Below are 57,671 nucleotides of genomic sequence, written 5' to 3' on the forward strand. Positions count from 1 at the left end.
ACAACGCCGTAGTCGTCGCTGGGGTATATTCTTTAAAACACTTACTTTTATTTATCTATTGTTCATTGTTGTGTTAATGGGCAAAGGTTGTTCGACTAGCAAAGAAGGCTCAGCAGCAAGTAGTAGCAGTGCTCATCTGGCTGTGGTTGATATTGTTGGAACCATTGATGCTTCAAGCAATCAAGCAGTAAATAGTGAAGATACGAACAAAGCGCTTAAGCGTGCTTTTGAAGCTTCAAATAGCAAAGCAATTGCACTTAATATTAATTCTCCTGGCGGTTCTCCTGTTCAGTCGGATGAAATTTGGCAAGAAATTCGCTATTTGAAAAAAGAACATCCTGACAAGAAAGTCTATGCAGTGATTGGCGATATGGGTGCTTCTGGTGCTTATTATATTGCTTCTGCTGCTGATGAAATTATTGTGAATCCATCAAGTTTGGTAGGCTCAATTGGTGTCATTATGCCGAACTATGGCATTACTGGTTTAGCTCAAAAACTTGGAATTGAAGACCGTACTTTGACAGCGGGCACCAATAAAGACATTTTAAGTATGACAAAACCGATTAATCCTGTACAACGAGAGCATATTCAATCTGTACTCGATAATGTCCATACTCATTTTATTAATGCAGTGAAAGAAGGACGCGGGAAACGCTTAAAATCAAATGATCCTGCTATTTTCTCAGGTCTTTTCTGGACTGGCGAGCAAGCAATCCAGTTGGGTGTCGCTGACCGCTCAGGTAACATTACGAGCTTGATGCGTGAACTGAAGCTTGATAATAAAGTTGACTACACAATTGAACGTAATCCACTGCAATCTATTTTAGGTCGAATGGGAGCAGAAATGGGTAAAGGTTTAAGTGAGTCAGTTGCTCAACGTTTAGAGACGAGCCAAGACGCAAAGCTACAATAATTTAAATCAGGATAACGGTATGTCAGTAAAACCGGTTATACACTTTGCGCATGCCAATGGCGTGCCGTCTAAGGTGTATCAAAAGTTGTTTGATCAATTAAAAGATGAGTATGACGTAATTTATGTTCCACTCATTGGACCTGACAAACGTTATCCGATTACCAATCACTGGCCTTTTTTGGTTGATCAGGTGATTGATAGTATTGTACACCAAGCGAAGGGGCGAAAAGTGATTGGATTGGGCCATTCGCTCGGTTCAGTTTTAACTTTAATGGCTTCTTTTAAACGTCCTGAGCTGTTCTCACAAGTGATTATGTTAGATCCGCCTCTTATTTTGGGTAGATACTCTTTTGCTTTCCATATGGCAAAATTATTTAAACCTAAAATAGTCGATGACATGACCCCTGCGGGCTTATCTGCACGTCGTCGTGAGCATTGGGAGTCTCGTGAGCAAGCCGCTGCATTGTTACGTCCAAAAGGTTTTTATAAAGACTTTGATGAAGACTGCTTTCAAGCCTATATTGACTATGCTTTAAAAGAAGATCCAGTTCGTGGCGGTGTTACTTTAACTATTTCTCGTGAAGATGAAGTTGCGATATTCCGTAAAAATCCTTCTTGGTGGTGGCTACCTATGCCAAAACCGAAAATGCCTGTACATCTAGTCGTGGGTAAAGAGAGTGCCTTCTTAAAAAGAGGTTTTCCTCAAATGGCAAAGCGTAAAATGGGAATTCCATTTAGTGTGGTTGAAGGAGGGCATATGTTCCCTCTAGAGCATCCAATTGATACAGTGAATTATATTAAAAAGCTTATCGATAGTAATTCACGCTAATAAGACTTTTATAAAAAAAGGACATGCATGCATGTCCTTTTTTTACTTACGTTGAGCAAATCTTTTACCAAGATGCAAAACGAATAGGGTGTTCAAGAATTTGATTACGGAAATAGGCTTGTCCATCTTTCCATGTCAGCTGGCCATTACATAACCATTCTGCAACTTGAGGATAAATAAAATGCTCAAGTTTATGTACACGTTCTGCCAAAGAAGCAACATTGTCATGTTCTTTGACTTCAATTGCAGATTGAGCAATTGCTTGACCAGCATCAAGTTCAGAAGTTACAAAGTGAACTGTACAACCATGCAATCGATCGCCCGTATTTAATACACGCTGATGTGTATTAACACCTTTATAAGCGGGTAATAGTGAAGGATGGATATTGAGCATTTTACCTTGCCATTTATCGACAAAGTTTGCAGTTAAAATACGCATGAAGCCAGCTAAAATAACGATATCAGCTTGCCATGCCATAAGTTGCTGATGCATCGCTTCATCAAAATCGGCACGACTAGGAAAGTCTTTATGCGAAATTACCGCTGTTGCGATATTGGCATTTTGAGCACGCTCTAGGGCATAAGCATCGGCTTTATTGGACAATACACCTACAATTTGCCCTGATAGACGTGCATCTATCAAGGCTTGTAAGTTACTGCCGTTCCCAGAGACTAGAACAGCAATTTTCATCATTCAAAGATCACACGAATTTTTTCGTCTGCACCTTCCACTGATTCAGCATTTTCTTGGATATGTCCGATTTTCCAAGCTTTTTCACCTTGAGCATTAAGCACTTCAATTGCTTTTTCTGCATCATTTGCGTCAACTGCAATCACCATACCTACACCACAGTTAAAGGTACGGTACATTTCAAAACGTTCTACATTACCTTCACGTTGTAGAAGTTTGAATAATTCTGGCCATTCCCAAGAAGCTTCATTAATGACAGCTTGAGCACCATTTGGTAATACACGCGGTAAGTTACCAGGTAAACCGCCACCAGTGATGTGTGCCATAGCATGCACATCAACTTGTTTGCAAAGCTCAAGAACTGGTTTTACATAAATACGTGTTGGTTCCATTGCGACATCTGCAAGAGGACGGCCATCAATCACTTGAGTTAAGTCTACATTCTTAACATCTAGGATTTTACGTAGTAATGAATAACCATTTGAGTGAGCACCACTTGATGCAACACCAATAAGTACATCACCAGATTTTACTTTAGAGCCATCAATAATTTTGCTTTGCTCAACAACACCCACTGCAAAACCAGCAAGATCGTAATCTTCACCTTCATACATACCAGGCATTTCAGCTGTTTCACCACCTACAAGTGCACAACCTGCAAGTTCACAACCTTTACCGATACCAGTAACTACGTTTGCAGCTACGTCTACATTTAAGTGACCAGTTGCATAATAGTCGAGGAAGAATAATGGTTCTGCACCACAAACCAAAAGATCGTTAACACACATAGCGACAAGATCTTGGCCGATTGTGTCATGACGATTAAGGTTAAGTGCTAAACGTAATTTAGTACCTACACCGTCAGTTCCAGAAACCAAAACAGGTTCTTCGTAACCTTTAGGAATTTTGCATAGTGCACCAAAGCCACCAAGTCCGCCCATTACTTCTGGACGAGTTGTACGTTTAGCGACTGACTTGATACGATCGACCAGTGCGTCGCCCGCTTCAATGTCAACACCCGCATCTTTGTAGCTTAAACCGGTATTTGGGGTAGAAGTTGAGTTGCTCATAAATGAAGTCTCCGCATTGGCGGCAGATTATAACCTGAATATACGAAACTCTTATGTTATTTATGCTCGAAAATGCTATCTTTAATAAAAATATTTTTCCATTTATAACGATTAAATCAAAAAAGGCTAGATTTTATGCAAGATCGTATACTGCGCCGTATTTTCTTACTCGCAGGTATTGTATTGCTGGTATGGGTATTATACTTGCTCAAGCCTGTGGTCATTCCATTTCTTGGTGCTTTTTTCCTGGCTTATTTATTCAGTCCACTTGTCGATGTTCTAGTAAAAATTAAGCTCCCTCGTTGGTTGGCAATTAGCATCGTTTTTATCGGTATCGGTGTAACTTTAACTGTTGCATTATGGTATTTGGTACCACTCATCTGGAAACAACTTGTTTATGCTCGAGATAGTATCCCTGCTGGAATTCATTGGATTAATGCAGAGCTACTGCCTTGGATTTCTTCGACCTTCCATGTACAACAAATGGAAATCGATACCGATCAAATGTCCAAAGCGGTTATGGATTATGTCCAGACCAATTACAGTGCCGATAGCATTCAGGCTGTTTTATTAAAGCTTGCACAATCAGGTCTGAATTTTATTCAGATTGGTGGAACACTCGTTTTAATTCCAATTATCGCTTTTTATTTTTTATTAGACTGGGACCGTATGTTGCAGAACTTACGTCGTCTCATCCCACGACCATATGAAGCCACTACCTTACAAATCGTTCGTGAATGCCATAGTGTTTTAGGAGCATTTGTTAAAGGTCAGTTCCTCGTTATGCTTTTGCTCGGTGTGGTCTATGCGGTAGGTCTACAATTAATTGGGTTAGAGGTTGGACTTATTATTGGTATGGTGGCAGGCCTTGCCAGTATTATTCCTTATTTGGGATTTGCAGTCGGCATTATTGCAGCCATTATTGCAAGTCTATTTCAGTTTGGAATGGACTGGACTCACTTGTTACTCGTTGGTGTGGTTTTTATGATTGGTCAAGCTGTAGAAGGCTATATTCTACAACCATTCCTACTCGGTGATAAAATTGGTCTTTCACCAGTTGCTGTTGTATTTGCTGTTTTGGCAGGCGCGCAACTTGCTGGTTTCTTAGGAATGCTCATCGCATTACCAGTGGCTGCGGTCATTGTTGTACTCTTAAAGCACTTAAGGGATAACTATGAAAAGAGTAGCCTTTATGGTGCGTATTCGGAATTATTTGTGCAAGAGGGTAATATTCAGCAAATTCATGTAGAAACTGAAAATACTAAACTTGATCTTGAAGTTAAAACACAGCAAGATACAGATACACCAAATCTTTCAGATCAGAAATAATTTCAAGGCCAATTGATTATATGCGTCAACTCCAACTGGATATAGAACCTCAACTTGATGCCCGAATCAGTGATTTTTCGGGACCAGGTTGGGGGCATGTAGTCGATGCAGTGCGTCAACTACATGCAGGTCTAGTCAATAGATTTTATATCTATGGTGGAGCTGGAACAGGTAAGAGTCATTTGCTTTCAGCGATTTGTGATTCTTATTTAGAAGTAGGCAAGTCAGCAATAAAAGTTTCACTGTTGGAACTTCTTGATGCTCCGATTGAGGCAATTACTTGTTTAGAGCATTATGATTTAGTTGCTTTAGATGATATTGAATCTATTAGTGGCGTGCCGCACTGGCAAAAAGCGGTGTTTCATTTAATGAATAACCATGAAGGGCAACTTGTATTTTCTTCACGTGTTGCGCCGATTGAATTAAAACTCGAGTTACCAGACTTACAATCACGTCTTACCCAAGCGGTCAGTGTAAAAGTGCCAAGTGGAAGTCTATACGCAGACCGTTATGCTTTAGTCACTTCCGTTATGGCTAGACGTGGTATCCATTTCGATCAGCAGATTGTCGACTATTTACTTTTACATGGGCCGCATCAAGCTTCTGTTTTATTACAAACCGTAGCACAGTTAGAAAAACTTCTTAAAGGTGAGAAGACTAAGCTTTCAAATGCAACGTTAAGACAAATTTATGCTTTAATTGATGAGTACCAACAATAAATTGTTTCATACATCTCGTTATTTCTTTGGTTGGGGTGAACTTGGGTTTTTTGCTAAAAAAATAATGAACTATTAAATACTTATGCTTTTAACTTTAAAGTGTATTGTTAAAATTTTTCCTAAGAAAATTTTCATATATCAATAGATGCTTAAATAACCAAATATTTATAAAGTTATATGAACAAAATGACCGGATAGGCCGATCAAAATATCTTGAGAAATTCTGATTCCTGTGACAAAGTACGCACAAAGGATGCGATTGCAAAAGTGGACACTTTGCAATATTGACAAAGAAAAATGAAAAAAATAGGTAAGGAGAAGGGTATGCTCAAACGGAGCATTGCTTTTGCATTATTGGCTGCTGCTGGGCACGCTTATTCTGCTGATATTCAAGTGACAAGTTTAGCTGATGAAGATAAAGATGATACGGTATGTACGCTTAGGGAAGCTGTACAGTTCCTAAATTATCGTGGCTCATCTAATGCAGCTGACGTTGAAAAATATGCAAATGGGTATCATGGTTGTGGGAATAAAGATGCTTCATCAAATATTATTTTACAGCGCGATCAAGAATATAGCTTAAATAGCAGAATAACGATTACAGCTCCCCTTACAATTAGTACAGCAAAAAATGATTCTACATTAGTTGATACTGATCAGCCTGGTTCTCATAATGCAACTATCAAAATGGTCGGTACAGATCAATTATTTAAAATTGATGATGGTAGCGTTGAAAAAGCTTCTTTTGCTGTGACCTTAAGTGATCTTAACTTACAAGGTGCAGGCGCAAACTCTAATGTTTTAACAGGTGGTTTAATTTTAAACCATGAAAAATTGACTATTCAAAACTCTCGATTGATTGGTGGATATGCCAATCAGGGTGGGGCGATTTACAATCAAGGATTGTTATCGAAAACAGGTCAAACAGCTGGCTTTGTAACTATCATAAATAGTTTGATTCAAAATAATAAAGCAACCCAAGGCGGCGTCATTTACAGCGAGCAGCCTTTATATTTAGTGACCCAATCTGTAGTCCGAGATAATGAAGTTTCTTCTGCAGAGGGTGCCTTATTTTATGGCGCAACAAAATTTGATGATGAAAGTACTGGTGGATACTTAAATGTACGTGCCATAGGCTTTAGTAATAGTACCTTTTTCCATAATAAAGTTGGTTTTATTGCAAACATTAAAGATGGAATGTTTGTTAATAATATTACAATGATTAAAAATGCAGCAGGTTTATTTTTAGATGCTCCTCAAGGAAATGCTTCTGTTTCTAACAGTATTTTAGTCGGTAATGGGGTTAACTGTACTCCAAATACAAATGATCAAACTGTTGTCCAAAGCAACTTAGTGACCACTGATTGTAATCGCAATGCTTCTGCAAAGCTGCCTAATATACTTTTGCCTACAAGTGAAAAGTTAATTGCTGGTGATAGTGATGAAGGCATATGTGATGTAACCGCTAAAGACGGCTTGTTATGTCCATTTAATACACCAAAAGATAGTTTCCTTGGCTTTTTTAAACCACGATTACTTGAGAGCTATAACACTTTAGCTGACTCCTTAATTATTAATAAAGGACGTTTATATAGTGATGGCTCATCAATTGGTTTAGCGAGTTGTGAGAAACTCGATCAACGTGGAAAAAACCGTAGTGGTTATGATGAGTTATGTGATTTAGGGGCAATTGAATTTATTTTAAATAATGAAATCGCAACAGTAGGGCAAGATATTAAATATGGACAAGTTGCAAAATTTAATATTTTAAATTCTTTAAGTGAAGCAGATTTGGTCACACCAGCTACATGTAAGCGTCTATTTGGTGACCGTCCCGATGGAAAAGAATGGCAACCAGGTTGTCTAAAAATAAAACAAAGTACTGATACGCCAGTCTCTAAAGGTAGTGTAACCATAGACCAAAATGGAAACGTGGTTTATACGCCAAATGGAAACTGGCATGGTGCAGACATTTTTAGTATTCAAGTCGTTACGAGTGTATCAAGATTTAATGATGGAACCGATTTCCAATATGTCTCGATTCCAGCAACCGTAGTCCAAGAACCTGTATCTGGTATTGAAGATAAGTCTGTTAGTACTGGTGGTGGGGGAAGTGTTGGTGGTGGATTAATTTTGGGATTATTCGGATTAATTGCATTGCGCCGTTTCAAGTCATAATCAGGGATGAGGACTATGAAAAACTATAAAAAAGCAGTATTAGCATTAGCTGTGCTAGCGGCTATGCCACTTTTTGCTGATACAGCAAATCAAAGAATCGAAGTAACAACTTTTGCAGATGAAGATGGTGAAAACCCTAATGCATGTTCGTTAAGGGAAGCCATAAAAGTTGCTGAAACACGAAGATCTGATTATGGATGTACAGTCTATAACACTTCTAAAAGTCAGGTAATCCAATTAAAAGCAGGAACTTATACATTAAACAAAGAATTGGTTCCAAATGCAGATATTGCGATTTATGGATATGGTGAAAAAGATCAAGATAAAAATTGGGCAGAAAAAAGTGTTTTAACCAATGATTATCCAGCATTACAACCGTTACAGACGAGAATTAATGCTGCTGGTAAGTCACGTATCTTTAATACAGCGGTAAATAAACAACCTTTATTTCTTCAAAATATTATTTTGGAAAATGGTTCAGCACAAGACTTTGGTGGTGCTATTTATGCAGGTGGTAATGTTACCTTATTAAATAGTCAAATCTTGAACTCACAAGCATCTAAAGGTGGTGCTATTTTTCTCGGTGGCGATAATGTTAATTTGTCGGCAACTCACTCTTTGATTCAAGGTAATAATGCAACATCTGGAAGTGTACTTTCAATGAGTTGTTGGAATGGCACAGCCTATACAAAACGGGAAGTAACATTTACCTCTTCTAGTATTATGAGTAATGGTTCAAATAGTTCTAATAATACTTTTGAGTTTTGTGGAGAGCCGAAAGCAACCTTTACAATTAATACAATAGCTAAAAATATTGCAAATACAGTAAATGGTAGCATTTTGAAATTTACTGGTGATGCTACTCCTAACGGTACACCTAATCCTTCAACCATACTTAGCGCTAACAGTAGTTTAACCTTAAAAAATAATACTATTGTTGAAAATAATGCTTATACCACGTTCTTATATGACACATTAGGAAGTAAAGAATTAAGATTTAATTTAATCGGTTATAACCCGGGAACCTATGCCTGTCATTATTTTATAGGGCCAGCCACTGATTTAAAAAATGCTGGTTTCATCCTATCTTTTAACGCATTAAATTTGACGAATGATGCTGGAAAATGTGATCTACCAAAGGAAGCTCTTACGTCTACACATCGAACTGTTGATATAGCAGGCCAGTCTTTTGACTCATTATTAGAACCTTTACATTCAGCTGGGCCAGAGACTGGTTTTTTACCAATTTATTATCCTAAAAATAATATAAGTGGTAAGAATCTAGTAGATGTAGACCCAGAGGGTAAAGACTCATGTACTTCTATCGACCAGCGCGGACTTTCACGCCTTGCCGATAGTAAATTATATTATCAACCAAATGGTCGTAATAGCTGTGATATTGGTTCGATTGAACTAATGAAACTGACCGCTGGAGATATAAAAGGTTTAGGTAATACGTCACTTACAGATCTGCTTGCAAAATATCAATCTCAATATGATACGGTTCAGAAGAATATCTTGAATCCAGATTATGCATATTTATTAAATGTATTAAAAATCGATTCAGCAAATTACAAGAACCTTCTTGATCAAACTAAAGCAAATGCAAAATATCGAGCAATTTATATCGACTTAAAGGCAAATGGTTTACCTTTACCAAATGAAGATAGTAGTCACTTATTAAAGTTCTTTAATACATCTGATTATAATATTAATCTTGAAACTGTCGGTACAGGATTGATCGACGATAAAGTTACAAACATTAAAAAGGATGATGGACTTTTTTGTGAATGGAATGATGCTTTACAGCAAATTATATTCTATCGTTCAGATGATATTATTACCCAAGCAGGTGATTATAACTATTGTAAATATACAATTAGCAGTAAAGATGGCACTACTCAATCATCTGGATTATTAGAAGCCCGATTTGATAATATCCCACCAGTTGCTGGTGATGGAACTGTAACTTTTAAATATTTAGCAAATGAAGTCATTCCTTTGAATTTATTACAGTATGCGAATGATGATGGGGACGGTCCTACAAGTACACTTAAGACAAAGCCAAATAAACCTAAATTTTGGGTGAATGATCAGGGTGTAGAGTTACCGATTTATATACCAAGTAAAACTTCAAAGGATGGTATTTTCAAGGTAGTCAAAGCAGATCGAGAAGGGCCATGTCCTAAAGATGATAGCGGTAATACTTGCTATGGTGGTAACATCTATATTCAAGCGAGTAACGTATTTAACACCTTCAATGATACATTGACTTACTATGTTTATGATGCAGATGGAACTATTTCAGCTAAAGCAGGAACGATTAATTTAGTAAGTACAGCAACTACAACAGATGATTCTCGAAGTGGAGGTGGAGGAAGTATTGGAATTTTCTCTCTGGCATCCTTGCTAAGTTTGATTGTCTATAGACGTTACCGTAAATAAGCATAAATAAAAAAAGCCTCCATAGGAGGCTTTTTTTATTTCTTATTAGATTTTTGAATGGCACATTATTAAAAAAAACAGTTTTTAGTGCTCTAAATATTTGTTGATATATTCTTCACGTATAGCGGTTCTTTCATCAGCACTTGCTTTGAGCATGCGTTGACGTAAATCATTACGTTCTTGTGTACTCATTTTTTGCCAAGCTTCACGCATTTTCTGTTTTTCTGCATCTGGAAGTTGGTTGAACCAATCCATACGTTGTTGCAGATTAGCGCTTTGGTTTGCTGGTAATTCTTTCAAGCTTTGATAGCGTTTAATTACTGCTCGTTGTTCTTCTTCAGACAAAGCATTCCAAGTATCATCTACTTGAGTATTGGCATCTTTAGAAAAAATCCAGAAACGTTCAAAACCCGCAAAACTGGTTTGCAGGAAACTTAATGAACAAAGGATAAGTGCTAACTTTTTAGCTACCATGTTGAACTTTATCCTCACCCAACACCATCAGCATTTCTAAATCTTCCACCATTTGTGGTGATAATTTAGGATTTACAACCACTTGATTTTGTGGCTTATCCATCATATCTACCGAATTAGGCAAAATAACAAAACCAGTAATTGCTGCTGCAAGTGCAAAACCAGTCATTTTCCAGACACTATAAAAAGAGGCTGGTTTTTGTTGGATATGGTCAAGCACATGATTCATCACCACTGTTTTATTTTTATGGTGATGGGCCAAACTATCGAGTTTAGACGTCACCTTTTTAGTGAAATCATCATGATTCATTGGAACCTCCCATGGGATTTAAATGCGCTAAGTACTCTCTAAGTCCCTGAATTGCTCGATGATAATGGGTTTTTACACTACCTTCAGTACAGTTCATAATTTGCGCTGTGGTGTGGGTATCGAAACCTTCCCAAGCACGTAACATGAAAGCTTGTTGTTGACGAACAGGTAGTTTTGCAATCGCTTCCTGAATTTCTTCTATGGTCACTGCTTGATCTAGAAAATCTGCTGGATTGATTGCTTTTTCATCGACAATATCAATGATTTCTTCATCATCATTGTCTAGACTAACTTTTTTGAAGAATGAAAATGGATTTGCTCGACGGGCTTCTTTGCGGCGCCAATCCTGAAGTTTATTGTTTAGAATGGTATAAAACAGCGGATACCATTCTTCAGTACTTCGATCGGCGTAAGACTTGTGTAAAGCAATAAATGCTTCCTGAACCAAGTCCATGGCAATGCCTTGTTGACCTTGGGTAGCACTTTCCATCATCACTAAAGCACGTCCAGTAACATCTTGCATAAAAACCTTTAGGCGTTGTTCAGCCGTGCTGGCATGAACACTAGATGCTTCCGATCGAGACTTTTTCGGTGCTAAATCCATGGAGATGGAAAATCCTGTCATTGGACGTACCCACCTTATCTTCAATATATCTCTTATATAACGTTGAAAAGAGGTGGGAGGTTGACAACAATCGGCTATTTTTTAGTAGTGTAAATGATTTTTTTCACAAATATGAGCGATGTAAAATAAATTAACGTTTTATTGGCGTTGGCGAACCATTTCAAAAAAACAAATTGATCCTGCAATTGCTACATTTAACGACTCTTGACCACCTGGTTGCGGTATTGTTACTGATTGTGCATGCTCTAAAGCGTAATCACTTGCGCCTTGTCCTTCGTTGCCTAAAATCCAAACACATGGTTTTGAAAGATCTTTTGAATAAAGACTGGTCGAGCGATGAGAGCTTGTAACGAAAACAGGAATATCGAATTTAGGAAGAATATCGGTCAATTGAAAGTTTTCAAAGCAAGACAGGCTAAAATGTGCGCCCATACCTGCTCTTAAAACACGTGGAGACCAAAGTGAGGCAGAGCCTTGTGTACAAATAATTTGTTTAATATTCGCTGCTGCTGCAGACCGTAATAATGTGCCTACGTTACCTGGGTCTTGTACATTTTCGAGAATTAGAGTGTCTACGTTATAGTCAATCGTTGATGCAGTTTTAGGCAAATCAATAATAGCTAAGCAAGGAAGCGTATTACCTAAGGTACTTAAGTCTTTATATAAAACTTCACTGATAATAAAGACATGACCCTGATGGAGCTCAATTATTTTCTTTAAATCGCTGTGTTCCAATGCTTGTTCAGTTGTAAACAAAGAAAAGAGTTTTTTCTGTTGTTGTAACCAAGCTAGGCAAAGGTGAGTACCTTCAAGAACCGTTTGTTGATGCTTTTTTCGGGCGCTATTGAGTTCAATTAAACCACGCAAATGTTTAATTTTTGCATTGTCTTTTGATTCTAAAAAAATAACCGCCATAAGGATATATCCAAAAGGGCGTCATCATACTATATGACGCCCTCTATAATTTAATTATTAATGATAGCTTGTTACGCGTTCAACTTCGTTTTTAGAACCGATAATTACCGGAACACGTTGGTGAAGCTCTGTTGGTTCAATGTCTAAAATACGAACACGGCCTGTAGTTGATGAACCACCTGCTTGTTCAATGAGCATACTCATTGGGTTAGCTTCATACATTAGACGTAAACGACCAGCTTTTTTCGGATCTTTTAAGTCATATGGATAAAGGAAGATACCACCACGGCATAAAATACGGTGAATATCACCCACCATACATGCTACCCAACGCATATTGAAATCTTTTTCACGTACAGATGTTTTACCTGCAAGTAACTCTTCAATATATTGTTTCACTGGTTGTTCCCAATGACGCTGGTTAGATGCGTTAATTGCAAATTCTTGAGTATCTGCTGATACTTGAACATTCTCTGTAGTAAGTAAGAATGTTTGAGTTTCTGGATCTAAAGTAAAGAAAACTACACCATTTCCAACTGTTAAAGCCATCATTGTTGATGGGCCATATAACACATAACCAGCAGCGACTTGTTGAGTACCTGCTTGCATGAAATCTTGCGCTTGTGTAACTGCATTTTTTGCAGGAAGAATCGAGAAGATTGTTCCTACGCACATGTTGATATCAATGTTACTTGAACCATCTAATGGGTCGAATAGTACCAAGTATTTGCCGTTTTCTTGCGCAGGTGTAAAATCATCAAGTTCTTCAGACGCAAGACCACCTACATGAGGATGAACTTTTAAAGCATCAATTAAATAGTCATTAGAAATCACATCAAGTTTTTTCTGTGTTTCACCTTGAACATTTTCATTACCTGCACTACCTAAAATTCCAGCCAATGCACCTTTTTGTAGGGCTTGGTCAATGGTTTTACAAGTCGTCGCAATCGTGTCGATAACTTGGGCCAACTCAGGTGTAAGGTTCCCTTTTTCTTGTTGTAAAAATTGGGACAATGTGAGGTTGGACATAAAAAAACGCTCCTGTGCGCAAGCATCAAAATGAGTCAAATAAATACGTGGCATATTCTAGATGAGAATGCCGAAAAATAAAAATTATCTTACTTTATTTGTGTTGCATTTATGCTTACAAGCCCCATTTTACGTGGTATGTTGTTTGCATAGCAAAGGAATGTATATTTAGGAGAATCGAAATGACAACTAAGAAGTTTGATGCGACCCCAACGGCAGGTGAACCAATCAATTTAGAAGAAATTTCGAAAGAAAGTGTTCAGGAGGCTTGGAAAGATTATGAAGCAAAACCTGAATATAAAGCTTTTAATAAGCACGATTTGATTGAGTCAATGCAACATTCAGAAGAAGAGGACAATAAATCTTCTTAAATTAAGAATGCAAAAATAAACGCCCATATTTGGGCGTTTATTTTTTTAGATGTTTTATTTTAATAGGGGAGGAACCGCTTCATAGTTAATTTCAACACGGCGGTTTTCTTTCCATGCTGATTCGTCATGTCCTGGATTAACTGGCGCTTCTTTACCATAACTTACCGCTTCAAGTTGCTGTGGATTTACACCACTTGTAATAAGGTAACTTTGAACGGCTTTTGCACGACGCTCACCTAAAGCCATGTTGTATTCACGCGTACCGCGTTCATCTGTATGACCAGTTAATGCAACTTTTGAGTTTGCATTGGCCATGAGGAATTGAGCATGGGCTTGAAGAGTTTGATAGTCTTCAGCAGATAAATCACTGCTGTCGTAATCAAAGTGAACAACACGTTTAGCTAAAGCAGCTTTATTTGCCTCAGTTACACCTTTTGATGAAGCACCTGCCAAATTTTGGGCATTTAATGCAGCATCTTCACTTAAACCTGTTGTGTTTACGGTGCTTGGGTTTGTAGTACCAGCATTTGCAGTCGTTGCTGGTTTACGGCTCGCACAACCTGTCATGACAAGCGCTACACTAAGTAGAGGAAAAGCCAAATATTTGATTGATTTCATCATCATCTCCATCAATGGAAGAAAAAGTTATTTAGGTGCCCAGGCTGGTTCACGTACTTCACCTTGCTCACTCGGTAAATTCATACGGAAACGACCATCAGTGGACATGATAGACAGTAAACCACGGTTTCCTTCACGAGTTGCGTAAACCACCATTTGCCCATTTGGTGAGAAACTTGGTGATTCATCTAAACTGGTTGGGGTAAGAATATTGACAATGCCTGTATTAATATCTTGGATAGCAACTTTATAGTTACTGCCACTTGGTCGATGCACCAGTGCAATTTTTTTACCATCTGCACTTAAAGTGCCACGAGCATTAAACGACCCTTTAAATGTTAAACGTTTTACTGAGCCATCTCCAAAATCATAGCGATAAATTTGAGGAGAGCCTCCACGGTCAGATGTGAAAATAAAAGCTTTTCCATCTGGTGTATAACGTGCTTCTGTATCAATGCCTGAGTCATTTGTCATACGTTTGACTTGGCGAGTTGATAAATCCATTTGATAAATTTCAGGGTTACCGTTCATTGATGCTGTAAATAGCATTGATTTACCATCTGGTGAAAAGCTCGGTGCACCATTTAAGCCTTTAAAGCTAGTCAGTACTTCACGTGTTCCTGTAGAGAGATCTTGTAAGTAAATTGCTGGGCGTTTAGTTTCAAAAGAAACATAAGCAATTTTTTTAGCGTCCGGAGTCCATGCCGGAGACAAAATCGGGTCGCGTGAAGAGAGAACAGTTTTTGGTTGTTCACCATCTGTATCTGCAATTTGTAAGGTGTAACGTTCCGCTGGGGTTGCGGGATTACGTAGTACATAGGCAATACGACCACTAAAATCACCTGCAATACCAGTCAATGCTTGATAAATAGCGTCACTTACCATATGTCCTGCTTGACGCACACGTGAAGCAGGAACATTTAGCAATTCATTCAAAAGATATTGCTGTTTTTGCACATCATAAAGCTGGTAATGAACTTCAAACCCATCAGCCGTTTGCTTAATTTGTCCAGTAACAACATATGGAATACCAGCAGCTTGCCAATCAGATGCTTGAATTTGATTAATTGCAGCATTTGCAGGTAAATTTTTTGATGAACTTGTAAAGCGGCCTGAACGGTTTAAGTCAGTCTCAACAATAGGGTAGAGACCATTGTCATTATTAAATGGAACAATAGCGATTTTTGGCGCCTGATCAGGTGCTTTTGCAATTTCTAAATGTAATTGAGCAAAGGCAGCTGTCGGTGCAAGAGGACTTAATGCTGTAAGCAACGTTAAGGCTAGAAGGTGTTTGCGGGTCGTTTTCATAGGTTTAAAGTCATTGAAGGCATTTTTGTGACTGTGGATTTTGTAACATAGTTACATGCCTTAAACTATTTAAAGCATGTAACAATATACTTATTTTGCAGTAAATGTTGAACTGAATGACCTTGCTTCACGTCGAGCATCAGGATCGGATGGCATTGGGTAAGGTGCAGCAGAACGAATCGCAGCTTCAACACTCGCTTTAACATCTGGGTTGCTAGAGCTAACAATAACTGATAATACAGCTCCACTATCGCTGAGAGTGACACGCGCAGTTGCTTTCTGACCCGATGTTCCTGCTGGGATATCCCAAGCATTTCGAATTTTCTGTTCAAAATCACGCTTCGCTGAAGATGCAATTTTTTTGGCTTCACCCTTTTTCTGTGCAGCTTCTTCCTGTGCTTTTTTGGCAGATGCAGCTTTTTCTTCTGCCTCAGCCTCAGCTTTACGCTTAGCCTCTTCAGCCGCTTTTTGCTGTTTCGCTTTCGCATCAGCTTCAGCCGCTTTCTGCTTTTTAGCCTTCGCGTCAGCTTCAGCTTTATGCTTAGCCTCTTCAGCCGCTTTCTGCTTTTTAGCCTTCGCGTCAGCTTCAGCTTTATGCTTAGCCTCTTCAGCCGCTTTTTGCTGTTTGGCTTTTGCATCAGCCTCAGCTTTACGCTTAGCCTCTTCAGCCGCTTTCTGCTTTTGGGCCTTCGCATCAGCTTCAGCTTTATGCTTAGCCTCTTCAGCCGCTTTCTGCTTTTGGGCTTTCGCATCAGCTTCAGCTTTACGCTTGGCTTCCTCAGCTACTTTCTGCTGTTTAACTTTCGCCTCTTCAGCTGCTTTACGTTTAGCATCTTCCGCAGCTTTTCGGGCTTCATGTTTAGCTTTTGCCTCAGCTTCAGCCTTACGTTTTGCTTCTTGCTGTGCCTGAAGTTTTGCATTTTCTGCTTCACGTTTTAGTTTTGCGTCAGCCTCAGCTTTACGTTTGGCTTCCTCAGCAACTTTGCGAGCTTCACTTTGTTCATGTTTAGTTTTTGCTTCAGTTTCAGCTTTACGCTTTTGTTCAGCTTCAACTTTTGCAGCTTTCGCTTCAGCTTGACGCTTAGCTTCAGCCTGCTGTTTTTGAGCTTCCTCTAAACGTTGTTGTTCCGCAGCTTGCTTCGCTTTAGCCGCTTCTTCAGCTTTACGTTTTTCCTCAGCTAATTTTGCTTGCTCAGCTTTTTGCTTTTGGGCAACCAGATGTTGTGCTGTTGGTGGAGGAGGTGGCACTGGTACTGCTGGAATATTTTGAGGAACATTTTCATCCACAATCGGACTTAAAACTTCTTCAGCCTGATTTTCTGCTGTGGTTTGTTGCTCAACTTCTTTTGCTAAAGGCGGTGGTAAATCTTCTGGCTTAACTAAAATAGTCGTCAGCTTTTTTGGCTGTTCAGGTGGTTTACTCAAGCCTAAAAAAAGCAAGCCGACAATAGCAATTGCATGAACTCCAAGTGTGAAGCCCAATGCAATTGCATTTTGTTTAAACGGAGGCTTTTGATTTTTGTTCATAGCTTATTTTAAAGGCTCTGTCAGAAGGCCAACTTGCGTTAAACCTGCTTCTTGTAAACTTGCCATCAATGATACGACTTCGCCATAAGGACGAGATTTATCACCATTCACTAAAACCGTAAGCTGTTTGTTTTCTTGTTCAGCTTGCTTTTGTGCTTCACTTAAAACAGATTCAAGTTTTTCACGAGAAAGTGGTTCGTTATCTTTGTAGTCTTGATATTGAAGATAAATATTGCCGTCTTTACCAATGGTTACCATGGCTGGCATATCTTTTGATTCAATTGGACGATTATTTGCCTGAGGTAAGTCGACTTTAATACCGCTAGTAATCATGGGAGCAGTCACCATGAAAATGACTAAAAGCACAAGCATTACATCGATATAAGGGACGACGTTCATGTCACTTTTTAATGGTTTTTTTATGCGCTCAAAGCGCCCTGAACGTTGAATAGCCATTATGCATCTTCCTGTGATGAACCCACAGATTGACGTTGCAATAAAGCAATCATTTCTTCAGCAAATAGTGCGCGGTCAGAGTAGACGCTTTCACCTTTAGCCGTAAAGTGGTTAAAAGCTAATACCGCAGGAATTGCAGCAAATAAACCAATAGCAGTTGCAATAAGCGCTTCAGCAATACCCGGCGCAACTGTTGCTAAAGTCACTTGATCAACGGCAGCCAAACCGATAAAGGCATTCATGATTCCCCAAACTGTACCGAATAAACCGATATATGGAGCAACAGAACCGATACTTGCTAGAGTGCCTAGGCCATATTCAAGGGTACCCTGATCACGACTTAAACCTACACGTAAAATACGCTCGGTGCCTTCGATCGTTTGAGAGGTAGACGCGTTACGCTTTTTAAGTTTGAAAAACTCACTCAGTCCTTGATAAAAGATATCCTCAAGGCCTGAGCGTTTTGAATTGAGTTGTGCGTTGTTATAGAGCGTATAAAGTTCAGCACCAGACCAGAACATTTTTTGGAAATGTTCATCACCTTGACGTGCTTTTTTATAACCCATATGTAACTTGGCAATTAAGTACCAACTAAAGATTGATGCTAACAATAAAATTAGCATGACCAATTGGACGACTGGACTTGCTTGTAAGATAAGGTCAGAAATATGCAGGGTTGATTCAATGTTTGTTGCCATAGTTACATATGCCGGTTGCTTTTTTTAGTCTTGTTCCAATTCTTTACGAATAAGATCACGTATTTCTTCAGGAAGGCGACGTGGCATCATTTCTTTACTTAAACATGCCAATTCAACCTCGCCAGAAGCAAGCAAGATTTCACCACGATAAATATTTTGTTGCAACACAAATGACGCAGCTTTACATGAAACTACACGTGCTGTAACAGTAATTAAGTCATCCATTAAAATAGGACGCATGTATTTCACATCAATTTTATGAACAACAAAGTTGTAATCTTTTTGACGCCAGTAATGGTCAACACCAGCAGCGCGGAGCCATTCTGTACGGGTACGCTCCATATAGCGAATGTGGTTGGCATGGTAAACAATACCACCTGCGTCCGTATCTTCGATATAAACACGAATGTTGAATTCAAAATGATTCGCCATGAGAGTATTCCGTTTTAGTTCACTATAGAGCTTTATATTTAAAATATGACTGCTGAATAAAACATCAGTTCTATCTCAAGTCATACATCTGCTTTTAAATACGGGGCAGTTTAGCAGATTGCATACTAAGTCCTATGGCACAACCTTTCAATTGCGATGGCTGTCTTTGTTGTCTAAAACGGTACCCTCTATGCAAGCATATTGTTAAGTTAAGACTGTTTCCACGCAGCCTGAACTTGTTTAGCTATATTGGGATAATCTAATACAAATCTTATATGCAGCTCAGTTCCTGTTTTTAAGGCCTTATCATCTACAATAAAATAGGGACTATGATTTGGTGCAGCTTGAGTTAAATCATGATTTTCTGGTGTTGCACCCAAGAAAATAAAAAATGAGGGCATTAATTTGCCATAATAGGCAAAATCTTCACTTGCGCTTGCATTATGATCCAAAACATGAAGTTTTGAGTCTCCAACAACCTTGAGTAATGTGGGTTGAATAAGTTGAGTCAGTGCTTTGTCATTCATTGTTACTGGAGCATAGGGCGCAATTTCAACTTTAGCAGTCACATCATTGGCTTGAGCATTATGCTCTATCATGGCTGGGAAAATTTTTAAGATATTTGCCCGTATCTGTTCGTTATTAGAACGAATAGTTCCCACCATATTAACTTGTTCAGGAATTATATTTCCTGCTGTGCCACCCTGAATATTACCAATACTCACTACCCCCATACCTTGGGTGAGATCAGTCCTTCGGCTAATAAGGCTTTGTAAATTATTAATCATTTGTGCCGATGCATAAATTGGATCTCTACCTAACCAAGGAGTAGAGCCATGTACTTGCTTGCCGTTGACTTGAATACGTAAATGGTCTGCACTATTTAAAATAGCACCGTCTTTATAATAAAGATGTCCACTTTGCATACCAGATATGACATGTATGCCAAAAATGGCTTCAGGTTTATAGTCTCTAAATGCTCCATCTGCGATCATTTTTCTTGATCCGATTTGATCACCTTGCGTGAAATTGTCTATATCTGCTCCACCTTCTTCAGCGGGTTGAAAAACAAAGACAACGGTACCTGATATTTTATCTTTATTGGCAGCCAGAATTTTTGCAGCCCCTAATAACATTGCAGTGTGCGCATCATGTCCACAAGCATGCATTACATAGGTTTCTTTACCTTGGTAAATTGCTTTTTGTTTACTTGCAAATGGCACACCACTTTTTTCTTCCATAGGTAGTGCATCCATATCGGCTCTAAGCGCAATAATAGGGCCGGGTTTATTTCCTTTTAAAATACCTACAACCCCTGTTTTGGCATAACCCGTTTTGACTTGAATGCCATAAGACTTTAATTCTTTTTGAACAAGTGCAGATGTTTTAAATTCCATATTGCCAAGTTCAGGATTTTGATGAATATGTTGTCTTAACTGAATGACCTGATTTTCATTTTGTTGTGCAGCATCTTTGATCCAATCTGCTAGGCTCAGTTGACTCATTAAGGCGAATGGCAGAAGTAAAGCGGCTTTTTTGTACATGTCCTTATCCTAAAAATATTATTGTTCATAAGATTTAATATCTAGATTTCTTATAATTCAGTTTTTAAAAATATTAAAAAATCAATAAGGTATAAATAAAGACTTAAAAGGTATAGAGTAATTAACTTATTGATAAGACAATTTTTATTTGAGTTAAAAAGAATAGTTAAATTAAAAAAGGAAGAGAAAACTCTCTTCCTTTGCTTAGTTTTTAGGCTCAGGGGGCGTCATTCCAAACTGTAAATAAGATTGGTTGGTTGCTATACGACCTCGTGCGGTACGCATGACATAACCTTGTTGAATTAAATAAGGTTCAATCACGTCTTCAAGTGTGCCGCTGTCTTCAGCCATGGCAGCTGCAAGCGCTTCAACTCCAGCAGGACCGCCATCAAAACGCTCGAGTAACATGCTCAAATAACGACGGTCTAAGGTATCTAGACCAGCTTTATCAACATTGAGCATATCAAGCGCACGTTGTGCCATTTCATGAGTCACTTCACCCGTACCTTTTACTTGTGCATAGTCTCGAACACGTCGTAATAAACGGTTGGCAATACGCGGAGTACCGCGTGAGCGACGAGCTACTTCTTCTGCACCTTCAACTGTAATTGGTACATCCATGAGGTTTGCAGAACGTGACACGATATGAGTTAGGTCTTCTACAGAGTAAAACTCAAGACGCTGCACAATACCAAAACGGTCGCGTAGAGGTGAGGTGAGTAAGCCGGCACGTGTGGTGGCAGCAACGAGCGTAAAAGGTGGTAAATCTAGTTTAATTGAACGAGCAGCAGGGCCTTCACCAATCATGATATCGAGTTGGTAATCTTCCATTGCCGGATACAGAATTTCTTCAATCACTGGAGAAAGACGGTGAATTTCATCAATAAATAGAACATCGCCTTCTTCAAGGTTGGTGAGCATTGCAGCCAAATCACCCGCACGCTCTAAAACAGGTCCTGAAGTGGATTTGAGATTGCCACCCATTTCACGCGCAATAATATTGGCAAGCGTGGTTTTTCCTAAGCCAGGTGGACCGAAAATCAGTGTGTGATCGAGTGCTTCACCACGACCACGAGCCGCACCGATGAAAATTTCCATTTGCTCGCGTACAACTGGCTGTCCAATATAATCGGCAAGTGAAGTCGGTCGAATAGCCCGATCAAAATGATCTTCAGGTTTTTCTGTTCCACTGATTAGACGGTCTTGCATAAATGTATTTACTTCATCATTGATTTAAGAGCAGCACGAATAATATCGGCTGATTCAGTGTAATCGGCTTTAACCGCAGCTACAGCTTTTTGTGCTTCAAGTGGTTTATAACCTAAAGACTGTAATGCTGCTTCTGCTTCAGCAACAGGAGAGTTTGCAGCAAATTGAATTTGAGGCATGGTAGCCACAGTTGAAGTGCCTTGAGCCAAGGTTTTGAAACGGTCACGTAGTTCAATCATTAAACGTTCAGCCGTTTTTTTACCTACACCCGGAACTTTAACCAAAGTGTTTACATCGTCATGTTCAATTGTGTGTACTAGCAATTCAACACTTAAAGTAGAGAGAATACCTAATGCCATTTTCGGGCCAACACCATTTACTTTTAATAAGGTGCGGAAAATTGTTTTCTCTTGAGCATCACTAAAACCATAAAGCTGCTGAGCATCTTCGCGGACGACCAAATGCGTCCATAGCGTAACTTTCTGGCCTTTTTGTAATTGGCAAAATGTTGAAAGTGGCGTATCAATTTCATAGCCCACACCATTTACATTCAGTAAGACAGTTGGGGCTTCTAGGGCAAACACTTCGCCAATTAAACATCCGATCATAGCGTAATTTCACTTATTCATAACTGTAAATCTGGTCGTTCTAAATGTATTAAAACGACACCAGCTGTATTTCTTTCTATATTAAGGCAACTTAAAACAAGCCGATTTTATTACCTTGTAGCTCTTGCGCCAAGCTATAAGCCTGATGATCTGAAAACTTACTAATAATATCGAGTACCTGCATGATATTGTTGTAGTGGTTGTTGCTAAAGCGAGCACCGTATAAATGGAGAATAGACATTAAACGTTGCTCTTTAAAGCTTAAAGATTTATGCGGCATGGTTAATGGTACAAATGCATCAAGAATAGTTTGCAAACTTTGATGAGCAATAATTTCTAAACCAGACTTTTGTGGATGTTCAAATATTTTTTCACGAGCCAGATTTTTAGCTGTTTCAATACCTTTAGCAATATCTGGCGAGCAGTATTGTAAAAGGCTACCTTGAAGCTGACCCGTAATAATTTCATACTGATGCTTAGCAAAAGCTGTTGTGACTTCATCAACCAGACGCTTCATAACACGGCCACGTAATGCCGAAATTTTTTGTTGCCATGTACTGCTCGGCTGTGACAACTCTTCAGGTTGACCATAATCTGCAATTAAGTTCAGAAAAATCGGTTCAACTTCTTGATAGTGCAGCATATTTAAAATAATGCCATCTTCTAAGTCGATTAGGGCATAGCAAATATCATCTGCTGCTTCTAATAAATAGGTGAGTGGATGGCGGCAGTAGTGATATTCACCTAATTGAATGAGACCAAGCTGTTCAGCAATTTGTTTTAAAATTTCTTTTTCAGACTGATAACAACCAAATTTCGCCCGTTGGTGAGAGGGACGATCGCCTTGGGAAGCAATTGTTTTTGAAAGCCAAGGATATTTTAAATAAGCGCCTAAGGTCGCGTAAGTTAAACGCATTCCTCCATCATCTGGATGATAGTCAATACGGGTTAATAAGCGTAAACCTTGAGCATTGCCTTCAAACTGACGAACATCGGCTTCTTCTTCGGGAGTTAATTTTTTTAGAAAATCATTATGTGAGGCATCGTCAAACCATTCACGAATCGCATACTCGCCGGCATGACCAAAGGGTGGGTTGCCAATATCATGAGCAAGGCAGGCTGCTTGAATGATTGCACCGACATCGGCAGGAGAAATCCAAACGGGCAATTCATCTTTTATTTTTTCGGCTGCCAGCATGCCCATGGAACGGCCAATACAGGAAACCTCAAGGGAGTGAGTTAAACGGGTATGGATACCGTCATGCTGTGCTAAAGGGTGAACTTGGGTCTTACGGTTTAACTGACGAAAACTTTGTGAAAATATAATGCGGTCATAATCTTTATGAAATGGGCTACGAGCCAGCTCTGTACTGCTTTTTTTGCTACCTAAACGAACCGCAGAAAGCAGTTCTAACCAACGCATTTGTTCCATTTATCATTATTCAAAACTATAAAGCCTGATCATGCCAAAAAAAACTTAAAAGCACTAGCGTGGTGCGACATAGTTTGTCTTAGTTCAGGTTTTATTATGTTATTGAATAAACATGAAACAATTTATTTTGAGTGAGAATGATTAAAAAAATGATTTTGAACAAAAAACACGTCACTTCTTGCAGAATTAGGTTACAGAATACTGATTCTACATCTAGCTGATTTTAGCAAGACACAGTAGAATATGCGCTCTCTCTAAAGTCACATTGCGGTAAGGTTCACAAGACCTGCCCGTGGAGCCAAAATCAACATGTTTATCGTGGCCGGTGCAGCAGCACATTCTTCTTTTAAGAAAGCTCAACTATTAACACGTTTATCGTCAATTAGTTCTGTTCAATCTTTTGACAGCCAATGGGTCTATTTGTTTGATCAAGCGCTCAACGAGCAGCAACATCAATCTGCTTTGCAATTATTAAATGACGGTGAGTCTTTTGAACTTCGTCAACCTGCAAGTGATGAGATTCAGATTTTAGTGACACCACGTGTGGGTACTATTTCACCTTGGTCTTCTAAAGCAACTGATATCTTCAAGAACTGTAATACACCAGTTCACCGTTTAGAACGTGGTCTTTTATTTACGTTAAAAGGTGTTTCTGAAATTGCTAATGAAGTAAAACAAGTACTTCATGACCGTATGACTGAAACTGTTTTTGCACAAATTGAAGATGCAAAAGCACTATTTTCAGAAACAGCACCAAAACCTTTAAATTCAATTGATATTTTAGGTCAAGGTAAAGAAGCATTAGTAAAAGCCAACAACGAATTTGGTTTTGCTTTATCTGAACAAGAAATTGATTATTTAACAGAAGCATTTACTCGACTTGGTCGTAACCCAAATGACATCGAGTTAATGATGTTTGCACAAGCAAACTCTGAACATTGTCGTCATAAAATCTTCGGTTCTGAATGGACAATTGATGGTGAAAAACAACCATTATCATTGTTCCAAATGATTAAAAACACCTATAAAGAATCTCCAACTGACGTGTTATCAGCATATAAAGATAACGCTTCTGTAATTGTTGGTTATGACACGATGCGTTTTTATCCGAAAGCAGATGAAAACGGTCATTTTGTTTACAAATATAAGAGCCAAGCTGCTCATATTTTAATGAAGGTGGAAACGCACAACCACCCAACAGCAATTTCTCCATTTGCTGGTGCAGCAACAGGTTCAGGCGGTGAAATCCGTGATGAAGGTGCAACTGGTCGTGGTGGTAAACCAAAAGCGGGTTTAACAGGCTTTACAGTTTCTAACTTAAATATTCCTGGTTTTGAACAACCTTGGGAAGAAAACTACGGTAAACCTTCACGTATGGCATCGCCATTACAAATTATGATTGAAGGTCCATTAGGTGGCGCGGCATTTAACAACGAATTCGGTCGTCCTGCATTAAATGGTTATTTCCGTACTTTCGAACAAAATGTAAATGGTGAAGTGAAGGGCTTCCATAAGCCAATCATGATTGCTGGTGGTTACGGTAACATCCGTCCTGACCATGTAGAAAAAGATGCGATTCAACCGGGTGATCTGCTCATTGTATTGGGTGGTCCTGCGATGTTAATTGGTCTTGGTGGTGGTGCAGCCTCTTCTGTAGATAGCGGCACAATGGGGGAAAGCCTTGATTTCGCATCTGTACAACGTGAAAACCCAGAAATGGAACGCCGTTGTCAGGAAGTGATTGATACATGCTGGCGTTTAGAAGACTTCAACCCAATCGTATCTATTCATGACGTAGGTGCTGGTGGTTTATCAAATGCAATGCCTGAGCTTGTAAACGACCACGAGTTAGGTGCAGTTCTTAACCTTCGTAAGATTCCTTCATTAGAGCCGGGCATGAGCCCAATGGAAATCTGGTCAAATGAAGCACAAGAGCGTTATGTTCTTGCAATTCGTCCAGAGTCTTTAGAACAGTTCGAATCAATCTGTGCTCGTGAACGTTGTCCGTTTGCCGTGTTAGGTGAAGCAACTGAAGCTCGTCACTTAACTGTTGAAGATCCATTGTTCCAAAACAACGCAGTTGATATCCCAATGCAAGTGATGCTTGGTGGTACACCGCGTATGCAACGTTCTTATGAAACAATTGAACGTAAAGGTAACGAATTTGACGCTTCAAAAGTTGATTTGAAAGATGCTATTTTCCGTGTATTGAAAAATCCTACAGTTGCATCTAAGTCATTCTTGATCACCATTGGTGACCGTTCAATTACAGGTATGGTTGCACGTGACCAAATGGTTGGTCGTTGGCAGATTCCTGTTGCAGATGCAGCAGTAACGACTACAAGCCTACAAGGCTTCACTGGTGAAGCAATGGCAATGGGGGAGCGTCCGCCAGTTGCATTGTTGAATCCAGCAGCGTCTGCTCGTTTGGCAGTTGCTGAAGCAATTACCAATATTGCATGTGCAAACATTGAACAAATTAGCGATATCAAACTTTCAGCAAACTGGATGGCTGCTGCTGGTCAAAAAGGTGAAGACCAAGCATTGTTTGAAGGTGTGAAAGCGATTGGTATGGAAATGTGTCCTGCTTTAGGAATTGCGATTCCTGTAGGTAAAGACTCACTTTCAATGCGTACCACTTGGAATGATAACGGTGAAGATAAAGCTGTAACCTCTCCAATGACTGGTGTAATTACTGCATTTGCTCCAGTAGCTGATGTTCGTAAGACTTTAACGCCTGAACTTAAGAATTTAGAAGATTCAGTACTTGTACGTATTGATTTATCTAAAGGTCAGTTCCGTTTAGGTGGTTCGATTCTTGCTCAAGTATATAAAGCAATTGGTTCAATCACTCCAGACGTTGATAGTTTTGATGATTTCAAAGCGTTCTTTGCTTTAATTCAAGACTGGAATAACCGTGGCTTGATTCAAGCTTACCACGACATCGGTGATGGTGGTTTACTTGCAACTGTAGCTGAAATGATGTTTGCTTCACGTTTAGGTGTAGCATTAGAGAACCAAACTACTGCGGGCTTATTTGCAGAAGAAATTGGTGCAGTAGTTCAAATCAAAGCAGTTGATTGGGAAGCTTTACAAGCAGAAGTTGCTGCTTCTAGCTTAAAAGATGCAATTGCTGTAGTTGGTCGTGTAAATAACACCGATCAATTATCTGTAAATGGCTTAACACTAGAGCGTGCAGAGTTACAACAAGCTTGGTCTGAAGTATCTCATCAGATCCAACGTTTACGTGATAACGTAGAAACTGCTGACCAAGAATTTGCTTTAATTACTGATAAATCACATCAAGGCTTAATTGCTAAACCAACATTTGACTTGAATGAACCTATTGAAGCACCGTTCATTAACACACGTCGTCCGAATATGGCAATCTTGCGTGAGCAAGGCGTAAATGGTCATATTGAGATGGCGGCAGCCTTTGACAAGGTTGGTTTCAATACCGTTGACGTGCACATGAGTGATTTACTTGCTGGTCGTGTAAGCCTAAGTGATTTCGAAGGCTTGGTAACTTGTGGTGGTTTCTCTTACGGTGACGTAATGGGTGCTGGCGGTGGCTGGGCAAAATCAGTTCTGTTTAATGCAAAATTACGTGATCAATTCGAGCAATTCTTCCACCGTGAAGGTACGTTTAGCTTAGGTATCTGTAATGGTTGCCAAATGTTGTCACAATTAGCACCGCTTATTCCGGGTGCTGAACACTGGCCACGTTTCCATCGTAATATGTCAGAAGTTTTTGAAGCGCGTAGCGTAAACGTTCGTGTTGAAAAATCTGTTTCTGTATTACTAGATGGTATGGAAGGTTCGATTTTACCGATTGCTGTAGCACATGGTGAAGGTCGTGCAGTTGCTAGCGAAGCTGATATTGCAAGCTTAAATGCAGCGAATCAAGTTGCATTGCGTTATGTTGATAGTCACGGTAACCCGACTCAACATTATCCATTGAACCCGAACGGTTCGCCGGAAGCGATTACTGGTGTAACATCTAAAGACGGTCGTGCAACGATTATGATGCCGCACCCAGAGCGTACCTTCCGTGCAATTCAACACTCTTGGAGTCCAGAAGAGTGGACTGAAGACGGTGCATGGTTACGTATGTTCCGTAATGCACGTAAGTTTATTGGATAATATAAAAATTGAAATAAGCCACCGTCAGGTGGCTTATTTGTATGTAGTACAATGTGAATAAAATAAATAGTAGAGAAGAAAAATGAATTCAAAAATCCATTTCCGTGAGTTTGCACTTCTGATGGCATTACTCATGTCTATTGTTTCTTTTTCGATAGATGCAGTTTTACCTGCCTTAGGTGAGATTGGACGAGTTTTTGAATTAAAGAATAATAATCAGACTCAATGGGTCATCATTGGTATTTTTTCCGGTATGACAATAGGTCAGCTTATAGCGGGACCGCTATCCGATGCAATCGGCCGTAAGCGCATTTTATTTACCGGTATCATCATTTACTTTTTGGGAAGTTTATTGTGCTTTACCACACAAAGTTTTGAATGGTTTTTAGTAGGACGCTTCATTCAAGGTATTGGGGTTTCTGGGCCTTATGTTGCTTCTATTTCAATTGTTAGAGATAAATACAGCGGTGCTCAAATGGCCCGTATCATGTCTTTAATCATGATGGTCTTTATGGTTGCACCTGCGATTGCACCAAGTCTGGGGCAGCTTATTATTCATTTCTTTGGTTGGCGTGATATTTTTGTTTTATACATGGCGTATGCACTAGTCGTTGGGGCATGGGTCGCTCTACGATTAGAAGAGACACTAATTCCTGAAAACCGTTTACCTATGCGTTTACAAGCATTTCAAGAGGGCTTTAAAGAAGTAGTGAGTAATAAAACCACCATGAGCTATTTGCTATGTGCAGGCTTTTGTTTTGGTGGATTTATTGGTTATTTGGGAACTTCTCAACAAATTTTTATGCAGCAATTTGGTAAAACTGGGCAAGAATTTAGTGCTTATTTTGCTGTGCTTGCTGGTGTAATGGGCATTGCTTCATTTACCAATTCTAAAATTGTCATGAAATTTGGTATGCGTCCAATCTGTATTTATGGATTTCTCGGTCTTTGCTTAATTTCAATTATTTTCTTAGGGATTCAACTTATAGGTGTGACTGTAGCATTTTGGATGTTTATGCTTTATGCCTGCATTCTGTTCTTATTATTTGGAACTCTATTTGGTAATTTAAATGCGATTGCAATGGAGCCAATGGGGCATGTTGCCGGCATGGCATCGGCTATTATTGGTGCAGCGTCCTCCGTTTTGTCACTTATTCTTGCCTCTATTATTGGGCAATTATATAACGGCACATTAATTCCAATGACTTGCGGTTTTGTCATTTTATGTGGTTTAGCATTTATGATGACCGTATATGAGAAGAGGCAGTTAAAGATTGTAGATAATGCAAATCTTTGATTAATTATGATAAAAGTTTTATTTCTATATTATTGTCTTTAGATAAATGAAGAAAAGATTATTAGATACCGCAACTGTATTACTAGATAAGTTTGTTAATCGTTATCATGATTGTGAGGGGTTTTGGGAAATCGATGTTTTGTATACATATTGTTTGTCACTAGGTGAGTTTACCTTAACATTTGATCTATTAAATCGTAACTCTTTCATAAATGATGAATTTTAAAGAAAGTAAATAATAAATTTTCGAGCTATCTAGATGATTATTTAGCAATTCATAAGAAAAAAAGAGAGGATTTAATTGAGGCTGTCATAAAAATTGCATTTGATAAAGATTATAAAATATCAGCAGATATTTTATATGGTGATTATTTCCAAGTTAGAGTAATTCTTGTTGATTCATATATAAGAACTTTTTTCTAGATACAATGATGGGTATTGTGTGGCTCATACTCATTGGATAAAGCAAAGAAACTATATAGATTCATTACCAATAGAAGATCATCCACTCATAGGGAATTATAATTTCTCATTAAATTTATCTCCAAAATCTTTAGAGATTACAGATGTATTATTTAATATTCCTAAAGTTCTATAATCCATCAGCTCGTGGTGATAGCCAATCTTTATACTTATTTATTAACTCATTCCTCTTGGCGTCATTAAAGATAATAAAATCAATGCCCCCATCATATGGAGCAATAATTATATTTTGCTCAAAAGAAATCATAAAGGCTCGAACCTCATCGTCGGCGATCTTTTTTAATAAATCATTGTGTTCATTTTTTTTCCAAATTTCATTGATGGAATACGGTCTATAGAAATGATCTTCTTCGTCATCATCATAATATTCGGGATTAGCTTGTGTTAGATTTATTTCTTTTTCTGGATGAAATTCGTATTTGAGCCTCAAAGTTGGATCATATATTTTATTATTATCGCTTTGACTGAAATAATGACCGGTAACAATAAAAATAGAAGCATTAGAATCGAAACAGTCATCAATAATTTGATTATGACGATTTAATAATAATTCATATTCTGCAGGTGTATCTGCATATCTTTTTGATTCTGGAAGGCTATGAATTCGGAACCAAAATTGTGAAAAATATTGTCGAAAACAATGTGAAATTGGAAGTTTATTAGGATAAAAAAACTTCCATTGATTTATGAATGAATTAGTCATTTTTCTTTTGGCCTAAATATTTATTAACATGTTATTTGATAAGTTACACAAAAAACAATTTAATAAGAAAAATATTTCGATGGGTAAGGTAAATTTATATTAAATTATACTTTAAGGAAGTTGGTTCAATTTTTGCTTTCTCTGTAACAACGATAAAAATCGGAGATCAAAATGATGAAAAACAAAAATCATATGGGAACAATGTCTACAAAGGACAGAGGCTGGCGCTTATTTGGCTTAGCACTTGCTATTCAAATTCTTTTTATTGGAGCAAATTATTTGGCACTGATGAGCTGACTTTGATTTAGAAGCTTTTTTAACGGTATGATTTAAAGCAAGTTTACTAGTTTTGAGTCATTCTATTCATGTTAAAGCTGATTTATTACGTACCTGAGTCACATCTTGAGTCGACTAAAGAGTCTATATTTGCGGCTGGAGCAGGGGGGATAGGGAACTATGAACAATGTGCTTGGCAAGTTAAAGGAATAGGGCAATTCAAGCCAGTTAAAGGAGCTGATCCTTATATTGGAGAGCTAGGTGAACTTGAGCAAGTTGACGAATGGCGTGTTGAAACGATTGTGCTTGAAGAAAAGGCAAATGCAGTGGCAAAAGCATTAAAGGCAAGCCATCCTTACGAAGAGCCTGCCTTTGAGTTTATTCAAATCATAGAAGTTGATTTTTAATTAAACTGTGAAAAGTCTGGTTTACGTTTTTGCATAAATGCCTGCACAGCTTCTAGCATTTCTGGTGATTGAACGCGTTGCATAAAGATTTCTGCTTCATGGTCAATACATTCAATAATCTGATCTAAATCATGTTTCATTAATGCTTTGGTTTGTTTTAATGAAGCAAGTGGTAAAGCTGTTAAGTGTTGAGCAGTTGCCTGAGCAATTGAATAAGCATCTTCAACGATTTCATTCACTAAGCCAGCTTGTAGAGCAGTTTCTGCATTGAACTTTTTCGCAGTAAACAGTAGTTCAGCTGCTTTGTGATAACCGGCTTGTTTAACTAATAATTGACTTGCACCACCTTCAGGAGAAAGCCCAAGGCTAACAAAAGGAATTTGGAAGAGGGCCGTATTGTCGGCAAAAACGAGGTCTGCCTGTAATAAAATCGTAACGCCAATACCAATTGCAACGCCTTTTACTGCAATAATAAGCGGCTTTGATAATCTGGCAGCAGATTTAAGGAGTACAAATGGAGGAACTTGACCTGCAGGGCCAGCATTCGGACTTTGTACAAAACCCATGAAGTCTTTCATGTCATTACCAGCGGTAAAGTCATGTTCGGCACCACGTAGAACGACTACTCGTACATCTTTATTTCGGTCAGCTTCATCAAGTGCTTTGGCAATCCATAAATAAAGTTCGCCATATAATGCATTTTTTGCTTCTGGGCGATTTATGGCTAAGGTGAGTACGCCACCTTCTAAATTTGCTTGTAAATGTTGATGAGGTTGTTGAATACAGCTAAGTGTCATCGTACTATCCTTGCTTTAAACCACGTTGTTGATTTTTAGGTTCTCATTATGGCGCATATTTTTTGTAATAAGCGTAACTGGTGAGTTCATAAAAAGTGAAAAACTCATTATGTATACATTTGATTATCTCGTTTTTATAGGTCGTTTTCAGCCATTTCACTTGGCACATATGCAAACGATCGAAATCGCGCTACAACAAAGCCGTTATGTGATTTTGGCATTAGGTTCCGCCCAAATGGAACGTAATATTAAAAATCCGTTTCTCGCGATTGAACGAGAGCAAATGATTTTATCTAATTTTTCATTAGATGAGCAAAAGCGTATTCAATTTGTGCATGTTGTTGATGTTTATAATGATGAGAAGTGGGTAAAACAAGTCAAATCACTGGTAAATGGCGTGATAGAGCCGAACTCGAAAGTTGGTTTAATTGGTCACTTTAAAGATGAATCATCTTATTATTTAAGATTATTTCCCGAATGGGTAATGGTGGAGCTGGATAGTTTAAAAGACTCTATTTCAGCAACACCAATGCGTGAGGCGTATTATCGTGGTGAAATCCAAACGGAATTTTTTCCTGTTGGAACTATTCAATTTTTAGATGAATTTAAAAAAACACGTACTTACCAAAAACTTCAACAACGTTTTGAGCAAGATGACCGCTCTAACTTAGATGAAATTGAGTAATTAAATATAGATTAAGCATCTGCCCAAAAGATAATTCGGTTGGAAAAAGGATCGGTAATACTGAGTTCTAGCGTTTCCCAATCTGTTTTTTCAACCTGAGGTTTAGAAAATTTATAATCTTTTTGACTGAGTTCACTATGTAACTCATAAATATGTTCCCAATAAATACGGATTGCGCTGTGCGGACTTGCATCTCCAAAATGTTCAGATAAATGAATGATGCAATCATCTTTTGAAATCTGTAAATACAGCGGAAAGTTATCTTCAAACTGGTGTTGCCAGTCGAGCTGAAAGCCTAAAAACTCAAGGTAAAATGATTGAGCTAAATCAACATCAAAAATTCTTAAAATTGGTGTAATAGAACCTGATTGCATCATTTTTCCTTTTAACGTGTACCAAATTGTTGAGTCCAATAGCTCTTTTGTTTACCTGTTTTGTCAGAAGCACAAGCAATTGCGTAAGTTGTGAATTTTGGATTCATTAAATTGCTACAGTGTAGGGGACTCGATAGCCATTTAGACATTACCTCATTTAAAGTTTTCTGCCCGCTCGCGACATTTTCACCGTTGGCGTTACTAAGCGTATTGTAAAGTTTTAATCGTGACTTTAAATCGAGGCCAGTCGAGCCAACATGCCCAAGAAAGTTATGTGCCGCCATATCTTCACTATGAGAAAGTGCGCCTTTATATAAATTATTATTCCAACTCAGCGGCGTGGTTGCGGAAAAATACTGCGGACCACATTGGCGTGATTGCTGGCGTATTTGATTGATTGTACTAAGAATAGCTTTTTGGTAGGCATGGTTTTGTAAATCTTGGCAGCTTATTTCTATAGATGATTTTTGAACTTGTGGTGTAGAAGAGCTCAGTGTAGGAGGTGTACTTGATGAGTTAACTGAGCACGCAGCAGTAATAAGGCTACAAGGCAATAAAGTACAAACTTTTAGTAGATTCATAGCTATGCCATTATTCGAATTATTTTAACATTTTTATCATACGCCAAATTAAAATGACTGAGCAATTTATGTGCGTGTAAAAAAGCGAGTATTCAACTCGCTTTTTTGTTGCTCAAGCTTATTAAGCCGTTTGTAATGCTTTTAAGTCTTCTAAAACTTGTTCTGCATGGCCAGCAGCTTTTACTTTACGGTAGCTTTTAACTAAAGTTTTGTTATGGAAAATAAAAGTAGAGCGCTCGATACCCATTACTTTTTTTCCATACATATTCTTTTCTTTAATGACATCAAAGTGATTACAAAGCACTTCTTCTCTATCACTAATTAAATCAATAGTTAGAGCCTGTTTTTCTGTAAAGTTTTGGTGGGCTTTTACTGAGTCACGTGATACTCCAAAAATACGAGTACCCAAAGCATCAAACTGATCTTTTAAACAAGAAAAACCGACAGCTTGTGTGGTGCAACCAGGAGTTGAGTCTTTAGGGTAGAAGTAAATAATCAGCCATTCATTATCGATTTCAGCCAAATTCACTTCGCCGTGTGTAGTTGGGAAAACCTGATTTGGCAGTTGAATATTTTCAGACATTTCTTATCCTTTAAAAGTTAAATTCGATCTAATTCAAGTGGTAGAAAAGCATATTCTTCATGATAAACAATATCGAGTTTTCTTACAGGAATAGCTTTGTTAAAAATTGGGCCGTCAATGACAGTGGTATGGAATTCGCCGCCCTCACCACATGGATCAATTCCGCGGTTTTCAAGTTCCTGTATATACTCTAGCGATAACACTTGACCTAAATCTTCTACCTTCATCCCGAGTTTAAGGTTTACGGTCACAATGATGCTCTGAAATCCAAGTTGAATAAACTCTTCAACAACTTCACGGTGAGGACGTAGCCAAAGTGGCATGCCTAGTTTAAGTCCAACCATTTGAGTGACGCGATCATGCCAACAGCCATGTTCAGGCATATCTAAGTCACCTGTAACCAGTACTTCTGCACCTTTTTGTTTAGCTTCATTCAATAAGTTAATGAATTTACTTTCATAGTCATTCCAGCTAGATGAAGCCATAAACACGGGTAAGCCAATTGCTTTCGCTTGTGCTTGAATAATATCAAGTGGCATAGCATGGGAACGGGAGCGTTGGCCATGTTCTTCCAGCATAACGATTAAACCAATTACATTACCAGTTCGCATTGCATCATACAGTGCAAGAGAACTGTCTTTACCTCCACTAAAGGAGACAATTGACTGTCTGTGATGTGCGTTGGTTTTCCATTGTTCTTGCATGATTTATTTCGAATGATGAGGTCAGTGTCATTTTAACAGAGCTATAAAAAAAGCCTGCATAAATGCAGGCTTAATTTGGAGCAACAAAAGCTTATTTTTTAGGAGCTTGTTGTTGAGCTGCTTTCATCGCTTCTTCAGTTAATTTTTCAAGCTTAGTTGTTAACTGAGGACCGAAACATGCTTTAAGATCACGGTTTTGTTGTTGTACAAAAGCTAAAGAGCTTGGGCTTTTCTTCGCATTGATTGCGCTCTGGATTTCCCATTTTTGTGCTTCAGTCACTTTACCTTGTGCTTCCACTTGGCAGCTACAGAATTTGCTAACTTCAGCTGAGCTTAATTTACCGCCTTTTGCAGTTTGGTCTTTACAAACGTTGATTAATGCACCTTTAACGTTAGTGCTTTTATATGCTGCTTGAACTGGGTTATCAGCTGCATGAACTGACCCAGCCATAAGTGCAGCTGCTGAGAATAAAGATGAAAGAATAAGATTTGATTTTAACAACTTCATAAATTTTACCTACTTATTGCGGTATATAGCGTGTTGGATCGGTAACACCAGCATCGATAAAGCCTTCTTTACGCAAACGGCAACTGTCACACTTGCCACACGCACGTCCTTGAGCATCTGCTTGATAGCAAGATACCGTTTGACTATAGTCTACGCCATGTTCAATCCCTAAACGTATAATATTCGCTTTGGATAAATGTAACAGGGGTGTTTCAAATTTAAGTGGTTTTCCTTCAACGCCAGCTTTGGTTGCTAAACGAGCCATATTGGCAAAAGCATCAATAAATTCTGGGCGACAATCAGGATATCCTGAATAATCAACAGCATTGATACCAATAACAATCGCTTCAGCATTGAAAACTTCTGCTGCTGCTAAGGCATAAGAGAGGAAAATTGTGTTACGTGCTGGTACATAAGTTACAGGAATGCCTTCTTGTAATTGTTCTGGTACAGCAATGTTATGGTCTGTAAGTGCAGATCCACCTAAATTGGCTAAATCGATATTAATAACACGATGTTCAACGCCTGCGCGCTGCGCTAATGCTTTTGCTGCATCAAGTTCAGTGGTTGAGCGTTGACCATACATAAAACTAATAGCGATACATTCATAGCGCGCTTGTGCCCAAGCTAGGCAAGTGGTTGAGTCTAAGCCGCCTGAAAGTAAAACAATGGCACGAGGGCGCATATTTTTCTCCATATTCGGAATGATTTGTTTTATTGAATGACTAACGACCTGATTCATCGTTCCAGAGCAGTTTATGTAACTGTAGCTGGAAACGAACAGGCAGTTTATCGTCCAGTATCCACTGTGCCAGATCACGTGCTAAACGTGGTAGGCCAACAGCACCTTTTTCAACTGCAAAGGCAGGGGAGAACCAAACGGTGCTGACTTTGGTCTGCAGTTGATATTGTTCAACTTGTTGTTTTGACCACTCATAGTCTTCACGATTACAGATCACAAATTTGATTTGGTCATGTGAAGTTAGGTAGTCAAGATTACTGATGAGATTACGATGTTCTTCACCAGAAGTTGGTGTTTTTAAATCGAGAACTTTAGAAACACGTGGGTCTACTTTTGACACATCGAGCGCGCCACTGGTTTCCAAAGAAACGTCAAAACCCGCATCGCATAAACGTTGTAATAAAATTAAGCAATTTGGCTGTGCTAGAGGTTCGCCACCAGTCACACAAATATAAGGCGTTTGATATTTTTCAGCCGTTTCAATAATGTGCTCTAGTGATAAACGTTCACCTCCTTCAAAAGAATAGGTGGTATCACAATAACTACAACGTAAAGGGCAGCCCGTTAAGCGAATAAATACAGTCGGTAGACCAGAGGCATTTGCTTCACCCTGCAACGAGTAAAAAATCTCGGTAATGCGTAAACCAGACGCAGGGTCAGAGACAGGAATTGCAGAGGAACGTAAGGAAGCCATTCTAGAAATACCACACTATATAAAAAATAAAATCTCTACGATCAGTGTTGACCGTAGAGATGCTTGATCAAACTGAAATTAGTCAGCGCGTAACAAATCGTTCAAACTTGTTTTTGCACGTGTTTGCGCATCAACTTTTTTCACGATAATTGCAGCATATAAGCTGTATTTACCGTCAGCAGACGGGATGTTACCTGGTACAACAACTGAACCAGCAGGAACGCGGCCATAATGGATTTCGCCAGTTTCACGGTCATAAATTTTGGTTGATTGACCAATGAAAACGCCCATTGAAATGACTGAACCTTCTTCAACAATAACGCCTTCAACGATTTCAGAACGCGCACCGATAAAGCAGTTGTCTTCAATAATGGTTGGGTTAGCTTGTAATGGCTCTAAAACACCACCGATACCAACACCACCAGACAAGTGAACGTTTTTACCGATTTGAGCACATGAACCTACAGTTGCCCATGTATCAACCATTGTACCTTCATCTACATAAGCACCAATGTTGACATAAGATGGCATTAACACCACATTTTTAGCTTGGAAGCTACCACGACGAGCAACAGCAGGAGGTACAACACGAACACCAGCAGCTTTAAATTGCTCTTCAGTCCAACCAGAGAATTTAGTTTCAACTTTGTCGTAGAAACGAAGATCACATGACTCGATCGGTTTATTGTCATTTAGTTTAAATGATAATAAAACAGCTTTTTTTAACCATTGATGAACAACCCATTCACCATTGATTTTCTCTGCAACACGAAGTGTACCGTTATCTAATCCAGCAATTGCTTCTTCAACAGCTTGGCGAATTTCGCTTGAGCAATCTGCTGCAGTAAAGTTTGCGCGGTCTTCAAATGCTTGCTCAATGATCGTAGAAAGCTGAGACATGATCTTCCTTCCATAAAAAATTTTAAAGATTTTACACTAATTTGTGACAAGAATCTTTGAAAAAACGTGTTACGTTTAAAGTGAGAGTTAAAGTGGAAAAGCTTATTAGATAATCAAGTGTTTTTTACACAAAAATGATTTGAAAATAAAAATTTAACTCAATTTGTATCAAAAAATAACAGAAATCTAGCAGTTTTTGTATAAAAAAGAATCTATGCTCTTGAATATAATTTTTGTCACAAGCTGAATAAATTAAAAACAGAGCCTTTTCTTGAGGAGAAAACGATGAAAGTATTACGTGTTTTAGTGACAACTACAGCTTTACTTGCTGCTGGTGCTGCAATGGCAGATGAAGCTGTTGTTCATGACAGTTATGCATTCGATAAAAACCAATTAATTCCAGTAGGTGCTCGTGCTGAGGTAGGTACTACAGGTTACGGTGGCGCTTTATTATGGCAAGCAAATCCATATGTAGGTTTAGCATTGGGTTATAACGGTGGTGATATTTCTTGGTCTGATGATGTAAAAGTCAACGGTTCAACATATGACCTAGATATGGATAATAACAACGTTTATTTAAATGCTGAAATTCATCCATGGGGTGCAAGTACTAACCGTTGGGCTCAAGGTGTATACGTAGCTGCGGGTGCAGCATATCTTGATAATGACTATGACCTAAATCGTAATGTTGATGCTACACGTTCATTCCGCGTAAATAACCAAGACTTTATTGCGGGTGCTGATGGTGTGAAAATTAACGGTAAAATGTCATATAAAAATGATATTGCTCCTTACTTAGGTTTTGGTTTCGCGCCTAAAATTAATAAAAACTGGGGTGTATTCGGTGAGGTAGGTGCTTACTACACTGGTAACCCAACTGTAAAACTAGTTTCATCTGGTTCAGCAATTACAGGTGGCAGTCAGTCTCTTGAAGAAGCAGTGAATGCTGAAGCTCGTAAGATTGCTAACGATGACAAATACAAATGGTTACCAGTTGGTAAAGTTGGTGTGAACTTCTTCTGGTAATAATATTCTATAAAAAAACGAGCCTCGGCTCGTTTTTTTATAGATAAAAATAAAAGAGCTAAAAAGCTCTTTTATTTTTTGCAGTTCTTATTCATCTGGATAAGCAATTTTCTTCAACGCTTTAATGTCAGCATCAGGTGAGCATAAAGAAATAAACTCATAACCGTAACCGCGTAATAAGTGACCTTTGCGAACAGCAATCCATGTAGTATTAACACCAAAGATATCAGTTTTAATTTGCTTTAAACGATAGTCACGTTCCGCATCATAGGCAACATCGTTGACAATTCCGACGCCCATACCAAGTTCAACATAAGTTTTAATAACATCGGCATCAAGCGCAGACATTACGATATCTGCATCAATTTGAGCATCTTCAAATGCTTTATCAATTTTAGAGCGGCCTGTAAAACCACCGTGATAAGTAATCAATGGATATTCAGATAAAGCATCAAGATCGATTTTATCGAGCTTTGCAAGTGGATGATCTTGCGGAGTAATAATACTGTGCTGCCACTGATAGTATGGAATACTTGCTAAGTTTTCTTCAGTTGTTAAAGACTCTGTCGCAATACCAATATCGGCTTCGCCTTGTAAAAGCATTTCTGCAATTTCGACAGGACTGGCTTGTTGCAAAATCAAATGGACTTTAGGGAACAGCTTTTTAAATTGATTGACAATTGGTGGTAGCACATAACGTGCTTGAGTATGCGTTGTCGCAATTGTTAAAGTACCTTCGTCCACTTTATTAAAGTCATCAGCAAGACGTTTAATATTTTCTGCATCTACAAGCATACGCTCCACAATGCTAAGTAGCGATTGGCCTGGTTCAGTTAAACCAAGTAAACGTTTACCTTTACGAACGAAAAGTTGTACACCTAACTCATCTTCTAAATCTTTAATATGTTTACTTACACCTGATTGAGAGGTATATAACGCGGCAGATGCTTCCGTTAAATTAAAGTTTTGGCGTACTGTTTCTCGGATAATTCTTAATTGTTGAAAGTTCATTTACACTTTTCCTCGAAAGAGGTGAGGAACGGCTTTAAATTCCGCGAGATGGCTCCTCACCAAATAATTCCTTAAGCAACTTGATCTGCAAATAGGTGAAGTTGAGATGCACTCACCCAAACAGTTTGATTCGGTTTAAATGCATGTTGTTTTGCAGCTTCACTGCTCAAAGCAATCTCAATTAAACGTCCATTACGATCTTGTAATTCCGCCACTACTTTTCCAGCAATCCAGACTTCACGTACAAAAGTTGCTTCAATTGTATTTGCTTGTGGTTGCGAATGAATATGTAACTCATCCGGACGGGCAAAAGCAATCACTTTTCCTTGCGGTGCCTGAACTGTAGTCGGTAATTCGATACGATCATTGCCAATACGGATAATACCGCCAGCATGTTCGCCTTCAAAACGGTTTGCTTGACCTAAGAAATCAAATACGAATGGTGTGGCAGGGTTTTCGTAAACTTCACGCGGCGAACCAATTTGTTCGACGTTACCTTTATTCATCACAATAATTTGATCAGCTACCTCAAGTGCTTCTTCTTGATCATGGGTTACGAAAATTGAAGTGATATGTAATTCGTCATGCAAGTTACGTAACCAGCGGCGTAGTTCTTTACGGACTTTGGCATCAAGTGCGCCAAATGGTTCATCAAGCAATAGCACACGAGGCTCTACAGCGAGTGCTCGCGCTAAGGCAATACGTTGACGTTGACCACCAGAAAGCTGAGCAGGGTAGCGGTCTGCTAAAAAGCCCAGTTGAACTAGGTCAAGCAGACGAGTAACACGTTTTTTAATCTCAGCTTCCGAAGGACGTGTCGCACGAGGGCGAACACGTAAACCAAAAGCAATATTGTCAAATACAGTCATATGACGGAATAAAGCATAGTGCTGAAATACAAAGCCAACTTGACGTTCGCGAACATGGACATTGGTTGCATCTTCGCCTTCAAGTAACACTTGACCGCCATCGGCTGACTCTAAACCAGCAATAATACGCAGTAGTGTGGTTTTACCGCAGCCAGATGGTCCGAGTAGCGCAACCAGTTCGCCCTCTGGAAAATCTAGGGAAATATTTTTAAGCGCATGGAATGCACCAAAGTGTTTTTCAATATTCTTAACTTGAATACTCATGATTTCATTCCTTACGAATCAGTTGAATGCGGTTCTGGTTTGTCTTGATGCAGTTCTAACCAAGTTTTCAATACCAGTGTTAATAAGGCTAAGAAAGCAAGTAATGAGGACACGGCAAAGGCTGCACTAAAGGTGTACTCGTTATATAAAATTTCAACATGAAGTGGCAGGGTATTGGTTTCACCACGGATGTGGCCAGAAACTACCGATACTGCACCGAACTCACCCATTGCACGCGCGTTACATAAAATCACGCCGTAAATTAAACCCCACTTAATGTTAGGCAGAGTGACTTTCCAAAAGGTTTGCCAGCCTGAGGCACCAAGTACAATCGCGGCTTCTTCTTCTTCTGTTCCTTGAGCTTCCATGAGTGGAATTAATTCACGTGCAACAAAGGGAACGGTAATAAAGATGGTCGCTAAAACAATTCCGGGCACCGCATATAAAATCTTAATGTCATGGTCCATTAACCAGCCGCCTAACCAACCTTGAGCACCAAAAATCAGTACAATCATTAAACCTGCAATAACAGGTGAAACTGAAAAAGGCATATCAATAATAGTGGTTAAAATCGCTTTGCCTTTAAACTGGAACTTGGAAACAGCCCATGCAGCGGCAACACCAAATATCACGTTAATCGGTACGGCAATCGCTGCGGTGAGTAATGTTAATTTCACCGCTGACAACGTATCTGGATCAATTAAAGCCTGAACATAGACTTCAAGGCCTTGTTTAAACGCTTCAACAAAAACCAGAATAAGAGGCAGCATGAGGCAACTAAGAAAGAAAATCAGTGCAACTGTAATCAGCGTATAACGAACCCAAGTCGGTTCACGAGTTGCATCACGAGACTGTAGCTTCAAAGCAAGTGCATTGCTGTCGGTATGTAGGTTCATGTGATATTTCTCCCAGTACGACGGTTTGCCCATGCTTGAAGTAAGTTAATGACAAATAAAATAATGAAAGAGAGAACTAACATAACCGCAGCAATAGTCGTTGCACCTGCATAGTCATATTCTTCAAGACGAGAAATGATCATGAGCGGGGCAATTTCTGTTTTAAACGGCTGGTTACCTGCGATGAAAATTACAGAACCATATTCACCCACGCCACGGGCAAATGCTAAAGCAAAGCCTGTAAATAGTGCAGGTAGTAATATTGGTAAAATAATTTTAGTAATGGTCTGCCAGCGATTTGCCCCAAGTGCAGAAGCAGCCTCTTCAAGCTCAGTTTCGATATCGCTTAGTACGGGTTGAACAGTCCGAACAATAAAAGGAATACCAATAAATACTAAAGCTAGCGTAATCCCGATAGGTGTATAAGCAACATGAATACCGAGTGGTTCTAAATATTGACCAATCCAGCCAGTAGGTGCATAAAGCGAAGTAAGCGCAATACCTGCAACTGCTGTTGGAAGTGCAAAAGGTAAGTCTACTAAAGCATCAACCAGACGTTTTCCGGGAAAGTTATAACGGACAAGGCACCAAGCTAAAAGTAGTCCGAAAACAACATTAATAAACGCCGCAATTAAAGCTGAACTAAAGCTGAGTTGAAGTGATTTTAAAATACGTTCAGAGGTTAAAATTTCCCATAGTCCGTCCCATCCGATTCCAAATGATTTGATAAAGACTGCGGCTAATGGAATAAGCACAATAAAAGAAACGTAGGCGAGGGTGAAGCCCAATGATAGACCAAACCCAGGCAGCACTCGGGATCGCTGCGACATGATATTTCCTCAAAGAGAAAAGCCTGCTGAAACCAGTAAGCGAATAAATAAAGATAAACGGCGCGGTATAAAGCTGGGTATTAAGCAAATTTCAAAGAGAAATGTGTCTTTACCGGATCAATAGATGAGTGGCTACACATCGAGTCTTCAGGAAGTAGATAGTTCAGTAAGTCAGGGAATGGGCCAAAACCAGAAGCAACATTAATATGACCGACTTGCCCAAGATTAATTGGGTTTAATTGCCAAGCTTTAGCAAGTTGTAAAGCATCAAAAAAATCTAACCAAGGATCATTTTCACTAATCAGTAGTGTTGTAGGCACATTAATTTTTAACTGATGAAAATAATCTTTGTAGTCAGTCAAGCTATGGCGGGCAAAGCCTGCTTCACCAAAACGTGCTGGATTTGCAGGAGCAACCAAAATTAGTTTTTTAACTTGAACTTGTAACTCAGGGTGCTCAGCCAAAGCAGCAACACTTGTTAAGCAACCGAAACTATGCGCAACAATTTGTACTGGTGCTTGTACTGCTTGAACTGTTTTAACGAATTGCTCAATCCATTCACTTAATACGGGTCTATCCCAGTTTTTTTGCTCAACACGAGAACTAGACACGAGTTGACGCTGCAACCAAGATTGCCAATGTTGATGTTCACTTCCACCTACACCTGGAACAATTACAGAGTGAGTCATGTCTGTTCTCCTTATCGTTAGTACAAAGAATTACTTCTCTGCACTATTGATTTTCACGATTTGATCGAAAACACCACCATTATCAAAGTGTTGTTTTTGCACTTTTGTCCAACCACCAAACTCTTTATCAATTGTTACGAGTTTCAATGGTTTAAATACATTGCTGTATTTTTTGAGTACGGCTGCATTACGAGGGCGGTAGAAGTTACGTGCTGCAATTTCTTGGCCAGCAGGTGAGTACAAGTAGTTGAGGTAACCTTTCGCGATGGTGAGGTTGCCTTTTTTAGCAGCGTTTTTCTCAACAACAGCAACTGGTGGTTCAGCTAAAATCGAAAGAGACGGGGTAATAATTTCAAATTTGCCCGGTTGTTCGCGAACAGCTAAGTGAGCTTCATTTTCCCAAGCAAGTAATACGTCACCAATGCCACGTTCAGCAAAAGTCGTGGTTGCACCGCGTGCACCCGAATCTAGAACTTTAGTGTGCTTATAAATTTGGCGGACATACTCTTGTGCTTTCGCATCGTTACCACCTGGTTGATGTTTTGCCCAAGCCCAAGCTGCAAGGTAGTTCCAGCGAGCACCGCCAGAAGTTTTCGGGTTTGGTGTAATAATTTCTACACCTGGTTTGATTAAGTCACCCCAGTCTTTAATTTGTTTAGGGTTACCCTTACGTACCAAAAACACGATTGTTGATGTGTATGGAGTAGAGTTTTGTGGCAATTTCTTCTGCCAATCAGTTGGAAGTAATTTTGCTTTTTCAGCAATTTCGTCAATATCAGCTGCAAGTGCTAATGTCACAACGTCAGCATTTAAGCCATCAATTACTGCACGAGCCTGTTTACCAGAACCGCCGTGTGATTGCTTAAACTGAATATCTTGACCAGTACGCTGCTTCCAGTAAGTACCAAACTGTTTATTAAAGTCTGTATATAACTCACGAGTAGGATCGTAAGAAACGTTTAAAAACTCTTGCGCTGCAAATGATGAAACAGAAAGAAGCGCAGCAATAACCCCAACTTTTAATTGAGAAAAACGCATGAGATAACCCCTCAAAAATACGAAATGTTCAAAACATGAACGCAGAATAGCGCTAGTCTTTATTCTAAAAAAATAATAAAAAACGAATTTAATATGAAAAAAATAGAAATAATAAAAATGGATAAACTATTCTTAAATCTTGATATATAACAAGTTTCAAAAGTATAAACTAAATCGGTATAATTTTTAAAAATCAGTCGTTTATTAATTAAATGAATGGTGTTGTATTGTTGAGTGGTTTTTAAATAAAGGACGGATTAAACATGTGGTGTTTTAAAAATGGACAACCTGTTGAAACCATTCCGTTACTGGACCGAGCATTTCATTATGGAGATGGTTGCTTTAGCACAATTCGTGTTTTTCAGAATGAGATAGAGCTTAAAGCTCGTCACTGGGAACGTCTAAAACTTGCTTGTCAAAAACTAGCTTTAATTGCAAATTTTGAATTAATTGAACAGAGTTTGCAGCATTTATACCAACAAAACCTTGTACTCAACGGTACTTTAAAAATTGTGATTAGCCGCGGTGAAGGTGACCGTGGTTATAGTTTGCCAAAGCATGAAGCAGATATTTATATCTGGTTTTATCCAAAAGCACTGGAGCAATTCCAACCCGACTTTATACAGTGCGGGGTTTTAAATCAGGCCTTGGGTTTAACCATGCCGAGTCTAGTTGGACTTAAATCTTTAAACCGTCTGGAACAGGTACTGCTAAAAAAAGAAGCAGATCAACAAGGATGGTCAGAAGCATTAGTATCTGATGTACAAGGTTATATTGTTGAAGGGGTAAGCAGTAATTGTTTTATTCGTTTAAATGATAGATGGATTACACCGGAACTTCGCTATAATGGCGTCCACGGTGTGATGCGTGCAGAAATTTTGGCACGTATGCAGCACCATGGAATTGCCTGCGAAGTCAGAATAATTGAATTAGATGAAGTGCCACAAATACAGAGTCTATTCTTTTGTAATGCTTTACATCCAATGCGAGTGGTTACTCAAATCGGTGAACAAACTCTAGATTCACAGGCGTGCCTAAATTTATTTCATAATCTTAACTTGAATCAGATTCATTAATATGCCGAAGCCACCTGTGAACGCGAAAGCAAAAAATGCTAAAAAAAAGGGCAAGAAAACAGCATCTCATTTTCCTAAAAAGTTGGTGCTGATTGGCTTTTTTATCGTTTTAATTTCTATTTTTGCTATTTTGTGGTCAAGTTTATTTAAAGCTTATCCTGTTGAAGGGAAAAAGCAGATGCTATCGATCACATCAGGTGAGACCTATTCTGGTTTTATTGATCGTTTAGCCAAAGAAAATAAAATCCATTTCCCAATTGTACTTAAGCTTTATCAAAAGTTTATGATTCATGACAGCATGAAAGCTGGTGTGTATGAAATCGAACAGGGAATGAGCGTAAGACAAGTATTGGAGATGTTGTCTAATGCTGATAATGCTCAGATGAACCGTATTTTAGTGATTGAAGGTACGACTTTTAAACAGCTTATTACTGCACTCAAAAATGATAAAAATGTAAAAAATACAATACTCGATTTACCAGATGACCAGCTTATGAAGGCTTTAGGTATTCCTTATCATCATCCGGAAGGTTTATTTGCGCCTAACACTTATTTCTTCGCAAAGGGTGAGACTGACAAAAAAATCCTCACCGATTTATATCATCATCAAATGAAAGCTTTAGATACTGCTTGGGCAAATCGCGCACCAAACTTACCCTATAAAGATAAGTATGAAGCTTTAATTATGGCTTCGATTGTTGAAAAAGAAACAAGTATAGATAGTGAGCTTGAGCAAGTATCTGGTGTATTTGTACGCCGTTTGAAAATTGGTATGCGTTTACAAACTGACCCAACCGTGATTTATGGAATGGGTGATAACTATAAGGGTAAGATCAGTCGCGAAGACTTACGTACACCAACCGCATATAATACCTATACAATTAATGGCTTACCGCCAACACCAATTGCTTTGCCAAGTCAAAAAGCAATTGAAGCAGCACTACATCCAGATGACTCAAATAATATTTATTTTGTGGCAACTGGTAATGGTGGTCATAAATTTACAGCAGATTTACAGGCTCATAATCAAGCGGTGCAAGAGTACTTATCCGTGTTGAGATCGAAGAAATAAGGAAAAAAGATGTTTATTAGCTTTGAAGGCACGGAAGGGGTAGGTAAAACTACACTCATTCGAAAAATTCATCAGCATTTTGAAGAGCAAGGTAAAGAAGTTGTTTTAACTCGAGAGCCGGGTGGAACACCGCTTGCAGAACAAATACGTTCGATGCTTTTAGCGGTAAATCATGATGAAAATATGAGTCATGATACTGAGCTACTCTTAATTTATGCGGCACGTGCTCAACACTTACAACAAGTGATTTTGCCGGCTTTAGCCTCTAACAAAATTGTTTTAAGTGATCGCTTCACAGATGCAAGCTTTGCTTACCAATGTTCTGGTCGTGGTTTAAGCCAAGATAAATTACAGCTTTTAAATCAGAATTTTGTTTCACGTATGCCAGAGGTGACTTTCTGGTTAGATGCACCGATTGAACTCGGTATGAATCGTGCACGTGAGCGTGGAGCTTTAGACCGTTTCGAGCAAGAAAAGTTAAGCTTCTTTACTAAAGTTCGCGAAGGTTATGAGACTTTATGGAAATCTGAACCAGAACGTATTAAACGTTTAGATGCTACGCAAAGTCCTGAACAGGTATTTGAGCAAGCCTTACAATACTTAGGATAAATAATAAAAGCCACTCTCAGTTCTGTGGGAGTGGTTAAAAATGACGACAAATCTGCTTAAAAAGATCATAGAACATATTGAACAGTATTTTATGCTATTTTGAATACTGTTCTAAAATTGAAGAAAAATAAGGATGAAAAGTTCAAAAGAAGAAATCATAGCGTTTCTTGAAAAGGAATTTCCCCCAAGTCTTGAACATTGCACGATTGAATCAGTTACGCCTAGATCTGCTGTCGTTTATTATCATGTAGATCAAAGACATCAACGCCCAGGCGGTACCATATCTGGTCCAACCATGATGACTTTGGCAGATTTTGCTTTGTATATTGCAATACTCGGTGAAATTGGAATTGTGGGTTTGGCGGTAACGACGAATTTTAATATTAATTTTCTAAGAAAACCCGCAGGTGATAAAGACTTACGTAGTGAATGTAAGCTTATGAAAGTAGGAAAAAGCTTAGTCGTGGGTGAGGTCTGGATTTATTCAGTTGGATTAGATGAACCAGTAGCGCATGTGACCGCGACTTATTCAATTCCACCAAGACCACAAATATAAAACTAAATAAAAAGCACAGCCAGAGCTGTGCTTTTTTGTAGAAAAATAGCCTAAATGTCGGTATTAACCAATGGCTGCTCTACTGCAAAGTTTGGAGGCGTTAGAACTGTCTTACGAATCTCACTCGAAGTTTCCGGATAATCTAGAGTGTAATGTAGGCCACGCGATTCTTTACGTTGCATGGCACAGCGAACGATCATTTCGGAAACAAGTACAAGATTACGCAGTTCAATTAGGTTTTTGCTGACACGGTAGTCTTGATAATATTCAGTGATTTCACGCTTTAACATCTCAATACGGTGTAAAGCACGTTCTAAACGTTTTGTGGTTCTGACAATACCAACATAGTTCCACATGGTTGAACGTAACTCATCCCAGTTTTGTAAAATAACCACATCTTCATCTGGGTTGGTTACTTGTGAATCATCCCAAGTTGGTACTTCTGGTAATTTGAAGTTTTCATCAAATTTATTTTCGATGTCTTTTGCTGCACTCATACCGTAAACAAAGCACTCAAGTAACGAGTTACTTGCCATACGGTTTGCGCCATGTAACCCTGTATAAGAGGTTTCACCAATTGCATATAGACCTTCAATATCGGTCTGACTATTTGAGTCAACTACAACACCACCACATGTATAGTGAGCTGCGGGTACCACAGGAATCATGTCTTTAGTGATGTCGATACCTAGCTCAAGCAATCGTGCATAGAGTGTAGGGAAGTGCTCTTTAATAAACTCAGGTGATTTGTGGGTAATATCTAACCATACATGACGAATACCGAGACGCTTGATTTCGTGGTCAATGGTACGTGCCACAATATCGCGAGGAGCCAACTCTGCACGATCATCGAAACGTAGCATAAAACGTTCGCCGTCTGGCAGGCGTAAATAAGCACCTTCACCACGCATCGCTTCAGTAATTAAGAAAGAACGTGCTTGCGGATGATATAGGCAGGTTGGATGAAACTGGTTAAATTCCATATTGGCTACACGGCAACCTGCGCGGTAAGCCATAGCAATACCATCACCTGTAGCAATATCTGGATTAGATGTATAAAGATAAGCTTTCATCGCACCACCGCAAGCAAGTGCGGTAAATGGAGCAAGGAAAGTATGAACTTTTTCTGTTTTTTCATCTAATGCATACAAACCAATAGCACGATTCGCTTGATCTATATGACCCAACTTATGCGACGTAATTAAATCAATCGCAATGTAATTTTCAAAAATTGTAATATTCTTGCGTTCTTTCGCTCGTTCAACCAATGTAGTTGAAATAGCTTTGCCTGTTGCATCAGCAGAATGGATAATACGGCGCTGTGAGTGACCACCTTCACGTGTTAAATGAAGCTGTTCATCTTCATCTAAGGTGAACTGCACGCCTTGCTTTAAAAGAAAATCAACAGAAGGACGACCACCTTCTACAGTATGCTGTACTGCATCTATTTCACATAAATGAGCACCTGCAATCATAGTGTCATTAATATGTTGTTGAATAGAGTCAGTTTCATCAAGAACTGCAGCAATACCACCTTGTGCATAGAAGGTACTTGCTTCAGTTAAAGCAGCTTTGGCTAAAACTGCAATATTAAAATGACTTGGTAACGATAAAGCTAAGCTTAAACCAGCACCGCCACTGCCCACAATAATCACGTCAAAGTGGTGAATTGTCTGTTGATTAGGCATGTCCATTCGCATCAATTTAAAACGTCCGCTAATGACACCCCTTTTTACCTAAAAAGGCAAGAGCTTAAGCGCTCTAAGTCACAGAAAAATTGCAATTAGCTTAAAAAATTGCAATGTGTAAAATAAACGTGATGAGGATGCCTTACAAATAAACATATTGTTACGCACAATTCCAAAGCGTTGTGATACAACAGTTTTATTCTTATTCTCGTAGACCAATTGTGGGTGAGCACCGAATGAAATCTCGCTATTTACAACAAGGAATGTATGCAGCGGTATTTACAGTTGCTGCTGTTCAAGCAAACGCTGCTGTTGATTTTTCAAACCTCGTTGAACAAGTTAGTCCGGCTGTGGTGAGTGTAAACGTTGTAAAAAAAATGACGCAGGATGAACTGTTACAGCAGCAAGTTCCTGAAATTTTAAAACGTTTCTTTGGTAATCAGGTCATCATTCCACAGCAACAAGGTCCTCAAGAAAAAACCGCATACGGTAGTGCATTCTTTATTAGTAAAGATGGTTACTTACTTACAAACCATCATGTGATTGAAAATGCTTCCCGCATCAGTATTACTTTAAATGACCGTCGTGAGATTGATGCAACTGTTGTTGGTAGTGATGAACGTACCGATGTTGCCTTATTAAAAGTGAATGGAAATAATTATCCTGCTTTAAAAGTAGGAAATGTTGACCGTTTACGAGTGGGAGAGCCTGTTTTAGCGATTGGTTCGCCATTTGGTTTTGACTACTCTGCTTCAGCAGGTATTGTTAGCGCTAAATCACGTAACATGAGCGGTGAAACCTCTGTACCATTTATTCAAACAGATGTAGCTTTAAACCCTGGTAACTCAGGCGGTCCATTGTTTAATCAAAATGGTGAAGTTGTCGGGGTGAACTCACGTATCTTTAGTGGTACTGGCGGTTATATGGGCTTGTCTTTCTCTATTCCAATCGATGTAGCGATGGATGTAGCTGAACAGCTTAAAACAAAAGGCAAAGTTACTCGTTCATACCTAGGCGTTATGATGCAAGATATTGACCGTAACCTTGCCGATGCTTACAAACTGCCTAAACCAGAAGGTGCTCTTATCACACAAGTTACGCCAAATTCACCTGCTCAAAAAGCAGGACTTAGAGCTGGCGATGTGATTTTAAAACTTAATGGTGCTTCTGTACTTCGTACAAGTGATTTGCTCTATGCCTTAAACAAAGTACAGCCAAACCAAACAGTTCAGTTTGAAGTATTACGCGATGATAAAACTCGTAATATTTCGGCAACTCTGGCAACTGCACCAGATGAAACACCTGCTACAGGTACTCAGGCTTCTACTTCTAAAGGTCCAGTATTAGGCATGAGTATTCGTGATTTGGCTGAACCAGAGAAAAATGCGTTAAGCGTGAAAGGTGGTATTTATGTTCAAGATGTTCGCCGTGGTGGGCTAGCATCATTGTCAAATATCATTCCTGGTGATGTAATTGTTCAGGTTAATAATACTCAAATTTTGAATAGCCAAGATTTTGCTAAAGTTGTTTCTAACTTACAAAAAAATACGGTTGCTCGGGTTGGGATTATTCGTCAAGGCCAACGTGCAATGCTTGGTTTACGCATCCAGTAAAATGATTTAAAAAAGAACCACCCTGAAAATGGGTGGTTTTTTATTATTTGTATTCGGCATAATGTGATCTAGCTAATTTGAATGTAGCTTTAGATTTAATGATTAAAGTGGGTGTTTTGTGAGCAGTATATTCGATTTACATATTCAGGTTCAGCCACAGCATATTGATGCTTTGGGCCATGTTAACAATGTAATGTATGTCCAATGGATGCAAGATGTTGCTGCTGCTCATGTTGAAACATTAGGAGTAGGCGTAACCAAATATCTTGAGCTTAAACATGCAATGGTTGCTGTTGAGCATCATGTACAATACCGTAAAGCTGCGTTTGAAGGCGAAGAAATCGTACTACGGACATGGCTCGATGATATCAATGCACTTTATTCATTTCGTCAGTATGTTTTTTTTCGCCCTTCTGATCAGGCTGTCTTATTTGTTGGGAATACCAAGTGGGCATGTATTGAAATTGAATCTGGCCGACCAAAACGTATGTCACCGACTTTTACACAAGCCTATAAGCCACTTGACTCAAGTATAAATCCTTTAGATTTTACTATTTCGTATGCTCGCTAGTTGGAAGTATTACATGTGTTTTGAATTGTCATTTTTTAGAACATAAGTACAAAGCTCATGATTATTTTGGATACTTTAAAATATCCATCTGCTATAATCTCTCGCAATTTGTTAAACCGCTTTGGCTATGTATTAAATCAAGCTACATAGCACTTTATATTTTCTCAAGGTAGCCCATGGCGCAAGCTAAAAAATCAGTTGATATCAAAAATATCCGAAATTTCTCGATTATCGCTCATATCGATCATGGTAAGTCTACTTTGGCTGACCGTTTTATTCAGATGTGCGGTGGCTTACAAGATCGTGAGATGCAAGCTCAGGTCTTGGACTCAATGGAGCTTGAGCGCGAACGTGGGATTACCATTAAAGCAGCGTCTGTGACATTGTATTACACCCATCCAAATGGGCAAGAATATCAGCTTAACTTTATTGATACCCCGGGGCACGTTGACTTCTCGTATGAAGTATCGCGTTCATTAGCAGCGTGTGAAGGCGCGTTATTGGTCGTAGATGCGGCGCAAGGCGTAGAAGCTCAATCAGTTGCAAACTGTTATACCGCGATTGAACAAGGCCTCGAAGTTCTTCCTATTTTAAATAAGATTGATTTACCGCAGGCTGAACCTGAACGTGTAATTCATGAAATTGAAGAAATTATCGGGATTGAAGCGACGGATGCGCCAACTTGTTCAGCAAAAACAGGTTTGGGCGTTGAAGGTGTATTAGAACGTTTAGTCGATGTTATTCCAGCGCCAGAAGGTGATCGTGAAGCTCCACTTCAAGCGTTAATCATCGATTCATGGTTTGATAATTACTTAGGTGTAGTCTCTCTTGTCCGCATTAAAGAAGGTCGTATCCGTAAGGGCGATAAAATGTTGGTTAAGTCGACAGGACAAACTCATCCGGTAACTTCTGTAGGTGTATTTAACCCTAAACATACTGAAACCGATATTCTTGAAGCTGGCGAAGTAGGATTTGTTATTGCTGGTATTAAAGACATTTTTGGTGCACCAGTAGGTGATACTATTACGCTTGCGTCTACACCAGATGTTGCAACTTTACCTGGTTTTAAAAAGGTTAAACCACAGGTTTATGCGGGTCTTTTCCCAATCGATTCAAGCGACTTTGAACCATTCCGCGAAGCATTACAGAAATTACAAATTAACGATTCTGCTTTGTTCTTTGAACCTGAAAGTTCAGATGCACTTGGTTTCGGTTTCCGCTGTGGTTTCTTAGGCATGTTGCATATGGAAATCGTACAAGAGCGTTTAGAGCGTGAGTATGATCTCGATTTGATTAGCTCTGCACCAACAGTAGTCTATGAAGCCGTTACCAAAAAAGGCGATACGATCTATATCGACAGTCCGTCTAAAATGCCTGATGGTTCAGTTGTTGAAGATTTACGTGAGCCAATTGCTGAGTGTCATATTCTTGTGCCGCAAGAATACTTAGGTAATGTCATGACCTTATGTATTGAGCGTCGTGGTGTACAAAAAGACATGAAATTCTTAGGTAATCAAGTTTCGATTACATTTGAAATTCCAATGGCTGAAGTTGTGATGGATTTCTTTGACAAGCTTAAATCATGTTCACGTGGTTTTGCATCGCTAGACTATAACTTCGTACGTTTCGAAAGTTCATCTTTAGTTAAGGTTGATGTATTAATTAATAGTGAAAAGGTTGATGCCTTGGCTATGATTTGTCACCGTAATGATGCTCGCCATCGTGGTATTGCTTTAGTTGAAAAAATGAAAGATTTGATTCCACGTCAAATGTTTGATGTTGCAATTCAGGCTGCTATTGGTGCTCAAATTATTGCTCGTTCGACTGTTAAGGCGATGCGTAAAAACGTTCTAGCAAAATGTTATGGCGGTGACGTGTCTCGTAAGAAGAAATTACTTTCTAAACAAAAAGAAGGTAAGAAACGTATGAAACAAGTGGGTAGTGTAGAAATTCCACAAGAAGCGTTCTTAGCTGTTTTGAAAGTAGAAAGATAAAAGAAAGGGCTGGGATGAACTTATATTCCCCCAGCCATAAAGCAAGCAGCTAGGCTGCGAGTGAGGTCATGTGGATTTTGATTTTAATTTAATTCTTGTTCCAGTTACGCTGATTTTATTTGCAGTGTGGTTGCTAGATAAGCTTGTTTTTAAACAGCGTGCAAATAAAGGGCGAGAGAACGAAAATTTTGTTATTACATGGGCCTATGACTTTTGGCCAGTTTTAGCTGTTGTGCTTGTACTTCGCTCATTTCTTTATGAACCATTTAATATTCCATCAGACTCTATGGTTCCAACTTTAGAGACTGGCGATTTTATCTTAGTTAATAAATTCGACTATGGTGTGCGTTTACCTATCGTAAATAAAAAAGTCATTGATGTAGGTGAGCCGAAACGTGGTGATGTCATCGTATTCCGTTACCCACCTCAACCAACCATTAGTTATATTAAGCGTGTAATTGGTTTACCAGGTGACCATATTGTTTACGATCATGGTCAATTGATTATTAATGGTCAGAAAATTCCTAAAGTACCAACACAATTTAGTCGTGAAAAAGATGCTTTAGATACACCAACGTCTATTTATCATAAAGAAACAATTGGTGATCATACCTTTACGATGCGTGAACTCGAAGGTGTAAACGTTGCGCGTCAGGCACCATTTATCAACTATGTTGATAATGGCAAATATTCAAACCAAGACGGTTTATATTGGGAAGTAACTGTTCCGAAAGGACATTACTTTGCAATGGGGGACAACCGTGATCAAAGTGCTGACAGTCGTTTCTGGGGGTTCGTTCCTGAAGAAAATTTAACAGGCCGAGCTTTCTATGTCTGGATGCACAAAGAACCTGGTTTCCACCTGCCAAGCTTTAACCGAAATGGAAAAATAGATTAAAAACAACCATTAGGAAAAACAAAAATGCGTAAGGCACAACAGGGTACTTCGTATTTAGCAATTTTATTTGGGGTGGTTATATTTGCAATTGCGGCGAAAGCCGTACTTGCAGTTTGGCCAGCATATTGGGATGATCGTGTGATTAATAATCAGATTACAGAGCTCATGCAACAAAGCTCAGCTGATATCACACCCCAAAAGTTTATGACACAGATGGACCAACGGCTGGAAATGAACAATATTCGTGATCTCCATTTTAAGGAAATTGCTGAAGTGTTTAACGAGTCTGGTCTAATCGTCAAAAAGAAATATGAAGTAAGAAAACCTTTCTTACTAAATATTGATTTAGTTTTAACATTTGAGAAAAGTTTTGACAAAACATCAGTTCAAACTAAGTGATCCTCGCTTACTCAGTCGAATCGGTTATCAATTTAAGCAGCCCGAATTGCTACAGTTAGCTTTGACTCATCGTTCGGTGAGTCATAAGTATAACTATGAACGTCTGGAGTTTTTAGGCGATTCGTTGTTGGGGATGATCATTGCTAATTATTTATATCATGCCTATCCACATGAAAATGAGGGGCGTTTAACACGTATGCGTGCGACTTTAGTTCGCCAAGAAGCATTAGGTAAAATTGCAACCGATTTGCAACTTAGTCGGTGTTTAATATTAAGCACAGGCGAGTTGAAATCTGGTGGTCATCATCGTGAGTCAATATTAGCGGATACGGTAGAGGCGATTATTGGTGCAATTTATCTTGATAGTAGTGATCTGAACCTACTCAAAGATATTGTGTTAAAATGGTATGTACCTTATTTAGATCATATTGAGCCAACAGATCAACTCAAAGATCCAAAATCACGTTTACAAGAGTATCTACAAGCACGTAAAAAACCTCTCCCTGTTTACGAGGTTGTAGATATTCAGGGTGATGCACCTCATCAACACTTTAAAGTCGAATGTTTGGTAGATGGTTTACCAAAGATTTATGGTGAGGGGTCAAGTCGTCGTTTTGCCGAGCAGGCAGCAGCGGCGGAAATTTTAAAGTTATTGGAGCAATAACCTGCATGTCGATGCATTCTGATCAAATCAATCCAGATTCAAATGAAAACCAAGATCCAAACAATCTGATTGATCAATTTTTTAGTTCCAAAGGCGTTACAATTCCTTCGGATTTTAAGAGCGGATTTGTGGCGATTGTAGGACGTCCAAATGTGGGTAAATCTACCCTCATGAACCATTTATTGGGTCAAAAACTCTCAATTACTTCACGTAAACCTCAAACGACTCGCCATAAAATTATTGGTATTGATTCGCGTGAAAAGATGCAAGCGGTTTATGTAGATACACCGGGAATGCATAAGAAAGAAGTACGTGCGATCAATAAAATGATGAACCGCGCTGCTCATTCTGCATTACGTGATGTTAACTTGGTTTTATTTGTTATCGATGCGTATAAGTGGACTCAAAATGACGATTTAGTGCTTGAGAAACTCAAGAACGCTGAAATGCCAGTTATTTTGGTCATTAATAAAGCTGATACTTTTGAAGATAAAAGAGAGATTCTTCCTTTAATTCAAGAGCGTACCAAGCTTATGAATTTTGCTGAGATTGTTCCTGTTTCTGCTCTTCGTGGAGCAAACTTGGAACATTTAAGTGAAACGATTGAAAAATATCTTCCTTATCAGCCGCCACTGTATTCATTTGATCAAATTACGGACCGTTCAGAACGCTTTTTAGCAAGTGAAATCATCCGTGAAAAAATTATGCGTCAGTTGGGTGAAGAGTTACCATATGATTTAACAGTACAGATTGAATCTTTTAAAACAGAAGAGGCAACTGTTAATGAGAAAAATGGTCGATTAAAACCAGCTTGTACCTATATTGATGCAACAATTTTTGTCGATCGTCCTGGCCAAAAAGCGATTGTGATTGGTGAAAAAGGTGCCAAGCTTAAAACGATTGGTATGGATGCTCGCAAAGACATGGAAAAAATGTTCGAACAAAAGATCATGCTTACCTTATGGGTTAAGGTTAAAGGCGGTTGGTCTGATGATGAACGTGCTTTGAAAAGTTTAGGATATAGCGATATCTAACAAGCAGGGAATACTGGTATGAAAACAATTACATCAATATTGGCTATTATTGGGTGTACATTGATGTTACAAGGTTGTGTATATAAGCTTGTAACCGTACCAGTAGGTATTGCTTATAAAACAACTAAAGGTGTGGTGAAGGGTACAGCTGCTGTTGTAGGAGCTGTAATTCCTGATGGTGATGATGACGATAAAAAAGAAAAAGAATCTAAGGAATAGTTTCTTTTTATGATGCGCAATGAAGTCCTACATGGATATATGATTCACCATCGTAAATATCGTGAAAAAAGCCATATTGTGCATCTCTTCACTCAGGAATACGGGCGGGTCGATGGCATTTTAAGACAGACTCCGCCTCCCCAATATCAACCAATTCGGTTGCAAGCTACAGGTAAAAGTGAACTCAAAAATTTTACGAAGCTGGAAATATTAAATCAGCCGGTTTTCTTTTTTGGTGATGCTTTTTTTGCTGGCTTTTACTTAAATGAAATTGTTCTAAGACTTTGTCCGCTAGAAGAACCAATGCCACAAACTTTTGAACAATATCAATTAACTTTGCTTCAGTTACAACAATTATCTTTTCACGAAAATCCCGATCTTTTTCTCAGACAGATCTTAAGGCAGTTCGAACATATTTTACTTCCAGAGTTGGGCTATGCGATTGATTTTTCAGTTGATAGCTCACAAAAAGAAATTTTGCCAAATCAGTTTTATCAATTTCAAGTGACTGAAGGCTTTGCTCCCGTTGTCCAGGCAAGCCGCTCATCTTTGTCGGGAAAAGCAATTTTATCTATGCTGGATTATGAGCAAGGGCAGGATTTTTCTCACGAACAATTGCAATTATTAGGTAAACTATACCGTCAAATGATTACATCGCTTTTAGGTGATCGTCCCCTAAAAAGTCGACAATTGTGGATTCAAAATACTCAAACTCAATCGTAATTAGGATTTATTTATGGCTGCATTGCTTGGTGTAAACATAGACCATGTTGCTACTCTAAGACAGGCGCGCGGTACTACTTACCCAGACCCTGTAGAAGCTGCTCTTATTTGTGAACAAGCTGGTGCAGAGGGGATTACTTTGCATCTTCGTGAAGACCGCCGCCATATTCAAGATGATGATGTGCGTCGCATGCGCCCATTGTTAAAAACACGTATGAATCTAGAGTTGGCCGTTACTGATGAAATGGTTGAGTTTGCCAAAGAAATTAAACCACAGCACGTGTGTTTCGTTCCTGAAAAACGTCAGGAAGTAACAACTGAAGGT

At 38.8% G+C, this 57,671-nt stretch carries 61 protein-coding genes (2 of these 61 cut by a window edge); 27 read left to right on the forward strand and 34 right to left on the reverse strand.

Features of this window, described 5'->3' with window-relative positions; genetic code table 11:
• Both sppA and J671_RS08230 read left to right on the forward strand, forming a co-directional pair.
• Positions 1-913, forward strand: partial view of a signal peptide peptidase SppA gene (sppA, locus tag J671_RS08225; RefSeq protein ID WP_031981962.1) — the 3' portion only. Its footprint begins 104 nt before the window's first position; only the last 913 of its 1,017 coding nucleotides appear in the window; its start codon lies beyond the left edge, outside the window; it ends in the stop codon at positions 911-913.
• A 19-nt stretch (positions 914-932) separates the two neighbouring features.
• Positions 933-1,742 carry an alpha/beta fold hydrolase gene (locus J671_RS08230; protein ID WP_031981963.1) on the forward strand — a complete coding sequence of 270 codons (810 nt, stop codon included), beginning with the start codon at positions 933-935 and terminating at the stop codon, positions 1,740-1,742.
• Positions 1,743-1,806: 64 nt separating this feature from the next.
• On the opposite strand, the gene purN is transcribed toward J671_RS08230, so the two are convergent.
• Together purN and purM are read right to left on the reverse strand one after the other, a co-directional pair.
• Positions 1,807-2,436, reverse strand: a complete 630-nt coding sequence (purN, locus tag J671_RS08235) for a phosphoribosylglycinamide formyltransferase (RefSeq protein ID WP_002052470.1) — start codon at positions 2,434-2,436, stop codon at positions 1,807-1,809.
• Complete coding sequence (gene purM, locus J671_RS08240) at positions 2,433-3,503, reverse strand: phosphoribosylformylglycinamidine cyclo-ligase (protein WP_000071984.1); 1,071 nt, start codon at positions 3,501-3,503, stop codon at positions 2,433-2,435. Before purM ends, purN begins: the two co-directional genes overlap by 4 nt.
• A 135-nt stretch (positions 3,504-3,638) precedes the next feature.
• On the opposite strand from purM, the gene cxpE reads away from it, so the two are divergent.
• The 4 genes from cxpE (at position 3,639) to J671_RS08260 (ending at position 10,174) form a co-directional block, all read left to right on the forward strand.
• Positions 3,639-4,832: a chloramphenicol efflux transporter CxpE gene (cxpE, locus tag J671_RS08245; protein WP_002052735.1), complete on the forward strand. Its 1,194-nt coding sequence runs from the start codon at positions 3,639-3,641 to the stop codon at positions 4,830-4,832.
• Between the two features lie 20 nt (positions 4,833-4,852).
• Positions 4,853-5,551 (forward strand): DnaA regulatory inactivator Hda, encoded by a 699-nt coding sequence (gene hda, locus J671_RS08250; RefSeq protein ID WP_001249536.1) that lies wholly within the window; start codon positions 4,853-4,855, stop codon positions 5,549-5,551.
• Positions 5,552-5,875: 324 nt separating this feature from the next.
• Entirely contained in the window at positions 5,876-7,729 is a 1,854-nt protein-coding gene (gene rbtA / locus J671_RS08255) for a rhombotarget A (RefSeq protein WP_031981964.1), read from the forward strand.
• 15 nt (positions 7,730-7,744) lie between these two features.
• Positions 7,745-10,174, forward strand: coding sequence for a CSLREA domain-containing protein (locus J671_RS08260; protein WP_031981965.1), 2,430 nt, complete (start codon positions 7,745-7,747; stop codon positions 10,172-10,174).
• Between the two features lie 84 nt (positions 10,175-10,258).
• Here the strand turns inward: J671_RS08260 and J671_RS08265 are convergent, their stop codons facing one another.
• From J671_RS08265 to J671_RS08285, 5 genes are all read right to left on the reverse strand, one after another.
• Positions 10,259-10,648, reverse strand: coding sequence for a DUF3106 domain-containing protein (locus J671_RS08265; RefSeq protein WP_002052406.1), 390 nt, complete (start codon positions 10,646-10,648; stop codon positions 10,259-10,261).
• Positions 10,638-10,958: a hypothetical protein gene (locus J671_RS08270; protein ID WP_002052599.1), complete on the reverse strand. Its 321-nt coding sequence runs from the start codon at positions 10,956-10,958 to the stop codon at positions 10,638-10,640. The genes J671_RS08265 and J671_RS08270 overlap by 11 nt, the downstream gene beginning before the upstream one ends.
• A complete protein-coding gene (locus J671_RS08275; RefSeq protein ID WP_000362317.1) occupies positions 10,948-11,562 on the reverse strand; it encodes an RNA polymerase sigma factor in 615 nt (204 codons plus the stop codon). The genes J671_RS08270 and J671_RS08275 overlap by 11 nt, the downstream gene beginning before the upstream one ends.
• 159 nt (positions 11,563-11,721) lie before the next feature.
• Entirely contained in the window at positions 11,722-12,498 is a 777-nt protein-coding gene (locus J671_RS08280) for a TrmH family RNA methyltransferase (protein WP_017394371.1), read from the reverse strand.
• A 57-nt stretch (positions 12,499-12,555) separates the two neighbouring features.
• Positions 12,556-13,527, reverse strand: a complete 972-nt coding sequence (locus J671_RS08285; protein ID WP_031981967.1) for a class 1 fructose-bisphosphatase — start codon at positions 13,525-13,527, stop codon at positions 12,556-12,558.
• 182 nt (positions 13,528-13,709) lie between these two features.
• Here J671_RS08285 and J671_RS08290 point away from each other — a divergent pair, with 182 nt between their 5' ends.
• Positions 13,710-13,898, forward strand: coding sequence for an NF038105 family protein (locus tag J671_RS08290; protein ID WP_004707487.1), 189 nt, complete (start codon positions 13,710-13,712; stop codon positions 13,896-13,898).
• Between the two features lie 54 nt (positions 13,899-13,952).
• On the opposite strand, the gene pal is transcribed toward J671_RS08290, so the two are convergent.
• The 10 genes from pal to J671_RS08340 all read right to left on the reverse strand — a co-directional run bounded on the left by pal (position 13,953) and on the right by J671_RS08340 (position 23,730).
• Positions 13,953-14,516: a peptidoglycan-associated lipoprotein Pal gene (gene pal / locus J671_RS08295; protein WP_002052670.1), complete on the reverse strand. Its 564-nt coding sequence runs from the start codon at positions 14,514-14,516 to the stop codon at positions 13,953-13,955.
• Between the two features lie 27 nt (positions 14,517-14,543).
• The gene (gene tolB, locus J671_RS08300; protein ID WP_002052600.1) at positions 14,544-15,824 is read right to left on the reverse strand and encodes a Tol-Pal system beta propeller repeat protein TolB; all 1,281 of its coding nucleotides are present in this window, start codon (positions 15,822-15,824) and stop codon (positions 14,544-14,546) included.
• 90 nt (positions 15,825-15,914) lie between these two features.
• Positions 15,915-17,351, reverse strand: a complete 1,437-nt coding sequence (gene tolA, locus J671_RS08305) for a cell envelope integrity protein TolA (RefSeq protein ID WP_031981968.1) — start codon at positions 17,349-17,351, stop codon at positions 15,915-15,917.
• Positions 17,352-17,354: 3 nt separating this feature from the next.
• Positions 17,355-17,807, reverse strand: coding sequence for a protein TolR (gene tolR / locus J671_RS08310; protein WP_002052868.1), 453 nt, complete (start codon positions 17,805-17,807; stop codon positions 17,355-17,357).
• Positions 17,807-18,505 (reverse strand): protein TolQ, encoded by a 699-nt coding sequence (tolQ, locus tag J671_RS08315; RefSeq protein WP_031981969.1) that lies wholly within the window; start codon positions 18,503-18,505, stop codon positions 17,807-17,809. The genes tolR and tolQ overlap by 1 nt, the downstream gene beginning before the upstream one ends.
• Before the next feature lie 24 nt (positions 18,506-18,529).
• Positions 18,530-18,937: a tol-pal system-associated acyl-CoA thioesterase gene (gene ybgC / locus J671_RS08320; RefSeq protein WP_002052673.1), complete on the reverse strand. Its 408-nt coding sequence runs from the start codon at positions 18,935-18,937 to the stop codon at positions 18,530-18,532.
• 209 nt (positions 18,938-19,146) lie between these two features.
• On the reverse strand, positions 19,147-20,481 hold the full coding sequence (locus J671_RS08325) for a M20 family metallopeptidase (protein ID WP_031981971.1): 1,335 nt from the start codon (positions 20,479-20,481) through the stop codon (positions 19,147-19,149).
• Positions 20,482-20,685: 204 nt separating this feature from the next.
• Positions 20,686-21,690 (reverse strand): Holliday junction branch migration DNA helicase RuvB, encoded by a 1,005-nt coding sequence (gene ruvB / locus J671_RS08330; protein WP_002052424.1) that lies wholly within the window; start codon positions 21,688-21,690, stop codon positions 20,686-20,688.
• A gap of 8 nt (positions 21,691-21,698) precedes the next feature.
• Positions 21,699-22,298: a Holliday junction branch migration protein RuvA gene (gene ruvA, locus J671_RS08335; protein WP_004707498.1), complete on the reverse strand. Its 600-nt coding sequence runs from the start codon at positions 22,296-22,298 to the stop codon at positions 21,699-21,701.
• 91 nt (positions 22,299-22,389) lie between these two features.
• Positions 22,390-23,730, reverse strand: coding sequence for a deoxyguanosinetriphosphate triphosphohydrolase (locus tag J671_RS08340; RefSeq protein ID WP_002052941.1), 1,341 nt, complete (start codon positions 23,728-23,730; stop codon positions 22,390-22,392).
• 309 nt (positions 23,731-24,039) lie between these two features.
• Here J671_RS08340 and purL point away from each other — a divergent pair, with 309 nt between their 5' ends.
• Both purL and J671_RS08350 read left to right on the forward strand, forming a co-directional pair.
• Positions 24,040-27,873 (forward strand): phosphoribosylformylglycinamidine synthase, encoded by a 3,834-nt coding sequence (purL, locus tag J671_RS08345; protein WP_031981973.1) that lies wholly within the window; start codon positions 24,040-24,042, stop codon positions 27,871-27,873.
• A gap of 82 nt (positions 27,874-27,955) precedes the next feature.
• Positions 27,956-29,170 (forward strand): multidrug effflux MFS transporter, encoded by a 1,215-nt coding sequence (locus tag J671_RS08350; protein ID WP_031981974.1) that lies wholly within the window; start codon positions 27,956-27,958, stop codon positions 29,168-29,170.
• Between the two features lie 592 nt (positions 29,171-29,762).
• Here the strand turns inward: J671_RS08350 and J671_RS08355 are convergent.
• On the reverse strand, positions 29,763-30,356 hold the full coding sequence (locus J671_RS08355; RefSeq protein ID WP_031981976.1) for a hypothetical protein: 594 nt from the start codon (positions 30,354-30,356) through the stop codon (positions 29,763-29,765).
• 171 nt (positions 30,357-30,527) lie between these two features.
• Between J671_RS08355 and J671_RS26270 the strand changes: the two genes are divergently transcribed.
• Positions 30,528-30,653 carry a KGW motif small protein gene (locus tag J671_RS26270; protein ID WP_031981977.1) on the forward strand — a complete coding sequence of 42 codons (126 nt, stop codon included), beginning with the start codon at positions 30,528-30,530 and terminating at the stop codon, positions 30,651-30,653.
• Positions 30,654-30,721: 68 nt separating this feature from the next.
• A complete protein-coding gene (locus J671_RS08365; RefSeq protein WP_004707506.1) occupies positions 30,722-31,039 on the forward strand; it encodes an NIF3 1 in 318 nt (105 codons plus the stop codon).
• Here the strand turns inward: J671_RS08365 and J671_RS08370 are convergent.
• The gene (locus J671_RS08370; RefSeq protein WP_022575272.1) at positions 31,036-31,836 is read right to left on the reverse strand and encodes an enoyl-CoA hydratase-related protein; all 801 of its coding nucleotides are present in this window, start codon (positions 31,834-31,836) and stop codon (positions 31,036-31,038) included. The genes J671_RS08365 and J671_RS08370 overlap by 4 nt on opposite strands.
• A gap of 109 nt (positions 31,837-31,945) precedes the next feature.
• On the opposite strand from J671_RS08370, the gene J671_RS08375 reads away from it, so the two are divergent.
• Positions 31,946-32,521 (forward strand): nicotinate-nicotinamide nucleotide adenylyltransferase, encoded by a 576-nt coding sequence (locus J671_RS08375; RefSeq protein ID WP_081404847.1) that lies wholly within the window; start codon positions 31,946-31,948, stop codon positions 32,519-32,521.
• 11 nt (positions 32,522-32,532) lie between these two features.
• Here J671_RS08375 and J671_RS08380 read toward each other — a convergent pair whose 3' ends face one another.
• The 8 genes from J671_RS08380 to dapD all read right to left on the reverse strand — a co-directional run bounded on the left by J671_RS08380 (position 32,533) and on the right by dapD (position 37,607).
• Positions 32,533-32,895, reverse strand: a complete 363-nt coding sequence (locus tag J671_RS08380) for a glyoxalase superfamily protein (RefSeq protein ID WP_004707511.1) — start codon at positions 32,893-32,895, stop codon at positions 32,533-32,535.
• Positions 32,896-32,906: 11 nt separating this feature from the next.
• Positions 32,907-33,476 (reverse strand): CAP domain-containing protein, encoded by a 570-nt coding sequence (locus tag J671_RS08385; protein ID WP_031981980.1) that lies wholly within the window; start codon positions 33,474-33,476, stop codon positions 32,907-32,909.
• Between the two features lie 121 nt (positions 33,477-33,597).
• Positions 33,598-34,059: a peroxiredoxin gene (locus J671_RS08390; RefSeq protein ID WP_031981981.1), complete on the reverse strand. Its 462-nt coding sequence runs from the start codon at positions 34,057-34,059 to the stop codon at positions 33,598-33,600.
• 17 nt (positions 34,060-34,076) lie between these two features.
• Entirely contained in the window at positions 34,077-34,763 is a 687-nt protein-coding gene (locus tag J671_RS08395; protein ID WP_031981983.1) for a diphthine--ammonia ligase, read from the reverse strand.
• A gap of 91 nt (positions 34,764-34,854) precedes the next feature.
• On the reverse strand, positions 34,855-35,271 hold the full coding sequence (locus J671_RS08400) for a hypothetical protein (protein ID WP_002052853.1): 417 nt from the start codon (positions 35,269-35,271) through the stop codon (positions 34,855-34,857).
• A gap of 13 nt (positions 35,272-35,284) precedes the next feature.
• Positions 35,285-35,956, reverse strand: a complete 672-nt coding sequence (gene queC, locus J671_RS08405) for a 7-cyano-7-deazaguanine synthase QueC (protein ID WP_001247780.1) — start codon at positions 35,954-35,956, stop codon at positions 35,285-35,287.
• 40 nt (positions 35,957-35,996) lie between these two features.
• On the reverse strand, positions 35,997-36,707 hold the full coding sequence (queE, locus tag J671_RS08410) for a 7-carboxy-7-deazaguanine synthase QueE (protein ID WP_002052669.1): 711 nt from the start codon (positions 36,705-36,707) through the stop codon (positions 35,997-35,999).
• Positions 36,708-36,785: 78 nt separating this feature from the next.
• Positions 36,786-37,607 (reverse strand): 2,3,4,5-tetrahydropyridine-2,6-dicarboxylate N-succinyltransferase, encoded by an 822-nt coding sequence (gene dapD / locus J671_RS08415; RefSeq protein ID WP_002052807.1) that lies wholly within the window; start codon positions 37,605-37,607, stop codon positions 36,786-36,788.
• Between the two features lie 285 nt (positions 37,608-37,892).
• On the opposite strand from dapD, the gene carO reads away from it, so the two are divergent.
• The gene (carO, locus tag J671_RS08420; RefSeq protein WP_016805510.1) at positions 37,893-38,633 is read left to right on the forward strand and encodes an ornithine uptake porin CarO type 3; all 741 of its coding nucleotides are present in this window, start codon (positions 37,893-37,895) and stop codon (positions 38,631-38,633) included.
• An 87-nt stretch (positions 38,634-38,720) separates the two neighbouring features.
• On the opposite strand, the gene J671_RS08425 is transcribed toward carO, so the two are convergent.
• The 6 genes from J671_RS08425 to J671_RS08450 form a co-directional block, all read right to left on the reverse strand.
• Positions 38,721-39,644, reverse strand: coding sequence for a CysB family HTH-type transcriptional regulator (locus J671_RS08425; RefSeq protein ID WP_002052645.1), 924 nt, complete (start codon positions 39,642-39,644; stop codon positions 38,721-38,723).
• A gap of 71 nt (positions 39,645-39,715) precedes the next feature.
• Positions 39,716-40,777, reverse strand: a complete 1,062-nt coding sequence (locus tag J671_RS08430; RefSeq protein ID WP_031981985.1) for a sulfate/molybdate ABC transporter ATP-binding protein — start codon at positions 40,775-40,777, stop codon at positions 39,716-39,718.
• Between the two features lie 11 nt (positions 40,778-40,788).
• Positions 40,789-41,673: a sulfate ABC transporter permease subunit CysW gene (gene cysW / locus J671_RS08435; protein ID WP_002052783.1), complete on the reverse strand. Its 885-nt coding sequence runs from the start codon at positions 41,671-41,673 to the stop codon at positions 40,789-40,791.
• Positions 41,670-42,503 (reverse strand): sulfate ABC transporter permease subunit CysT, encoded by an 834-nt coding sequence (cysT, locus tag J671_RS08440; protein WP_004707527.1) that lies wholly within the window; start codon positions 42,501-42,503, stop codon positions 41,670-41,672. Before cysT ends, cysW begins: the two co-directional genes overlap by 4 nt.
• 80 nt (positions 42,504-42,583) lie before the next feature.
• Complete coding sequence (locus tag J671_RS08445) at positions 42,584-43,192, reverse strand: RBBP9/YdeN family alpha/beta hydrolase (RefSeq protein WP_016804963.1); 609 nt, start codon at positions 43,190-43,192, stop codon at positions 42,584-42,586.
• Between the two features lie 30 nt (positions 43,193-43,222).
• Positions 43,223-44,230 carry a sulfate ABC transporter substrate-binding protein gene (locus tag J671_RS08450; protein WP_002052521.1) on the reverse strand — a complete coding sequence of 336 codons (1,008 nt, stop codon included), beginning with the start codon at positions 44,228-44,230 and terminating at the stop codon, positions 43,223-43,225.
• Positions 44,231-44,493: 263 nt separating this feature from the next.
• On the opposite strand from J671_RS08450, the gene pabC reads away from it, so the two are divergent.
• The 4 genes from pabC to J671_RS08470 all read left to right on the forward strand — a co-directional run bounded on the left by pabC (position 44,494) and on the right by J671_RS08470 (position 47,543).
• A complete protein-coding gene (gene pabC / locus J671_RS08455) occupies positions 44,494-45,306 on the forward strand; it encodes an aminodeoxychorismate lyase (protein WP_031981986.1) in 813 nt (270 codons plus the stop codon).
• Between the two features lies 1 nt (position 45,307).
• Positions 45,308-46,378 carry an endolytic transglycosylase MltG gene (gene mltG / locus J671_RS08460; RefSeq protein ID WP_002052517.1) on the forward strand — a complete coding sequence of 357 codons (1,071 nt, stop codon included), beginning with the start codon at positions 45,308-45,310 and terminating at the stop codon, positions 46,376-46,378.
• A gap of 9 nt (positions 46,379-46,387) precedes the next feature.
• A complete protein-coding gene (gene tmk / locus J671_RS08465) occupies positions 46,388-46,987 on the forward strand; it encodes a dTMP kinase (RefSeq protein WP_031981988.1) in 600 nt (199 codons plus the stop codon).
• 133 nt (positions 46,988-47,120) lie between these two features.
• On the forward strand, positions 47,121-47,543 hold the full coding sequence (locus tag J671_RS08470; protein WP_031981989.1) for a PaaI family thioesterase: 423 nt from the start codon (positions 47,121-47,123) through the stop codon (positions 47,541-47,543).
• A 50-nt stretch (positions 47,544-47,593) separates the two neighbouring features.
• Here J671_RS08470 and nadB read toward each other — a convergent pair whose 3' ends face one another.
• On the reverse strand, positions 47,594-49,237 hold the full coding sequence (nadB, locus tag J671_RS08475; RefSeq protein ID WP_031981990.1) for an L-aspartate oxidase: 1,644 nt from the start codon (positions 49,235-49,237) through the stop codon (positions 47,594-47,596).
• A 230-nt stretch (positions 49,238-49,467) separates the two neighbouring features.
• Here nadB and J671_RS08480 point away from each other — a divergent pair, with 230 nt between their 5' ends.
• The 10 genes from J671_RS08480 to pdxJ form a co-directional block, all read left to right on the forward strand.
• Complete coding sequence (locus J671_RS08480; RefSeq protein WP_002052609.1) at positions 49,468-50,844, forward strand: Do family serine endopeptidase; 1,377 nt, start codon at positions 49,468-49,470, stop codon at positions 50,842-50,844.
• A gap of 118 nt (positions 50,845-50,962) precedes the next feature.
• Positions 50,963-51,415: an acyl-CoA thioesterase gene (locus tag J671_RS08485; RefSeq protein ID WP_002052732.1), complete on the forward strand. Its 453-nt coding sequence runs from the start codon at positions 50,963-50,965 to the stop codon at positions 51,413-51,415.
• A 176-nt stretch (positions 51,416-51,591) separates the two neighbouring features.
• Positions 51,592-53,409, forward strand: a complete 1,818-nt coding sequence (gene lepA, locus J671_RS08490; RefSeq protein ID WP_002052578.1) for a translation elongation factor 4 — start codon at positions 51,592-51,594, stop codon at positions 53,407-53,409.
• A 70-nt stretch (positions 53,410-53,479) separates the two neighbouring features.
• Complete coding sequence (lepB, locus tag J671_RS08495; protein ID WP_002052421.1) at positions 53,480-54,307, forward strand: signal peptidase I; 828 nt, start codon at positions 53,480-53,482, stop codon at positions 54,305-54,307.
• A 24-nt stretch (positions 54,308-54,331) separates the two neighbouring features.
• Entirely contained in the window at positions 54,332-54,706 is a 375-nt protein-coding gene (locus J671_RS08500) for a DUF4845 domain-containing protein (RefSeq protein WP_001224037.1), read from the forward strand.
• On the forward strand, positions 54,678-55,370 hold the full coding sequence (gene rnc, locus J671_RS0104260; RefSeq protein WP_004707545.1) for a ribonuclease III: 693 nt from the start codon (positions 54,678-54,680) through the stop codon (positions 55,368-55,370). Before J671_RS08500 ends, rnc begins: the two co-directional genes overlap by 29 nt.
• Positions 55,371-55,381: 11 nt before the next feature.
• Complete coding sequence (era, locus tag J671_RS08505; protein WP_079376989.1) at positions 55,382-56,404, forward strand: GTPase Era; 1,023 nt, start codon at positions 55,382-55,384, stop codon at positions 56,402-56,404.
• Between the two features lie 18 nt (positions 56,405-56,422).
• Positions 56,423-56,623 carry an NF038104 family lipoprotein gene (locus J671_RS0104265; RefSeq protein ID WP_004885836.1) on the forward strand — a complete coding sequence of 67 codons (201 nt, stop codon included), beginning with the start codon at positions 56,423-56,425 and terminating at the stop codon, positions 56,621-56,623.
• Between the two features lie 9 nt (positions 56,624-56,632).
• Entirely contained in the window at positions 56,633-57,346 is a 714-nt protein-coding gene (recO, locus tag J671_RS08510) for a DNA repair protein RecO (RefSeq protein WP_031981993.1), read from the forward strand.
• 13 nt (positions 57,347-57,359) lie between these two features.
• On the forward strand, positions 57,360-57,671 hold the 5' end (the start) of the coding sequence (pdxJ, locus tag J671_RS08515; RefSeq protein ID WP_002052525.1) for a pyridoxine 5'-phosphate synthase. 414 nt of this gene lie beyond the right edge of the window; only the first 312 of its 726 coding nucleotides appear in the window; it begins with the start codon at positions 57,360-57,362; its stop codon lies off the right edge, out of view.

Source organism: Acinetobacter sp. 1130196 (genome assembly GCF_000588095.1).
Lineage (GTDB): Bacteria > Pseudomonadota > Gammaproteobacteria > Pseudomonadales > Moraxellaceae > Acinetobacter > Acinetobacter nosocomialis.

Excerpts from the sequence above, each read along its gene's own strand:
- J671_RS08450 (WP_002052521.1), bottom strand. The coding sequence starts at position 44,230 with ATGCGTTTTTCTCAATTAAAAGTTGGGGTTATTGCTGCGCTTCTTTCT.
- era (WP_079376989.1), top strand. The coding sequence starts at position 55,382 with ATGCATTCTGATCAAATCAATCCAGATTCAAATGAAAACCAAGATCCA.
- queE (WP_002052669.1), bottom strand. The coding sequence starts at position 36,707 with ATGGCTTCCTTACGTTCCTCTGCAATTCCTGTCTCTGACCCTGCGTCT.
- purN (WP_002052470.1), bottom strand. The coding sequence starts at position 2,436 with ATGATGAAAATTGCTGTTCTAGTCTCTGGGAACGGCAGTAACTTACAA.
- pabC (WP_031981986.1), top strand. The coding sequence starts at position 44,494 with ATGTGGTGTTTTAAAAATGGACAACCTGTTGAAACCATTCCGTTACTG.
- J671_RS08425 (WP_002052645.1), bottom strand. The coding sequence starts at position 39,644 with ATGAACTTTCAACAATTAAGAATTATCCGAGAAACAGTACGCCAAAAC.
- J671_RS08280 (WP_017394371.1), bottom strand. The coding sequence starts at position 12,498 with ATGGCGGTTATTTTTTTAGAATCAAAAGACAATGCAAAAATTAAACAT.
- tolB (WP_002052600.1), bottom strand. The coding sequence starts at position 15,824 with ATGAAAACGACCCGCAAACACCTTCTAGCCTTAACGTTGCTTACAGCA.
- tolA (WP_031981968.1), bottom strand. The coding sequence starts at position 17,351 with ATGAACAAAAATCAAAAGCCTCCGTTTAAACAAAATGCAATTGCATTG.
- J671_RS08350 (WP_031981974.1), top strand. The coding sequence starts at position 27,956 with ATGAATTCAAAAATCCATTTCCGTGAGTTTGCACTTCTGATGGCATTA.
- J671_RS08480 (WP_002052609.1), top strand. The coding sequence starts at position 49,468 with ATGAAATCTCGCTATTTACAACAAGGAATGTATGCAGCGGTATTTACA.
- J671_RS08275 (WP_000362317.1), bottom strand. The coding sequence starts at position 11,562 with ATGGATTTAGCACCGAAAAAGTCTCGATCGGAAGCATCTAGTGTTCAT.
- J671_RS08500 (WP_001224037.1), top strand. The coding sequence starts at position 54,332 with ATGCGTAAGGCACAACAGGGTACTTCGTATTTAGCAATTTTATTTGGG.
- tolQ (WP_031981969.1), bottom strand. The coding sequence starts at position 18,505 with ATGGCAACAAACATTGAATCAACCCTGCATATTTCTGACCTTATCTTA.
- J671_RS08270 (WP_002052599.1), bottom strand. The coding sequence starts at position 10,958 with ATGAATCATGATGATTTCACTAAAAAGGTGACGTCTAAACTCGATAGT.
- J671_RS08370 (WP_022575272.1), bottom strand. The coding sequence starts at position 31,836 with ATGACACTTAGCTGTATTCAACAACCTCATCAACATTTACAAGCAAAT.
- purM (WP_000071984.1), bottom strand. The coding sequence starts at position 3,503 with ATGAGCAACTCAACTTCTACCCCAAATACCGGTTTAAGCTACAAAGAT.
- J671_RS08290 (WP_004707487.1), top strand. The coding sequence starts at position 13,710 with ATGACAACTAAGAAGTTTGATGCGACCCCAACGGCAGGTGAACCAATC.
- tolR (WP_002052868.1), bottom strand. The coding sequence starts at position 17,807 with ATGGCTATTCAACGTTCAGGGCGCTTTGAGCGCATAAAAAAACCATTA.
- tmk (WP_031981988.1), top strand. The coding sequence starts at position 46,388 with ATGTTTATTAGCTTTGAAGGCACGGAAGGGGTAGGTAAAACTACACTC.
- J671_RS08260 (WP_031981965.1), top strand. The coding sequence starts at position 7,745 with ATGAAAAACTATAAAAAAGCAGTATTAGCATTAGCTGTGCTAGCGGCT.
- carO (WP_016805510.1), top strand. The coding sequence starts at position 37,893 with ATGAAAGTATTACGTGTTTTAGTGACAACTACAGCTTTACTTGCTGCT.
- mltG (WP_002052517.1), top strand. The coding sequence starts at position 45,308 with ATGCCGAAGCCACCTGTGAACGCGAAAGCAAAAAATGCTAAAAAAAAG.
- ruvA (WP_004707498.1), bottom strand. The coding sequence starts at position 22,298 with ATGATCGGATGTTTAATTGGCGAAGTGTTTGCCCTAGAAGCCCCAACT.
- queC (WP_001247780.1), bottom strand. The coding sequence starts at position 35,956 with ATGCGCCCTCGTGCCATTGTTTTACTTTCAGGCGGCTTAGACTCAACC.
- J671_RS08375 (WP_081404847.1), top strand. The coding sequence starts at position 31,946 with ATGTATACATTTGATTATCTCGTTTTTATAGGTCGTTTTCAGCCATTT.
- dapD (WP_002052807.1), bottom strand. The coding sequence starts at position 37,607 with ATGTCTCAGCTTTCTACGATCATTGAGCAAGCATTTGAAGACCGCGCA.
- J671_RS08285 (WP_031981967.1), bottom strand. The coding sequence starts at position 13,527 with ATGTCCAACCTCACATTGTCCCAATTTTTACAACAAGAAAAAGGGAAC.
- recO (WP_031981993.1), top strand. The coding sequence starts at position 56,633 with ATGATGCGCAATGAAGTCCTACATGGATATATGATTCACCATCGTAAA.
- J671_RS08340 (WP_002052941.1), bottom strand. The coding sequence starts at position 23,730 with ATGGAACAAATGCGTTGGTTAGAACTGCTTTCTGCGGTTCGTTTAGGT.
- hda (WP_001249536.1), top strand. The coding sequence starts at position 4,853 with ATGCGTCAACTCCAACTGGATATAGAACCTCAACTTGATGCCCGAATC.
- cysT (WP_004707527.1), bottom strand. The coding sequence starts at position 42,503 with ATGTCGCAGCGATCCCGAGTGCTGCCTGGGTTTGGTCTATCATTGGGC.
- ybgC (WP_002052673.1), bottom strand. The coding sequence starts at position 18,937 with ATGGCGAATCATTTTGAATTCAACATTCGTGTTTATATCGAAGATACG.
- J671_RS08325 (WP_031981971.1), bottom strand. The coding sequence starts at position 20,481 with ATGTACAAAAAAGCCGCTTTACTTCTGCCATTCGCCTTAATGAGTCAA.
- ruvB (WP_002052424.1), bottom strand. The coding sequence starts at position 21,690 with ATGCAAGACCGTCTAATCAGTGGAACAGAAAAACCTGAAGATCATTTT.
- cxpE (WP_002052735.1), top strand. The coding sequence starts at position 3,639 with ATGCAAGATCGTATACTGCGCCGTATTTTCTTACTCGCAGGTATTGTA.
- J671_RS26270 (WP_031981977.1), top strand. The coding sequence starts at position 30,528 with ATGATGAAAAACAAAAATCATATGGGAACAATGTCTACAAAGGACAGA.
- J671_RS08395 (WP_031981983.1), bottom strand. The coding sequence starts at position 34,763 with ATGCAAGAACAATGGAAAACCAACGCACATCACAGACAGTCAATTGTC.
- J671_RS08390 (WP_031981981.1), bottom strand. The coding sequence starts at position 34,059 with ATGTCTGAAAATATTCAACTGCCAAATCAGGTTTTCCCAACTACACAC.
- J671_RS08445 (WP_016804963.1), bottom strand. The coding sequence starts at position 43,192 with ATGACTCACTCTGTAATTGTTCCAGGTGTAGGTGGAAGTGAACATCAA.
- J671_RS08265 (WP_002052406.1), bottom strand. The coding sequence starts at position 10,648 with ATGGTAGCTAAAAAGTTAGCACTTATCCTTTGTTCATTAAGTTTCCTG.
- J671_RS08470 (WP_031981989.1), top strand. The coding sequence starts at position 47,121 with ATGAAAAGTTCAAAAGAAGAAATCATAGCGTTTCTTGAAAAGGAATTT.
- J671_RS0104265 (WP_004885836.1), top strand. The coding sequence starts at position 56,423 with ATGAAAACAATTACATCAATATTGGCTATTATTGGGTGTACATTGATG.
- J671_RS08385 (WP_031981980.1), bottom strand. The coding sequence starts at position 33,476 with ATGAATCTACTAAAAGTTTGTACTTTATTGCCTTGTAGCCTTATTACT.
- cysW (WP_002052783.1), bottom strand. The coding sequence starts at position 41,673 with ATGAACCTACATACCGACAGCAATGCACTTGCTTTGAAGCTACAGTCT.
- rbtA (WP_031981964.1), top strand. The coding sequence starts at position 5,876 with ATGCTCAAACGGAGCATTGCTTTTGCATTATTGGCTGCTGCTGGGCAC.
- J671_RS08355 (WP_031981976.1), bottom strand. The coding sequence starts at position 30,356 with ATGACTAATTCATTCATAAATCAATGGAAGTTTTTTTATCCTAATAAA.
- J671_RS08365 (WP_004707506.1), top strand. The coding sequence starts at position 30,722 with ATGTTAAAGCTGATTTATTACGTACCTGAGTCACATCTTGAGTCGACT.
- J671_RS08230 (WP_031981963.1), top strand. The coding sequence starts at position 933 with ATGTCAGTAAAACCGGTTATACACTTTGCGCATGCCAATGGCGTGCCG.
- J671_RS08380 (WP_004707511.1), bottom strand. The coding sequence starts at position 32,895 with ATGCAATCAGGTTCTATTACACCAATTTTAAGAATTTTTGATGTTGAT.
- J671_RS08430 (WP_031981985.1), bottom strand. The coding sequence starts at position 40,777 with ATGAGTATTCAAGTTAAGAATATTGAAAAACACTTTGGTGCATTCCAT.
- purL (WP_031981973.1), top strand. The coding sequence starts at position 24,040 with ATGTTTATCGTGGCCGGTGCAGCAGCACATTCTTCTTTTAAGAAAGCT.
- nadB (WP_031981990.1), bottom strand. The coding sequence starts at position 49,237 with ATGGACATGCCTAATCAACAGACAATTCACCACTTTGACGTGATTATT.
- J671_RS08400 (WP_002052853.1), bottom strand. The coding sequence starts at position 35,271 with ATGAAGTTGTTAAAATCAAATCTTATTCTTTCATCTTTATTCTCAGCA.
- lepA (WP_002052578.1), top strand. The coding sequence starts at position 51,592 with ATGGCGCAAGCTAAAAAATCAGTTGATATCAAAAATATCCGAAATTTC.
- pal (WP_002052670.1), bottom strand. The coding sequence starts at position 14,516 with ATGAAATCAATCAAATATTTGGCTTTTCCTCTACTTAGTGTAGCGCTT.